Here is a 53,171-nt window from a genome sequence, read left to right as displayed (position 1 = left end):
TCATGGCACTGGGCCTGGGCTTTGCCGTTTTTCCCACCACCTTTTCGTTCCTGTTAGTTTCTGGCATTAACTTCGCCTTTAATTCCGTCGCCCCGGTCTCCTTCCAGGCCGAGTCACTCGCCTTGACCGGTAATCTGGGTAAAAACACCCGTGAATATACCTCGATCATCTTCGGCGGCTCGGTCATCATGCTGATTATCGGGCTCACCGGTACGCTGACCAAAATCGTGCAGGTCTTTGGCAACCAGATCATCACCGCCATGATGGCTGGTGTTGGGGTCATGCTGGCGAAAATCGCCCTCAACATGAGCAAGGACCGCAGTTGGACCGGCTGGGTCTCCATTGCGGTTGCCGTCATTACCTACCTGCTTTCCAAGGACCTGGTCTGGACAATTTGCCTCTCCGTCATTCTATCGAGCCTCTTTGCGGTCTTCGTTGAACACTACCAAAACGAGTTGCCCCAGAACGTCACCGTCCGTCGGTTCATTTTCACCAAGCCGCTGTTCAACCTGCGCATCCTGCGGGGCGCATTGGGACTGGCCTGCTTAAATATCGGGGCCAACCTCTCCTACGGGTTGATCACCGGGCAAATGACCGGGATCAAGCCCAACCCGGTCAACCTGAACCTGTTGACCTCCTCCCAGGCCTTGGCCGACATGGGAACCAGCCTCCTCGGCGGTGCCCCGGTCGAAACCATCATTTCCGCAACGGCGAGTGCCCCGGAACCAGTGATTGCTGGTGTTTTAATGATGTTAATCATGGCAGTAATCCTGTTCGCTGGCTGGCTGCCCAAAATCGGCAAGTACGTCCCCAGCAGCTCCATTGCCGGCTTTTTACTGGTCCTCGGCCTCTTTGTGACTTTCCCGGAAAATGCCGCCACCGCCCTGGCCGGTAAGGAACAGCTGGCAGCTGCGACCACGATGGTGATTACCGCCCTCGTCGATCCCTTCACTGGCCTGCTGGCCGGGGGAGTGATGAAATTTGTTCTGCCGCTGCTTGGCCTTTAACTTGAGGAGGGTAACCATGAATAACTATTACCAATTACAACTCGGCCCCCTGACGCGCAAACTCCCGTTGATCCCGATCAGCGCCGACACAGCCATTGCTTCCTTTGTCCTCCTGGGGGATGACGAATTATCCCGTACTGCCGCGGAACTAATTAAGCCTCAGCTGCCCGCAGCATTTGACTACATCGTGACGGTGGAAAGCAAGGGCATCCCCTTCGCCCACGACCTCAGTCTCGTCACTCACCATCCCCGTTCCTTTGTCATCCGCAAATCAGTCAAGGGTTACATGCGCGAGCCACTGGAGCAGGCGGTTAATTCAATTACGACCAAGCAGGAGCAAAGACTGGTTCTCGACGGCCAGGACGCTCGGCAGCTCCGTGGAAAGCGGGTCCTGCTCGTTGACGACGTGATCAGTACCGGCGATTCCATCCACTCCGCGGCCACCCTGTTGGAGCAGGCCGGCAGCCACGTTGTCGGCAAGGCGGCCATCCTTGCCGAGGGAGACGCCGCTAACCGTACCGACATTATCTTCCTCGCCAAACTGCCGCTCTTTAAGCCCGACGGCACCGTTAAGGGCTAACATGGCTGGCGGTAATTGCCAGCAGAATAAAAAAATCGTCACCCGCGGTGGCGATTTTTTTATTGCAATCCTTTCCAGCTTACTTGCGGGTCATAATAACCAGCACCGCGCTATTAATCAGAAAGAGGGTCATCAATGGGTAGAAAAGCCAATTGCTGCTGATTTTATCATCAAGCCAGATTCCACCCCAGATCAGGATAAAGTTTAATATTGAACAGGCCCTAAGAGTTAACTTCACTAACAACACCTCCGATCTACCATAATCTTTCGGGTGTCCTGCCGCCTGAATCGCGAAAGCTCGTGTTCACTTGCTAGATTGAGGCACGGCGAGGAAAACAACCAGACCGATAGTAAACAGTACCGCTAAGGAAGCCACCCCGATGGTCGATTTCCCGGTTAGCTGGGTAACCAGGCCAACCACCACGGGCCCCAGGATTGCCGAAAACTTTCCCAGGATGTTGTAAAAGCCGAAGAATTCGCTGCTCGCTTCTTTGGGAATGAGCTGGCCAAAGTAGGACCGGCTCAGGGCCTGCAAGCCGCCCTGGCTGGTGCCGATCAAAACCGCCAGGAACCAGAAGTCGAATAACGTATCGAGTTTTAACGCGTAGAGGCAGATAAAGAGGTAGACGCAAATCCCGGTTAAAACGGCCGTCCGGCTGGAAGTCCGCCGGGCCAGCCAACCGTACAGGAGGGAAAATGGGAAGGCAATCAGCTGGACCACCAGCAAGACAACCATCAGCATGGTCGTGTTGACCCCCAGGTCCTTTCCAATCGCGGTCGCCATCGTAAAAATGGTGTCGACCCCGTCGATGTAAAAGAAGTAGGCAACTAAAAACCAGGTGACCTGCCGGTACTGGCGAACGTGACGGAAGGTCGTCATCAGCCGGCGCAAACTATCCGTCAGCGGGTTGCGCACCGCCGTCACACTAAAGCGCTGGTGACCATGGCGTAGCAGGGGCCAGGCGAAAACAACCCACCAGACCGCGGTGATAACAAAGCTGAACCGGGCCACGCCATAGCTGGACAGCAGGCCTCCAAAACCGTTGCTCAGCTGGGCTGCGAGGAAAATAATAAAGGCCGCGACCCCGCCGAGGTAGCCCATCCCGTAGCCGGTCGACGAAACCAGGTCCATCTGCTGGTCGTCCGCCACGTCGGTCAGGAAACTATCATAAAAGAGGTTCCCGCCGGAGTAGCCGATGACACTCAGCACGTAAATTCCCAGCAGGGCCCGCCACTGCTGCGGGGGAACTAAGGCTAGGGCAAAGGTTAAAAGAATCCCGGTCCAGGTAAACAGGTTCAGCCAGCGGCGCTTAAACCGTGGATAGTCAGCTAGCGCACCCAGCAGTGGCGCCAATAGGGAAATCACCAGCGTACCCAAACTATTGGCATAGCCCCAGAGGGCCGTAGAGTTTGCCGCCGAAACTCCGGCGTCCTGCGCGACGGCCTTAAAATAAACCGGCAGGACCGCAGTCACAACCAAAATTCCGTAACCCGAATTGGCCCAGTCATAGAAAATCCATTGCCATTGTTGCTTTGTAAACTTCACGCTGATCCTCATTTCCTAATAATTGCTTGAATTGCCTGTCCCGCGGTTGGCGCCGGGTACTGCAAGCCGAGGAGCTGGGCAAAGGTTGGCCCCTCGTCAACCAGGTGGACGTGGTCGACGGTGACGCCCGGTTTAATGTCGGGGCCGGCAAAAATCGCTGTCGTGTAGTAGTTCGGCTGGTCGGGCCCGTAGCCATGAACGCCCCGGTAGCGGTCAGGCATCCCCAGTGAAGCAGGATCCACCGTTTCCACAACCGCGGGCCGGTTGACCTCGTCGGTAAAGTAGTAGCCCGGCTGGGCTTCCACCAGAAAAGCACACCGGGGATCAGCCCCGCGCTTAACCGCTGCGGCACCATCGTAAATCCGGGCCACCCCTTCAGCACGGGCGATGACCTGCTTCACGGCGCCGCAGTCAACCCCGTCCCGAACGTAAACGTAGCTTTCCCCATCACAGGTCTTCGCCGTTACCCGCCAGTTATTTCGGTAGGTGGTCTTCCCAGCGATCGGGCTCAGCCAGCCCTGCTTAGCAAAGAGCATATTCAGGTGGACCATCTTCCGCACGTTGATCTGGTAATGGTCGCCGAGGACGACAAAGTTAGTGTCCGCGTAAGTGCCGGCATCCTTGGTGGCCCTGATTATTCTTGCCACCCGGCCATCCAAGCGCTGCAGGGCCGCTTTAGCTTCCGCGGACCGTACTCCATAGCGGTGCCGCATACTATCCATATCAACCAGGTGGATGAGGGTCAGGTCCGGTTGTTTATTCTTCAAGGTATCAACAGCGCAGGCCGTGATGAAGTCGTCGAGCCAGGGCTGCTTGATCCCCCGCCGGAGCTTGCCGTAGCGGTGGTTCATCTGGAAGAGGAACCAGGGTGAGCTGGCCTTCAGCGAAACTAACACCTGGTTGGTCCAAATCCGGTTGGGGAAGATTTCCGCCAGGTTGTAGTCGATCTTGCTGCCCGCAGTGACGGGCCAGAGGAAGGCCGCGGTCGTTAACCCCGCCTGCCGGGCGACATCATATAGGGGGACCGCTTTAATATCTTTCCGGTACCAGTACCAGTCCGGTGACTGCCGCTGCGGCTGGAGCTTGGTATTATTGACAATCCCGTGCACCGCGGGATACTGCCCAGTGATGATCGAGGTATGGGACGGGTAGGTCAATGTCGGAAAAATTCCCTGAACCCGTTTCACCCAGGCCCCCTGGTCAATCAGGGCCGCCAGGTTTGGCGTACGGTCCCGAAGTTCATTGAGATCCCGAAAACCCAGGGAATCAAGCGAAATTACCACTAACTTATGCTGCGTCATGTTACTACTTCCTTTTTCTGCTATTAACCCATTGTAAAATAAACTCCCGCGCAAGCGAAAACTTTTTTCCAAATTATCCGCTAATTCGGCAAAATAAATGGCCGGAACGGGGCAGGCCACACTAGTCTAAGCCGTTATCTACCCCACCAACGCGCGGCCAGCTTGGTAAGACAGCTATTTTGCGCTTTAAAATAATAAAGAGGTTGGGGAATCCCCAGCCTCATTTCATTCAATTTATCCGGCTAATTGGCCCACTACCGGCAGTCCATCCAGCACTTTTTTGCCGTGGGGCGACAGGTTAATCAAGACCTTGGTTAAATCCTGTCCCGCCTGGTTACCATGGTGGTGACCGCCCTTCCAGGCATCTTTACCAGAAACGTCATAGACGACCCCTTCGATTGCAACATAGGCAGGCTGGCCATTTTGTCCGTCGTATTTGCTGAGCTCTTCTTTAGTAAAAGTTTTGGTCATAAGCAATCTCCTTTCTGGTATTAATATTATTATATAATATCAACTTGGAAAACGGTAACAATCTGACTAGTCTTAAAACAAACTTACGGTTCGCTATTTCCTGCCGTTGCGGTCCAAACTAGCTACAATTGTTTTACCAAACGATACCAGGTTTCACCCGCGTGGCTGGATGGAGACACGTTGACTTTTTGGAAACCATTCCGTTCGTAAAAAGGAACATTAGCGGCCAGGGAATCAAGGGACATGGTCGTTCGCTGAGCTTGCCGGGCCACGGTCGCCAGGGCCGCTAATAGCTGGCTGCCAATGCCCCGCCCCTGATAATCTGGAGCCACGGCCAGGGACAAGACCAATTGGTGCCCACCGGTTGGCAGGTTTCGGGGCGTCCGGTCATACATTTCATCAGTGACAAACTCTTCCCTGACCGCGGGCCCGACGATAAAACCGGCCACCCCTGTGTCCGTCCTGGCAACTAAGAAGGTGTCTGGCAGCTTCGCCAGGCGGTCGCGAAAGGCCGCCGGGCTACCTGCTTCTGCTTCACTAAACCCTGCCCGTTCAATTGCTAAGATGGCTGGCAAGTCCGCTTGCCGCGCCGGTGTAATGGTAATCATTATTCCTCACTCCCGAAAACGTTTCTTACTAAATATAGCATATTTACCATTCCTTAATTTCTGGTTCATAATTATGACAAAAAGTAAGGGTATCCTTAGCAGTGAGAAAGAAGGTGGACACAGTAGGGGTTATTTTTCGACTGGTCAAGCGCCTCGCCTGGTGGATCCTCATCCTGGGAGTTGGCTGGTACTACTTTAACAACCAGCAATTCCAGCAGGCAACTAACCAGCGACTGTGGCAGGCCCGCGAACGGGTTGCCCAGCTGGTTACTGGTACTAAGACAACCAGCAGCGGTGAAACTGGCAACCAATCCAGCAGCAAGGCTGCCGGGGCCGACCAGGTGCCAACTAATGGCCGCTGGCCTAGCCAAGAAGCGACCGTGTTCGTAAATACCGGTAATACCACTTTAGACAACGCGACGAACGCGGCCATTCAGAGCTGGAACCAAACGGGAGCCTTCCGCTTCCGAACCACTACGGACCAGCAGCAGGCAGACATTGTCGTCAAAAAGATGGACAACAACACTAGTGCAGCGGGCCTGACGGAAGCATCGACCAACCCGCTGACGGGGCGGATTGTCCACGCGGACGTGTCTCTGAACCAGCACTACCTGCTCAACCCGCTCTATGGTTACTCTAACCAGCGGATCGTGAACACGGCAGAGCACGAACTCGGCCACGCCATCGGACTTGACCACACCAATAACGTCTCGGTAATGCAGCCTGCTGGCTCGTACTACACGATCCAGCAGGCGGACGTGCAGGCCGTCAAGAAACTGTATTCAGATTAATTTAATAACGCAGCCGCGACTTGGGCACAGTGCTCGAGCCGCGGTTTTTATATTGTTCCACATGAAACATAAAAACGGGGGTGCCGCGAATATTCGTGGCGTCCCCGTTTTTCGTCTTTTTACGAAAAAGAATCTTATTCAGTTACTTTTTCTGCCAATTGAGCAGCGTAGTCAATCCCCTTTGCGTCCATGTAATCAGTAATTTGCTTAATCGTGATGAATGGAACGTGAACCCGTTGGGCTAATTCAAAGAGGCTATCCCGACGGGCCATCGTACCGTCTTCTTTCAAGACTTCAATGATGACCGCTACTGGTTCCTTGCCAGCCAAGTATGCTAAGTCAACGGACGCTTCGGTGTGGCCAGTCCGGTCACGCAGGCCGTGTTCCTGGGCACACAGTGGTTGAATGTGTCCCGGGTGGTTAAAGTCACTTGCCTGCGCATCAGGCTTGGCAATTTGTCGAATGGTTGCTGCACGGTCAAAGGCAGACACGCCGGTAGTTACCCCTGTCGCCTCGTAGGTCCCGTCCGCGGTGACCATGAATGGCGTTTGGTTCGGGTCGGTGCTGTGTTCGACCATCGGGACGAAGCCTAAACGGTGGGCAATCTTCTCGGTCACGGGAACACACATCAATCCGTTAGCTTCGTTCAGCATTTCATAAACGGTTGCGGCGTCGATACCGTCGCCGAGTGCAACCAGGTCTCCCTCGTTTTCCCGACTTTCATCATCGGCCAGGATAATGTAGCCGCCATTCTTCAATTGGGTCAGCGCGTCTTCAACAGTTGAGAATTCATTTTGCATGGGTTAACTTCTCCTTTATTCTCTCTAGTGACAGTGCAACAACATTCGAATGTGTCATTATAATAACGAACAAATAGGTTTAAATCAACCCGTTTTAAAATAAAATACGAATATTGATCTTAATTATAATCGCAAAACAGTTTAAAACCGAATTAAGTTCTTAACCTATATTTCTGTATACTATTTTATATAAAATAGTATACAGAAATCAAAAAACGTGGTAAAGTAACAACAGAAAGGAGCGGATGCCAAATGGCACAGATTAATATTAAAATCGATGATCAGCTAAAGGATGACGTAAGCCGTATTTTCAACGAGATGGGGCTCGATATTACTACCGGAATCAAAATTTACCTCAAGCGGGTCCAACAGGACCAGCGAATTCCGTTTGAATTAACTAGTCACCACAGTTTTGATGCGAAAAAAGTTGCCCAGCAATACCAGGCTGGTGATCAAGCGACGGTCAATAACCTAAACAGTCTCTTCAAAGAGCTGAATAAGACGCCACACACCGCCAGCATCGGTGGTCAGATCCTGGATGGGCATCCAGCTCAGGACGAGGGCAACGGTATCGGCCAAAACATCTTAAACAAGCGCTAATTACCAGTCGACAATCCTTTAGACATAAATATTGTTATTGCACTAACGAAAAAACGTATGAAGGCCACCAGAGCTCGGTTTTACCGGACCTTGGTGGCCTTCACCTCTTTCGCATAGTAATAATGAAAGCTGACTACGCATCAATTTCTGGGGCCTGATCTAATTCAGCCTGCAACATCCAAATTTTCTTTTCAATTGCGGTCTTAAAGCCAATGAAAATATCCTGGGTGGAGTAATCTTTCTCGGTGTCGGACACTTCAATCCCGTGCTGGTATAAAGCGGCTAGGTAACGGTAGCCGTCTACCAGGTGGGCTAACCGCTCTGGAGTAGTCTTGTCAAAGTTACCCGGCCAATCTTTAATCTTTGTGTTAGCGGCCATTTCTCCAAGCGTCGAGAACGGGTGCCCATCAAGGGCCAGCAGCCGTTCAGAAATAACATCCAATTGGTCATTGATTTCATCCATAAAGTCATCCATTAACGGGTGCAACTTCAAGAAATTGGTACCCCGCATGTACCAATGGGTCTGGTGGATCACCATCGCCATCTGGCTAAGGTCGGCAACAAGCTGGTTCAACGTCTCTTTGGTAGCAGTGTACTTCATATTGGCGTCTCCTTTCTCATTTCCCAAATTATAACCGAAATAAGAATGCGCTTTCAATCAATCTGCTTGTAAAAAAATCCCGCCAAGCTGACCTTAATAGATCAGCCTGGCGGGATTTGCGAATTAAGTTGGGCTAGCTGGATTCGAACCAGCGCATGACGGTACCAAAAACCGTTGCCTTACCGCTTGGCTATAGCCCAATCAAGTGACCCGTGCGGGATTTGAACCCACGATACCAGCGTGAAAGGCTGGTGTCTTAACCACTTGACTAACGGGTCAGCTATCACAGTGCTAACAATATTAGCAAGATTTTAACAAAAAGGCAAGACCCTGCCAGCAGTTTTTAGTAAATTTTCCGCCGAACAATCAGGCTGCCGTAAGAATGGTGGCCAGCGTTAACCACTTGGGCACGGTTTTCGGCTTCAATCCAAAGATCCACCTCCTGGGCCGCGAGGAGGGCGCGGTAGTTCTCCCGGTCAGCTTGCCGCAGCCGCTGCGCGCAAGCCGCGACTTCCCCTTCATACGCCTTCTGACAGGCTGCCACCGTCGTCGCGGCTACAAGTGACAATCGATAACTGCTATTCACCATTCGCTCATCTCCGCCTTTCTCCACACCAGCTAGTCAATCATCCTGTCCCCGCCTAACTCCAGCACGACCCCAATCAGTTAATTCTGGCTAGCGATAATGTTACAATTTAAAGTAATATTACATCTTTTATGGTCGAGGAGAGGGTCATGTATGATTAAGTTATCGCTGTTAATTGTTACTTTTGCCGCACTGCTCATCCCAATCTTGATGTCGCACTTTAACATCTCCAACGTCCCCACCGCCGTCGCAGAGATTACGGTGGGCATCATCCTCGGTAAAAGCGGGTTAAATATCGTCCATTCCACCTTTGCACTGAGCTTTTTGTCATCGCTGGGGGTTATGATGCTGATGTTCTTATCGGGCCTGGAAATTGACTTCAGTCTCTTTAAGAAAAAGGACGCCGTCACCACCAGCCAGACAATTCAATCACCCCTGCCAACCGCAATGAAGGCCTTTGGACTGGTCATCATTACGGCAACCGCGTTGGGAATTATTATTCGCCTGCTGGGGTTCTTCCAGGAAGCCTTTTTGGCCGCTCTCATCTTCTCCACAATTGCTCTCGGGGTGGTTATCCCGACGCTAAAAGAAAAGCAGATTATCAACCAGTTGTCCGGGCAAACCCTAATGCTGGCCGCCGTCTTGGGGGAAGTCGGCCCAATGATGGCCCTGACGATTTACGCCTCCATTAACGGTGGCAACGTTCAGCGGCTGTGGCTAATCATCTTCCTATTCTTGGCAACGATCTTTCTCCTGTGGCGGTTCAAGGAACCCTACCGCTGGTTTAATAAGATTTCTAAGGCAACGACCCAGCTGGACATCCGGCTGGCCTTCTTCCTGATCTTTGCGCTTGTTTCAGTCGCCGAGGACGTCGGTGCTGAAAACGTGCTGGGGGCCTTCTTAGCGGGTATCGTTATGAAACTGCTGGAACCAACCACGGCGACCGAAGGAAAGCTGAATTCAATTGGCTACGGCTTCTTGATCCCCTTCTTCTTTATCATGACCGGCGCCAAGCTCGACCTGACCGGCTTTTTCGCCAACCTGCACGGCCTCCTTCTCCTGCCGGTTTTGATTAGCTGTTTTTTGCTGGCCAAGCTGCCTACCATCTTGATCTTTCGGCGAATCTTTTCACCCCAAAACGCCTGCGCCAGCGGCCTGCTGCTGACCACCACGATTACCCTGGTCCTGCCAACCCTGCAAGTGGCACAAAACCTGCATACCATCACCGGCAACCAAGCGGACGCCTTTACCCTCGCCGCGGTGATTGTCTGCATTATTGGCCCGGTCGGTTTCAATTCCCTTTACCGGGTTTCCCGCAAGAAGGCACCGACTAAGCGGGTCGTTATTCTCGGCACCAACATCGCGACCATCCCCGTCGCCCAGCAGCTGATTAAGGATAACTACGCCGTCCGGCTCGTAACGGATGACGACGGCAACTACCGGACTTTCAAGAGCGGCCCCGCACCCCTGATCCTATTGCCAACCCTCACTGAACAGGCCCTCAAAAAGGCCCAGCTCTTTGACACCGACATCCTGCTCACCGCCTTCAAAGACAACGATAAGAACGCCCAGCTGGCCCAGCTCGCCAGAAAGAACGGGGTTCCCCGGGTAATCGCCGCCCAAAACAGTCTTCGCTTAACTAATGAACAGTGTGAACTCTTAAAGAACCAGCACGTCGAAATCTACAACTCGTTTGTTGCCAGCATCAGCATCTTACGGGCGATTATTGAAAATCCCGCGGTTGCCCAAAGCTTGATCCAGTCAACTTCCGGTTTATTCGAGGCCACGGTCCGCAACGAGAAGTACAATGGCTACCAGCTCCGGGCCCTGCCGTTTAATGGTGCCATCACCATCAGCAATATTTACCGGCACCACCGGCTGATTGACCCGACTGCTGATACGACCATCCAGCTGGGCGACCGCCTCTTCTTCATCGGTCCCCACGACGAGGCCCGGTCCGCTAAGGCCGCCTTAGAACAGGGGTCCTAATCGTGACCTAAGAAGTCCGTAACGGTCCGCAGGATCTCTGCCAGTGCAGCGCCTTCCAGCAGGTGCCCCTCCCCCGGCATGAGGTAGAGCTTGCTCTGCGGCAAAATGACGTTGTACTTACGGGCCGCCTCCGGGGAGACCACCTGGTCGGCTTCACCGTGGATAATCAGCGTCGGCCCGGCAAAGTGCTGGGCCGTTTCGTAAATCGGCAGCAGCTGGGCCGTGCGGAAATACTGACCGCTAACCGCTTGCCCATGCACCGGCACCGTTAACGGAATCTGGTTTGGATCGTAGACCGTACCCTGGCACTCGCCCTTCAAGGCGTCGTCTTTCAGGGTTGCCGCTGGCGCCAGCAGCACCAGCTTGTCGATCACGTCCCGGTAATACCCGGCCAGCATTGAGGCCACCACCCCACCCTGGGAGTGGCCGACTAGATCAATCATTTGGGCGCCAATCGTGGTCCGGGCGTAGTCAATAATCGCCATACCATCAAGCAACTCGCTGAACACCGTCATCTCGGCAAAGTCACCATCACTTTCCCCGCAACCAGCAAAGTCAAAGCGCAGGGTCGGAATGCCGGCAGCATTTAAGGCGTGTGACAAATCGTAGAGCAGCTTTCCCGGCTGGTTGCCCCGGTCCCCCATGAAACCGTGCATCAGGATTGCTACCTGGTCATTATGCAGGGTCGTGGTCCCCTCTAATAAGCCGCGCAGGGTCCGCCCTTCCCGTTTGATTTCAACTTTCATTTGATGTTCCCCCTTATTCAATAACGTTGTTCCCTTAATTTTAGCCGATTACGGTCTGAAAACACAATAAATCCGGCTCCCTGTCGTTAATCGACACCGAGCCGGATTATTTTTCCTATTTTGCTGTTAAGTAGCCCTTGGCCTTGAGTAATTCGGCGAGTTCAATTGCCCCGCCAGCGGCCCCCCGGGCGGTGTTGTGGGACAGACCGATAAACTTCCAGTCAAAGAGCTTGTCTTCCCGAAGGCGGCCGATGGAAATCCCCATCCCGTGTTCAAAGTTGACGTCGTAGCGGACCTGGGGCCGGAAGTCGTCGTCCAGGTACTGGATAAACTGCTTAGGCGCGCTCGGCAAGCCCAGCCGTTGCGGCTCGCCACTGTAGTCTTCCAGCGCCTTGATCAGTTCTTCCTTCGTCGGGTCCTGCTTGAAGTTAACGAATGCCGCCACGGTATGTCCATACAGGACCGGCACCCGGAGGCACTGGCTCGTAATCACCGGTGATTCGGCCGGGACAATCGCCTTTTTCTCATCATCAACGTGGCCCCAAATTTTGAGGGGTTCGTCCTCAGACTTCTTCTCCTCACCCGGAATATAAGGAATCACGTTGCCCTGAATTTCCGGGGCGCCCTCTAGGGTCTTGCCGGCTCCAGAAATTGCCTGGTAGGTGCAGGCTAGGACCTGGGTCGGTTCAAACTGCTTCCAGGCAGCCAGCGCCGGGGTGTAACTCTGGATGGAGCAGTTCGGCTTGACCGCTACGAAACCGCGCTGGGTGCCGAGCCGTTCGCGCTGGTACTTGATTACCTCCGTGTGGTCCGGGTTGATCTCTGGAACCACCATCGGCACGTCCGGCGTCCACCGGTGGGCACTGTTGTTGGAAACAACCGGCGTTTCGTGCTTAGCATACTCGTCTTCTAGCTGGCGAATTGCCTCCTTATCCATATGGACCGCTGAGAAAACAAAGTCCACCTGGGACGCAACCGCAGCGACATCCTCCGCGTCCAGAATTGTCAGGTCGCGGACCCCGGCCGGAATTGGTGTGTCACCCATCTTCCACCGGTCCTTAACCGCGTCCCCGTACTTTTGCCCGGCGCTGTGCTTGCTGGCCGCCACTGCCGTCACCTTAAACCAGGGGTGGTCTGCTAATAAGGTCACGAACCGTTGGCCGACCATCCCAGTCGCGCCAATCACACCAACTTTTAATTGCTCACCCATTACGAAAAGCCTCCGCATCTATTTTCATTAGTTTTTAATTAACTTCTAATATACACTTGTTATGTGAAAGATTCCAGAAGATTACTTACAAAAAATCCCGCATTTTCGCCACCTAGAAAACGCAGGATCTTTCTGTCATTCTAATTAATACTAAACAAATTGCATCCCACCGTCACAGAGGATCGTTTGCCCCGTGACATAGTCTGACTGCTCGCTCGCCAAGAATTCAACCACCTTCGCGACATCGTCTGGTTCAGACAAGCGATTTAAGGCCACTAATGACTCATAATCTTCCATCGCCAGGCCCTGGTCAACGGCAATCTTTCGCATCATCGGTGTGTTAACAATTCCGGGTGCATAGGCATTGACGGTAATACCCTGCTTTGCTAAGTCCCGCGCCGCAACCTGGGTGAGGCCGCGGACCGCAAACTTGCTGCTGCTATAAAGCAATTCATTCTTGTTGCCACGGACTCCGGCTTGGGAGGTCGCATTTATAATCTTACCGACAATTTCTTTGCCGCTGCGGGTCTTCTTGGTAAATTGTTCCAGGGCCGCTTGAATCCCCCACATATCACCCGCGACGTTCACATTCATCACCTTGTTAAACAGTTCTGGAGTAACGTCTTCAATCTTAGTGACCGGGCCCAGCCCAGCATTATTAACTAAGACGTCAAAGCCGCCCAGTTGAGCTGCCGTCGTTTGAACGGCTTTATGGAAGTTAGCGCGGTCCGCAACGTTTAATTCGACCGCGATTGCTTCACCACCGTCTTGGTTAATCTCCTGGGCAACTTTTTGTGCGTTGGCAAGATTCAAGTCCGCAATTGACAGTGCAAACCCGGCCTTAGCCAAGCGAAGCGCGATTGCTCGGCCAATTCCTTGCCCTGCTCCAGTAACCATTGCCACTTTTTTGCTTGCTACCATCAGATTACTTTCTTTCGCTAAACTAAACTCTAGTACCAGGCCGGCTTATCACCATCAGTGTGGGGCTTGTTCACCCCTAAATCCTTGCGGGCGTACTTTGCGGGATCCGCAATGATGGCCGCCACCAAAGTACCGATCGACTTCCGCGAAACCTCGGTTCCCTTGAAAGCCTCACCCCGTTTGGTCGTTTCGTACTCCACCTCGTCCTTATTGGTCAACCAGGCCGGGCGAATAATCGTGTAGTCCAGGTCAGAGGCGGAAATCACGTCGGCCGCCTTCCGGTAGGTCCCCAGGTAGCTGTCTTCCTGGCCGCCGCCGAGCATTTCGTTGTTCCACTCGCCAAACTTGCCCGGGACCTCATCATAAATTCCAATCGAGGAAATCCAGACCAGTTGCTTGACCCCGCTCTTGTCCATCGCCGCCACAATGTTTTTCGCCTGCTGTTCAATCTCCGGATTCCGCAGGTTGGCGTAAACCACGTCTGCTTGCGCCACTGCCGCGGTCAGTTCATCCATCTTCAAAGTATCGCCCTTAATGACGGTTTCCCGCGCCTCATCCGTCACGGTCAGGTGTTGCGGGTGCCGAGTAAAGAGAAGCAGGTGGTCATCAGTTTTATCCAGCAGGGCGGTAATGGCGTGCCCCGCAATTTGGCCAGTCGCACCGAGAATCAAAACTTGCTTTGTCATTTTTACTTCCTCCTATCGTTTAGTACACTTTTAGTATAGCGGGCTTTAGCCTTATTAAAAGTAAGCACTTTTGGGTAAGCTGGTTACCCGGAGGTAAGAATTAGTAGGGCCATCCTGACCCGCGCAATTTAAATTAATTTGCCATATAATGGCAGTAACAACAAGCTAGTGAGGAGGGGCAAAATGAAAATCGTTATTGCCGATTATGCTGAGTCAATGATGCCCAGCCATGAATTAGAAAAGCGGGTGTTAACGGCCGGCTTGCCAGGCTGCCAAATCGTTACCGCAACCTACCGTGACGACCGGCGAGCAGAATTTCTCCAGCTCGTCCGCGATGCCGATGCCCTGCTGACCGCCTTTATCAGGGTCGACGAGGAGCTGCTGGCGACCGCCACCCAGCTGAAGGTCGTCTCGATTAACGCCACCGGCTACGACAACGTGGACCTGGCCGCGGCCCGCCGCCACGGGGTTGCAGTCTGTCCCGTTGGTGAATACTGCACAACCGACGTAGCAGAGTTTACCATCACGGCAATGCTGGCGCTGGTCCGCAACCTCAAGGCGTACGTAACGGACGTTGACGTCCACCAGCAGTGGCGCTACGACTATGCCCAGCCCAACCACCGCCTCAGCAAGCTAACCCTGGGAATCTTTGGCTTAGGCAAAATCGGCCGGGCGGTGGCGACCCGAGCTGCGGCACTGGGAATGCGGGTCCTGGCCGTGGACCCCTTCATCAGTCAGGAAGACTACGCCAAGGTGGCTGACCAGGTCAAATTGGTTTCTGCAGCCGAGCTCTTCCAGCAAGCTGACATCATCAGCAACCACATGAACTTAAACGAAAGCAACGACCACTTCTTCACTGCCGAGCGGTTTCGCCAGATGGTCAAGCAACCCTACTTTATTAACATGGCCCGGGGCGCCGAAGTGGATGAAACTGCCCTGGTGGCCGCCCTCGACAGTGGACAAATAAGCGGAGCAGCCCTCGACGTGCTGGCCACTGAGTTTCCAGACCTAGCTACTAACCCCCTGCTTGGCCGCGAGAACGTCCTCGTCACTCCCCACACGGCCTTTTACAGCAGCGATTCGCTAACCGCCCTGCAAAGGATTTCCTGCCAAAACATTGTTGAGTACCTTACCGGGCACCCCGAAAAAGTCTTTAAGCTCGTCGTTAACCCCAAGGAGGATCCACATGACCACACCAACTAAAATGTACAATACCGGCGCAGACTACGCCCTCGCCATCATTGGCGGTAAGTGGAAACCAGCGATCTTGTACCTGCTCGCCGGCCACCCACGACGGACCGGCGAACTCGTCAAGCAGCTGGGGGCCTCCCACAAGGTCCTGAGCGACCAGCTACGGGAGCTGACTGACGCGGGAATCGTCAACCGCAAGAGTTTCAACACGATGCCGCCCCACGTAGAGTACCAGCTGACCGCGGAGGGCGAAAATCTCTACGCCGCTTTGCGCTACCTCAACTACTGGGGCGAACAAAAGGCCGCTAACGACCCGGCGGTCAAGATCATGTGCACTGACCAAATGAAGGCGGCGGGTGATGATGGGCTCTGCGTCATTACCAAGCAGCACCTCCACCACTGGAAGCAGGAGATTGTGAAGCCCGACTAAGTTTCACGTGAAACAGCACATTTAATAGTATCGAAACCAAGCGTCCCCAACCGGCCAGAAACCGATTGGGGACGCTTAATTTTTCTTGAAATTGCTTTTAGCTTACGATGCCGGGCGAATCCCCAAAATCAGGGAAACAATCAGCACCAGAACCACCGCTCCGATGATCGAGGGGATAATGGCCATGCCGGCCAATTGCGGTCCCCACGATCCTAAAACTGCTTCACCGATCGCCGAACCAACCAGCCCGGCAATGACGTTGCTGATAAGGCCCATCGAACCGCCCCGTTTGGTAATCGCTCCCGCAACCAGACCAATCAGTCCACCGACAATTAATGCCCAGAGCCAGCTCATTTCATCCCCTCCTCATCCTTTTTATTCATTAAATTGTCTTTAAGGTCTTGAACCTTGTCCTTAGCCTTGCCAAGGACCTTTTGCGTCTTACCAGCCGCCTCTTCTTGACGGTCGCCGGTTACTTTTCCCTTAAGCTCTTTAAATTTACCAGCAGCCTGATCCTTTAATCCGTGTTTATCCGTAGCCATTATAATCAACCTTTCCGTTTAGTGATTAATGCAACATCCAAATACCGGCCTTTCTTCCGGTGACCTAAGCTACTTGCTGATGTTTTAAGTCTAACAGCTGCTAACACGGTCGACAATCCATTGCGCGCTGACTTACGGCTTCCTTAACTAACTTACGAGATTATTAAAAACGGCTGTGATTCACTTATTTAGCCGCCCCGGCCAAAAACTGGTCGGCACAAGCCAGGGCCTTCCCACCGTATACGGTTGAGGGGCCGCCACCCATCATTATCGCGACGTTGATCGTTTCGACAATCTCATCACGGGTTGCGCCTAATTTGATGGCACCCTTAACGTGCTGGACAATGCAGCCTTCGCAACGGATTGCAACCGCAATTCCCAGTGCTTCCAGGGCCTTGGTCTTGCTATCCAGCGCCCCCGCCTTAATGGCCTCCTCGTGGACACCGAGGAACGCCTGACCGGTTGCCCCGGTACTGGCAAAGAGCTGCTGATTATTGGCCATTACTTCGTTCAATTCCTGTTGGTAGTCAGTCATGTCAATCTTCCTTTCAATCATTCACACTTACCCACTTATCGTCAATAATACATCTTAGAAAACGCTTTCTCAAGTAGCATTAAAAGCGGGGTTCCGGACACGTTGATGTTATCCTCGGAACCCCGGTTCTATTTTCTTTAGTGATCGGCCTTACTGCAACGAATCCCAGGCAGATAGCTCAACTGGCTGCTGGACAGCTAAGGTTTGCAAATCCGTGCTCAGGTACTTCTTGTTGATGACGGCCTCGTAGGTGTACTCCTCAAACCAGTCCTGGGTCATCACGAAGTAGCCGTTGTCCCCGTTATCCTTGCCCCAGCTATTTTCAATCTTCCAGCGGGTCGGCTGGTCGTTTACCAGGTCAAAGCCGGTCAGGGTCATGGCGTGGGAAACCATCGCCTGCCGTGACTCTAGTCGGTCCTTCTTGTCCATGGTGAAGTCGACACCCAGCAGTTCTTCGCGGTGGAAGAGCTTGGCGTCCATCAGGCCCCGCTTGCGGTCCATCTGCTGGAGAACATCATTGCCGACCCAGACGGTTTCCCCAGCTTTCAGCTGCTTAATTGCCGCCTCCTGCAGGTCCGCGAACGGCACGTTGACGAACTTAATCGGCACCCCGCCAACGACGCTGTCCTGGCTTGGCATGGAGTAGACCCGTTGGTAGTCGTGGTCGGGCGCATTGGTGACGACCACGTAGTCGTTGAAGTTGGTATCAAAGTACTGGTGGTAAAAGTCGAGCGGCGTCAAGTCCAGTACCTGGTGGAACTTTTTGTCGTCATCACGGAATTCCAGGTCAAACTTAACCGGTGGTTCACCGAAGGCGTAGGCAGCGACCTTGTACACGTCGGCCATCATCCGCTCCCGGGCCTTCGTTAATTCGTCATCACTGTCGCCATGGCTGACCATCCGCCGCAATTCCAGGGCGTCCTTGCGCATCAGGTAGTTCATCACTTCGGCTACGTCGCTGGTGTCCTTGGTATTGTGGGTATCCGGCATCACGTATTCCGGAACCACCCCGTACTTTTCGATGATTGAAGCCGCGTTAGCCCACTGACCGCCGTCATTCAGGGCGAAGTTGAGGTAAAAGTCGACCAAGCGATCGTGGAGCGGCCGGTCAGCGGTCGCAATCACCTTTTGGAAGAACATATTGGCCCGTTCAATCCGGTCCCAGAAAAAGAGGTAGTTTTGGGAGAGTTCAAAGTCCTTAAAGTGGTACTTGCTTGCAAACTTGTGCCGGAGCGTGTTCAGGGCCGCAAACGACCAGCAGCGGCCACTGTGCCGCTGGTTGCTGGGCTTCCCGGTTTTAATTTCGTACGAGAAGGCCCGGTGGAGGCGTTCGCTGGCCGCCGGGTCTTCGCTGGCGTTCTTAATCCCGTTCTTTTGAATTGCCCGGGCGATGACTGCCGCATCTTGGCGCGCACGAAAGGCCTGCTGGTATTTTTTGACCATCTTAGCTGTGAGTTCTTGTTCAGACATTCTTTTTCCTCCTCGTTGCTATTAATTATTTCTATCTTAGCACTTTCGAGGAATTAACTGGTCTAAAAAGGCTAGCCGCGGATCCACCGCTGCCAGCCCATCCTTTGCTATTCTCCCTTGGCCAGCTTTCGCTTGACCATCTCGGGGTCGGCCTTGCCCGGGTTCAATTCCACGAGCTTGCCCGAACCACTGTAAATAATCCACTCCGCCAGGTTGACGATGTGGTCCCCGGCCCGTTCCAGGTAACGGATCACCGACAGGTAGGTGCCGTAACTCTTAACGTCCTCCCGTGACTTGACCAGCGCGTCCATGATCGCGTCCTGCTGCTGGACGTAGATTAAGTCGACCTGCAGGTCCTCGTTGGCAACCTCGTAGGCCTTTTGTTCATCGGTATAGACGTAGGCGTCCATCACCTTTTCCAGCATCTGGCGGACAATCATCATCATTTTTTCAATCTGCTGCTCAACTTGCTCGTCATCGTCGGCCGCGCTGAGGCGAATACCAGCCCGGGCGATATGGGCTGCGTAATCCCCCAACCGTTCGACGTCCGAACTGGCCTTTAAGATGGAAATAATCTTGCGGAAGTCCGTCGCTACCGGCTGTTGGAGGGCCATCAGTTTGAGGGCCTGCTTTTCCAGCTGGATTTCCTCATCGTTCAGCTGGTGGTCGGTGTCCAGTACCTGCTGGGCCAACTGGGCATCCTTCTCGGTAAAGGCCTTGGTCGCCTGGTAAATCTGTTCGCTAGCGTCAATCCCCATCTCCATAAACCGACCGCGTAGCCGTTTTAATTCATCATCAAAGATCGCTCCCATGGTTTTCCTCCTAACCGAACTTACCGCTGAGGTAGTCCGCCGTTTGCTCTTCCTGCGGGTTCATGAAAATTTGCGCAGTCGGGCCAAATTCAACCAGCCGTCCCTGGTGCATGAAGGCCGTCCAGTCTGCTGACCGCGATGCCTGCTGCATGTTGTGGGTCACCATGATAATAGTAAACTGCTCCTTTAATTGTACTAGGGTCTCTTCGATTTGCGAAGTCGAAACCGGGTCGAGGGCACTGGTCGGCTCGTCCATCAAAATGATTTCCGGCCGGACCGCCAACGTTCGGGCGATGCAGAGCCGCTGCTGCTGGCCCCCGGAGAGTGCCAGTGCGCTCGCCTTCAGCTGGTCCTTGACTTCGTCCCACAGGGCGGCCTGGCGAAGGCTCTCCTCCACCCGCTGGTCCAGCACCCGGCGATCACGTTCCCCGGCTAAACGCAGGCCATAGATGACGTTCTCGTAGATTGACAGTGGGAAGGGGGTCGGCTGCTGAAAGACCATCCCAATCCGCTGGCGGACCCGGTAAACGTTGACATCCGGCTGGTTGATGTTGAGGCCGTGAAAATTAATCGTGCCGGTCACGGTGGCCAGGTCGTCGTTCATCCGGTTAAGGCTCCGCAGGACCGTCGACTTCCCCGATCCCGACGCACCGATCATCGCCGTGATCTGGCGGGCCGGGAACTTGAGTGAGACGTCCTGGACCACTTGCTTGGCGCCATAAGCAACGTGCAAATTTTTAACTTCTAAAGCTGCCTGTTCTGTCATTTGATCCCATCCTTACTTTGCCAACCGCCGCTTAATCAGGGAACCGACCAAGCGGGCGAGTAAATTGAACGCTAAAATAGTAATAATCAAGACCGCCGCGGACCCGTTAGAAACGGCCCGGGCGTCGGGAACCAGGCCCTCGCTGTTGACCTTCCAAATGTGGACCGCCAGGGTTTCTGCCGGGCGGAGTGGGTTGAGGAAGCTGGTCGGGCTAAAGGGGTTCCAGTCGGTATAGCTAATTGCTGGGGCGCTTTGGCCCGCGGTGTAAATCAGGGCCGCCGCTTCCCCAAAGATTCGGCCGGCACTCAAGATCGCCCCGGTGATAATTCCCGACAGGGCCGCTGGTAAGACAATTTTCGTGGTCACCCGCCACTTCGACATCCCCAGTCCCAGGCCAGCCTGGCGTTGCAGGGCCGGCACCTGGCGAAGGGCGTCCTCGCAGGACCGCGTCAACAGGGGCAGGTTCAAGATGGTCAGCGCCAACGCCCCGGCTAGCAGGGAAAAGTCCAGGCCAAACTGGAGCACGAAGACCAGGTAGCCGAAGAGGCCAATCACCACCGACGGCAGGGAACTCAGCACTTCGATTGCCAGGCGGAGAAGCGCGGTCAGCCGGTTTTGCGGTGCGTACTCGCTCAGGTAAATCGCCGCGCAGAGGGCCAGGGGTACGGAAACCAGCATGGTCAACACTACCAGGTAGAGGGAGTTAAACAGCTGGTCACGGATCCCCCCGCCACTCTTAAATGATTCAGCCGGTGAAAAGAGGAAGTGCCAGGAAACATTCGGCAGGCCGACCACCAGGAGGTAGACCAGGAAACTAACGACTGCCAGCCCGGTCAGCCCCGCCAAGGCTAAGACGACCGTGGTTGCAATTTTATCAACTTTTTCTGCGCGCATTAGTGCTCCCCTTTCCTGGCGGCCAACCTAAGCAAGAGGTTAAACGCCAACGACATCAGCAAAAGAATTAACGCCAGTGACCAGAGGGCGTTGTTGGAGGTGGTCCCCATGACGGTATTCCCGATTCCGGTCGTCAGGACACTGGTCAGGGTTGCGGCCGAAGACATCAGCCCGTCCGGCATGACCGCCGCGTTCCCGATTACCATTTGCACGGCCAGCGCCTCACCAAAGGCCCGGGCCATTCCAAAGATCATTGCCGTGAGGATCCCGCCCTTAGCACTGGGAATCACTACCCGGCTAATCGTCTGCCAGCGGGTCGCCCCCAGGCCGGCGGAAGCCAACCGGTATTCTTTCGGCACCCGGCGGAGGTTATCAATCGTCATCGAGGTCATGGTCGGCAGCACCATCAGAAAGAGCACGCAGGTTGCGGCTAAAATCCCGAAGCCGGTTCCGCCAAAGAGCTGGCCCAGGCGCGGCACGATCACGGTTAGGCCGACGTAGCCATAGACGACCGAGGGCACTCCGACCAGCAGTTCAATCACCGGCTGGATCCACTGGTTGGCCCGCTTCGGCAGCATCTCCGTAATTGCCACCGCGCTGACCAGCGCCAGCGGCAGGGCAACAATCCCCGCCAGGAGCGTGACCGCAAAGGAAGTAACAATCATTGGCAAGGCGCCGTAGAAGTGGTGGCTGGGCTGCCAATTGCTACTGGTCAGAAACGTGCCCAGGGAATATCCGTCCTTGGTAAAGAGCGCCAGGCCCTTACTGGTCAAGAAGAGCAGGATGGTAGCAACCAGGCCGCCGATAATTACGATTGCCAGGTAGCTGATGAGTTTCCCCCGCCACTCCTGCCGACTCTCCGCGGAGGCGGTCGTTAGCTGTTTTTTGAGTTCATCCATGGCTTACTTCCTTTCACTTACCTGACCCGTCGGCGACTTGGTCACTTTCATCTCGTGGATGCTGACGTAATTGGCGTCTTTGACCAGGCTGCCCTGGACCTTTCCCGTCTGCATAAACTTAATAAACTGGCTCGTGGCCCGGCTGGGGTGCGCCTGGGTGTACAGGTGCTCGTAGGACCAGATGGGCCAGCGGTTGGTCGTGACGTTGGCGGCCGTCGGGGCAACGCCATTCAGCTTGAGCGGCCGGACGGTCTGGTTGAGGTAGGCAAAGGAAATGTAGGAAACCGCCCCGGGGGTGTTGGCGACAATTTCCTTAACCGTCCCGTTGGAGTCCTGTTCCTGGGCCCGTACCGCATGGGTGCCCTTTTTGAGAACCGCCTGTTCAAAGGCGACCCGGGTCCCGCTGCCGCTCGCCCGGTTGATGACGGTAATTGGCAAGTCGGGCCCACCGACCTGGCGCCAGTTGGTGACCTCCCCGGTGAAGATCTGCCGAAGCTGCGCTAAGGTTAAGTTTTTGACCCCTAGTCTGGGGTTGACAATCGGGGTAATTCCCGACACCGCCACGATGTTGTCACGGAGCTTGCCAGCGGCAATGCCGTCCTGCTGGCTGGCGAAAATGTCCGCGGACCCGATGTTGACGGCGCCCGCTTGAACCTGGCTCAACCCGGTGCCAGAGCCGCCGCCCTGAACGGTGATGTTGGTTGACGGGTGATTGTGCCGGTACTGGGCCGCGACCGCCTCCGTCAATGGCTGCAGGGCCGTCGAACCGACAATCGTGACCTTCTCCTGGGCGGGATGGTGTTTCGCGGCCACCCAGCCAGCGCCGAGGCTGCCAACAAATGCCGCCAGAACGATTCCCAATAATATTCTCCGCATGATTGCCTCCTAGTTGTCATTCCGGATTTCCTATGATACAAATAGAGAATAACAAGCCGCTGTAAACTTTTAATTGAAGCAATGTAAAAGTTATGTAAATATTGGAGAACGTTTCCGAATGGCAAAAGAATTTCTATTAATGAGCCGGTCAGCGGACCTCGTGGACCAATTAACGGCTAGCTGCAAGAAAGCCCGCTGGCAGCTCACCCAAATTACCACCCCGACCGGCCTGGTCGTCGCCCTGGAGCAGCGCCCGGTCGCCGGGGTGTGGTGGGACTTGAGCCAGGTCAGCCTGGATACGACGATTGCTACGATGACCCTGATCCGCCAGCAGCTCACCGGGCCGATTATGGTCTTGGCTCCCGAACTGACCGACCGGATTCAGCGCAAGCTCTTTTCCGCCCAGGTCGATGACGTAATTCCCCTGCCGGTTGAAGAGCGGGGCTTTCGGGCGCGGGTCAGTCAACGGCTGTGGCTCTACCGCCACGTTAAATTCGCGACGGCAACCACCCCAAGGGAACCCGCGCCGACTGCGGTCATTGCCACCAGCGACTGGACGATTGACCAGGCCAACTACACGGTTAAGAAGGCCGGCCAGCCGGTCGAACTGACCCCCAAGGAGTTCCAACTGCTCTCCTATTTAATCAACCACCACAACCAGGTCCTCAGCCGCGAGCAGCTGGTTTCCGGCGTCTGGGGCTACGACCTCCTGGCGAGTTCACGGATCGTCGACATCCACATCAGCCACCTGCGTGATAAGCTAGAGGACGACCCCCACAAGCCCGCCCACCTGCTGACAGTGCGGGGCTTTGGCTATAAGTTTGTATAAAAAAGAAACCGCCCCGATTAGTTAGGCATAATCAGGGCGGCTGAGGCTGGGAATTAACTCAGTCTCTTTGCTGTTTTAAAGATAAAAATGCTTCAGCGCAGCTAAATTAAAAATAAAAATGCAGACTTACTTTGGTTAATCCCAGAATAAGACTGCATTTTTAATTTAGCGTCATAATATTTTAAGCAGTAACCCAATTATATTTTTTAAGGAAGATTGGCGACGGTTTTTCACTGTTACTAAGTTTCCCTTCTTTTTTGGCCTCTGCTAACTTATAGTTGGAATCCAGCGAAAGTAATAACTGGCTGGAAATCCCCATTACTTTTTCGATTCGAAGAGCAAGAACCTCAGTTAAAAAGCGTTTACGGTTAAGAATATCAGAAACGTTTTTCTGGGTAACACCGATACGTGCAGCCAAATCAGCTTGCGTAATGTCATAATGATCCATCACTTCTTTTAATAAATCGGCAGCCGAACTAGTATGATACTGTCTAATTTTATTTTCACGATGTAGCATAACAATCAGCTCCTTAATGATAATCTTCAATGCTGGTTATCTGAATAGTTACAATCTGGTCCCTGTTTGTTGATAATTCATCGTTCTTATCGTAGCCTTCAAATACCATCCGATAGTTGCCGCTAATATCAACCGCGAACTTGCCAGATAGTTCTCCTTTTAGCAGGTGGCATCTGGGCGGCGGATCTGATGGTATGTGAGCAAGTGTCTGGGCTGCATCGAATTCATCTAGACGTGCTTGAATTCGCCGCGCCCTAGATTTTCCATAATGTTTCAAAAGCACTTTTGGATCATTCAGAATCTTTGTCAATTTTTTAGTTTCCGCAAAGTATTCCATATTGGCACCCCACTATTATTATACCGATTTGGTATTAAAGAGCAAGAATAACAGCTTACCTTTAGTGGCATCAGTTGCTTTTGCTTCCGAACTAACTAGCAATCAGTTAAACTATAATTGAATAAGTTCACAGGGAGGAATTCACAATGAGTAAAGTATTTGTTGCCGGCGGTTCCGGCCGGGTCGCGACCGACCTAATCAAAGACCTGGTTGCTGACGGTCACGAGGTCATCGCGGGCGCCCGCCATCCCGAAAAGATTGTGGAGCTGGCGGGTGTTACTCCGGTCGCCCTCGACCTCCACGGTGACGTTGCTAAAATTGCCAGCCTGATGGCCGGGACCGACGCTGTCTACTTCGTCGCCGGTTCCCGGGGCAGGGACCTCCTGCAGACCGACGCCATGGGCGCGGTTAAGACCATGCAAGCTGCCGAACGGGCGGGCATCAAGCGCTACATTATGCTCAGCTCAATGTACGCCCTCCAGCCGGAAAAGTGGGCTGACTACCCGGCTCTAGCGGCGATTACCGACTACAACATCGCCAAATTCTTCGCTGACAACTACCTGGTCCACGACACTGACCTGGACTACACGATCGTTCAGCCGGCGACCCTGACCGAGGAAGCGGCGACCGGCAAGGTGACCTTTGGCGAGGGTGACGACACCACCAACCCGATCCCGGACGTTGCTCGGGTCCTCGCCACGGTGCTGGCAAACGACAACACCATCAGTAAGGTCATCCTGATGCGGAGCGGCGATACGCCAATTGCTGCGGCAGTGAAAGAAGTTTAATTGCCCCATCTTGCTTGATTGCGCCCCCAGTGCTAAACTACAAACCAGATTAAATGCGATGGTGTTCGCAATGAACCACCGGTCAGCGCCGGTTGATGACACCTGTCTCTGCAAGGGGACGGGTGTGCGTCCCTTACAGCAATTCCTGTGAGGGGCGTTTTTTTGTGGTCACCATTTAGAATGGAGAATTGTGATGAAGATAAGAAAAGTCATTATCGTGGGGCTGTTTGCCTTTGCGGGCGGATTGCTCCGCTACCTTGTCAATGGTCACTGGGGCCTGGTGGGAATCTTGGGCTGCAACCTAATTGGCGCCTTTTTGCTGGCCCTGCTCACCTACGCCGTCATTGAACGCAATCTGGTCGCCGACTGGCTCTCCCTGGGCCTCGGTACTGGACTAATCGGTGCCCTGACCACCTTCTCGACCTTCACGGTTACCACCATCCAGCTCTGGCAGGCCCGTCCCTTGCAAGCCGGCCTCTACTTCATCGTCAGCAGTCTTGGCGGGTTGCTCGCGGCCGGACTCGGTGCCTGGTTGGCCCGCTACTTAAGGAGGCCCTAAGATGTTATTAACTAGTTCTGGCGCCGCGCTTGGTGCCATTTTACGCTACTTGTTGACCCTGACTGGTAAAAAAACAGCTTGGAACTGGCCCCTCACTACCCTGCTAATTAACTTAACGGGCGCTTTCATGCTCGGCTTGGCAACGCATTACCTCGCTAACAATAGTTTGCTAATGACCTTTCTGGGCCCCGGCGTTTTAGGCGGGTATACCACTTTTTCGACCTACAACGTCGAATTGCTGACCCTTATTAATAGCCGCCGCTGGTGGGCAGCAGTTAGTTACGCCGGCCTTTCACTAATTGGTGGTCTCCTGGCGGCCGCAATCGGGCTGGGTCGCTGGTAAATTTAATCGAAGCGCCGGCCCAGAATTTCGAGGTCCCGTTGGACACCATCTAATTCCGCGACCCGCGGCAGGCTGCCCCACTCCGTAAAGCCGAAGTGGCGGAAGAGCTTGAGGCTCGGCTGGTTATGCCCGAAGATGTAGGCCACAATGGCGGTGATCCCGAGCTGCGGCAGCTGAGCAATCACGAATTGCAGGGCCTGGTGCCCCACGCCTTGGTGGCGGACCGCCTGGTCAATGTAAATGCTGATCTCGGCCGTGTGTTCGTAGGCGGGACGACCGTAGAAGGGTTCCAACCCCACCCAACCAACAATTTGGTCGTCCTGCTCCATTACCCAGAGAGGGTGAGTCGCCGTAAACGACGCCAACCAGCCTTCGCGGTCGGCCACGATGACCGGTTCCAGGTCCGCGGTGGCCAGCCGGGACGGGATAATCTGGTTGTAAATTTCCACGATGCGGGGCAAATCCGAATGCGTTGCTTGGCGAAATTTCATGACAAAACCTGCTTTCTTGTACTAATTAACTGCCATCATACCGCAAATCGGGCTTACAGTTTGAACGAATTTGGGAGGCTGGGAGAAAACCATTGTTTTCTCACCAGCCTCTTGCTAGTTCTTAACTATTACAAAGATAACGTGGAAAACAACCACAAGGCTAGTGTATAACTACGAACGATAGCCGGCCCGTACCGTGCCAACTATCGTTCTAGGTTAGCCATACGCCTTGTCGAGGAGGTTGTTTCCCACTCTCGGTACCCTAGTAAATGGTAAACTAATAGAAAACGCTTACGGAGGTTTTATGATGGAGATTGATAATAAACTGCACTCCGGTAACATTTACGACCCGGAGGACCCGCAAATTCTCGCTGAACAAACTCAGGCCATGCTGCCGATGTACGAATACAACGCCACCCTACCGACCGAAACGACCAAGCGGCAGGAGTTGCTGGCCAAGATGTTTGCCAAGGTCGGCGAAGGTTCCTACATCGAGCCGCCCTTCCACGCCAACTGGGGCGGCAGGCACGTGGAACTGGGCGCCCACGTCTACGCCAACTTTAACCTGACGATTGTCGATGACACCTACGTTTACATCGGCGACCACACCATGATGGGTCCTAACGTGACCCTCGCCTCCGCTGGGCACCCGATCCTGCCAGAACTGCGCGAACGCGGCTACCAATACAACCTGCCGATTCGCATCGGTAAGAACTGCTGGCTCGGCGCTGGCGTGATCGTGGTTCCTGGGGTGACAATCGGTGATAACAGCGTCATTGGTGCGGGGGCAGTGGTTACCAAGGACATCCCCGCCAATATGGTCGCCGTTGGTACTCCCGCCAGGGTCCTGCGCAAAATCAGCGCCCACGACCGGAAGTACTACCATGGACAGCTGGAGATTGACCCGGGGTTGTTGAAATAGGGAAATCGTAAAGGTGTTGGAAAGCTACCAGCAGCCATACTGAACACTAATATTCTAAAAAACGTTTGGAATAGTTCTCCTCAAATTCCAAACGTTTTATTTTTTTATACACAATCAAACCCACATCCACTAAGCCTGCGCTGACTGCTTAAACTGCCGCATGGTTTCTGCCAGGTGGACTTCGTGGACGACAAACTCGTGCGTCTTGCAGACATAGTCATGTTCCCGGCCCAGTTTGGCAATGTAGCCGTTAATGTAGTCGACTTCGGTTGGCCGGCCCTTGCTGAAATCTTGGTACATCGACGGGTAGTGGTACTTATAAGCCTTGGAGATTGAAATCACCGAATCGGTTTCCTCTTGCCGCGACTCAACCAGGTAAATCCCGGCCCGTTCGCAAGCATCGAACGCTTCGTCAAAAAGCTGGCGGGCCATTTCCTTCACACCATCATAGACGATAAACTGCCCCATCTGAATTTCAAACATGGTGCAAAGGGTGTTGCAGACGGCATTGAAAACAACCTTGGACATGCACATCCCCTTCCACTCGTCCGCGAAAATCGGCCCCAGGTCGGCCTTGGCGAAATCGTCAAAGACCTGTTGGACGATGGCATCCGGTCGCTCGTTATTGTACCGGGCCATGTGCATCTGTTCAGAACCCACTGGCCCCATAAAGTCGACGTCCCCCGGCGCATCCATCCGGGTCGCAATCATTGCGGTCCCGCAGATGATGTGGTCGGCCGGAAAGTACTTGGTAATTTTTTCAAAGTGCCCCATCCCGTTCATTGCCGAGAAGACGTACTGGTCCGAATGGAAGATACCGGCCTGGCTGTCCCGTTCCAGTTCCTCTGCCAATTGCATTTGCTTTTTGAAGATGATCCAGACGTTCGGATGACCATGATATTCTTCCGGTTGGTAAATGTTAACGGGGATGATATGACGGTTTTGGTGGTCCCGGGCAATTGACACCCCGCCCTGTTCCTTGATTCGTTCGATATTGGGTTCCCAGGTTTCAATGTAATCCACATCAATCCCGGCATTTTCCTGCATCATTGCCCCAAAACGCACACCCATTGCCCCTGCACCAATAATTCCATACTTCATCATCAACACGCTCCTTTTTAATGTAAATGCTCTAACAAAAAAATCGCCCTCTATTCATCTCGAATAAAGGACGATTAACTCGTGGTACCACCTAACTTCAATCCAGCTTCACAGCTGGATCCTCATCACGTACGGCAAACAATTGCGATACGCTGCACGGTAATGGGTGCTACCAAGCCGCCTCAAGAAGCAGCTGCTTAAGTAATAATCTTTCGTTGAATAGTCATCGCGCCTTCTCACCACCAGCGCTCTCTGTGACACCACTAGACAAGTACTACATTACTACCAGTATTTTTTGCTAGATTTAATTGTTGATAGTATTTTAATTAAAGCCTGATTAAATTTCAAGCATTTTATTATAATTTTTTGATTTTATTATGTTGAGGGGTTGAAGCTTAATACAGTCGTTGCATTTTGTTGCAAAATTCAATTTGCTATTTCCCATCTATTTGCTATCATAATATTAAAATTCCAGTTAAGGTGATTAAAATGCGATTAAAGCAACTCCATGATTACGTAAAACAGAATTATGAGGATGGGCAATTCACCCAAAACTATTCTTACGAAGCCAACCAGGCCAATCCGGCTTCCGATTTTCGGATGGGGCAGCAACAAGCGCGGCGGGATTTCCAAAATGGGGCAAGGTTTAAATTCTACCCTCTGCTATTAGTTAAGATTGCAAACTTGCTCACGCTGAAACGACTGACGGAAGTTAAAAATTTTGTCGAAGGATACAATCGTGAAAAACGCAAGCTAGCACCAAAGTAGCAGTGCGGCTAGAAGCGAAAGGTGGACTAAATGAAAGCAAATAACCGCAGTTCCGTCATCGCAATCTGTTCATCACTAAATGCCCTCTTCCTGATTGGCTTGGCAATCTTTGATAGATATTGGGATACCGCACCTGGATGGGTATTTTACTCATATATTTTTCTCATGGTGGTCAATGCTGGGATATTAATAGTCACTGCTATGAAAAAGGAGTGAGCAGAATGTTTGATGACGTCCTAAAAGATAAAAAATGGCCGTTATGGAAGCGAATCGCCTACTTAATCTTAGTGGCCTTGCCCTTGCCGCTTTAGTGGTCCTGTTTTAAATGAGAAATCCGCCTACTTGGCTGCAATAACCAGGTAGGCGGATTTCTTTTACCCAATCTGCCGCGCCAGGGAAATCATCTCCAGCAGGCTCTGGGCGGTACTGCTGCCCTCGTTGCCCATCTTGAGGCCGGACCGTTGCAGGGCCTGGTCGATGTTGTCGGTGGTCAGAATTCCAAAGGTCACCGGCACCTTTCCCTGCAGGTTGAGTTCCATAATCCCCTTGGTAACGCTTTGGCAAATCAAGTCATAGTGGTCGGTGCCGCCCTTGATTACGGCCCCGAGGGTCATCACGCCGTCGTAGCGGTCAGTTGCCACCAGGCGCTTGGCCGCGAAGGGAATCTCAAAGGCCCCCGGCACGTGGTAGACATCGATGTGGTCGCTTGCCAGGCCAAACTTTTCCAGAGTGCCAACCGCCCCAGCCACCAGCTGGCTAGTCACCGTCGAATTAAAATCCCCCACTACAATTGCGATTCGCAGGTTCGTTTGGTCAAATTTTCCTTGGTATTCATTCATCTTAATCCGCCTCCAATGTTAATAAGTGGTGAAATTTTTCCTTCTTTGTCGCCAGGTAACGCCGGTCATACCGGTTGGGCTGGATTTCCAGCGGGACCCGCCGGGCAATTTCAATCCCGTCGAGCCGTAACTGGCTGATCTTATCCGGGTTATTGGTCAAGAGGGCCACCCGGCGAACCCCGAGCTGCTTGAGCATCTTTGCGGCCAGGTCGTACTGGCGTTCATCGGGCCGGAAGCCGAGCTGCTCATTCGCCTCCACGGTATCGTAGCCCTGCTCCTGGAGACGGTAAGCCCGAAGCTTGTTCTCCAGGCCGATTCCCCGCCCCTCCTGACGCAGGTAGAGGACTACACCGCGACCCGCCGCGCTGATCCGCTCCATTGCCGCGTGGAGCTGGGGACCGCAGTCACAGCGGAGCGACCCCAGAACATCCCCGGTAAAGCACTCCGAATGCAGGCGGACCAGGACCGGTTCGTCACCAGCGAGGTCACCCTTGATGAGGGCCAGGTTGTCACCGGCAAACCGGCGTAGACGAAAGTCGCCGTATGTGCTTGGCAGCTTGACCTCCTCTACCGGCCTACTCACCGGGTTTCGCCGGTACTCCTGCAGGTCCTTGATTGTGATGATTGGCAAGCCGTATTCGGCCGCCATTTCGTGGAGCTCCGGCGACCGGGCCATCTCACCGTTGTCCTTGAGAATCTCACAAATGTAAGCCACCGGTTCGACTTCTGCTAGTTTGGCAAGGTCGACCGCCGCCTCGGTGTGACCATTCCGTTCCAGCACCCCGCCGGACTTGGCAACTAGTGGAAAGATATGCCCCGGCTTATAAAAATCAGCGTTCCGGGAAGCCGGATCCGCCAGGTGGCTGATTGTTCGGCAGCGGTCAAAGGCAGAAATCCCGGTGGTGGTTGAATGATGGTCGACGCTAATCGTAAAGGCCGTGCCGAACGGGTCCGTATTATCCACCGTCATCTGCCGCAGTTCGAGCCGGTCAGCCACGGCGGGCGCCATTGGCACACACATCAACCCCCGGGCGTGCTTGGTCATGAAGTTGACCTTAGCGGGCGTGGCCTTGCTAGCGAGGCCGACCAAATCACCTTCGGCTTCCCGGTCAAGGTCATCCATGACAATGACCAGCCCCCCCTGTTTTAGCTGCTCAATCGCTGCTTGTATTTTCTTAACGTCCATCGTTTATTCCGCCCCTCTCTGCAAGTTTGCAACAACGTACTTGCCTAAAATGTCGGTTTCCAAGTTAACCAAACTCCCTTCCTGGAGCTGGTCGAGGTTGGTCACGGTCTGAGTATGCGGGATCAGACCAACGGAAAACCAATCCGGACCGACCGCCATCACCGTCAGGCTGACCCCGTTAATGGCGACGCTCCCCTGGGCAACCACCTGTCCCCGGAGCCGCCGCGGGAGTGCGAAGCGGACCTCAATCGCGTTTTCGTTAACCCGGCGCTCGACCACGTGCGTCACCTCATCGACGTGCCCCGTAACAATGTGGCCCTCCAGGCGGTCGCCAACCTGCACCGACCGTTCCAAATTGACCAGGTCACCGGTGTACCGCTCCCGAAAGGTCGTCTTCTCAAAAGTTTGGGGCATCAGGGTCACCCGAAACGCCCGCTGGTCTCTGGTGACCACGGTCAGGCAGGTACCGTCAACGGCGACCGAGTCCCCGATTGCCAGTTCCGTTAATATTGCCGCGTTCGTTGGCGCCAGCGTCAGTTCGATCGTCTCACCCCGCTGTTGCAATTCCGTAATTTTGCCGGTTCCCTGTACTAATCCACTAAACATCTTGTCGCTCCCTTTCCGCAATTCGGACGTTGTTTCCTAAAAGTTCTAGCTGCTGGTCCTGAAACTTCCACGTTTCTGGTGGCGCAAAGCCCGGCACTCCTTCCTGGCCAAGCATGACCGGGCTAAGGTAGGTCAGTACCTCCTCCACCAGTCCAGCCCGGGCGAAGGCGTTTTGAATCGTTGGTCCGCCCTCAACATACAATGATTGAACGCCTTCTTCGGCCAGCACTTGAACGACCGCCGGTACCGAACAGTCCGGTAAAACAAGGACCCGGGCCCACGGGCCGAGGCGGTCAGGCAAGGCCGCGTTCTCCGTAAACACCCAGGTTGGCGCTAAGCCATCGTTGAACAGCCGCAAGTCAGGATAGTCCGCCAACCGGCCCCGCCGGTCCAGAACGATTCGGATTGGAAGGTGGGCGAGCTGGACGCTCGGTAGCAGGGTGGGGTCGTCCACAATCGCCGTCGTGCTTCCGATGACAATTCCCTGAAAGCCGGCCCGTTCTTGGTGGACCCGCCGGTAAACCGCCTGGTTGGTAATTGCCGTCCGTTGCCCAGGCCCGGCGCTAACCCGACCATCGAGGCTTAGCGCCTGTTTGAGGGTCACCCAGGGACGGTGGTGACGGTAAAAGAAGTCGTAGTGCGGGTTGACCTGCGCTGCCTGCTGGGCGCCGACTCCGGTGACCACTTCAATCCCGTGCTGGCGCAGGTTGGCAACCCCCTTGCCGGTGACCAGGGCGTGGGGGTCGAGCTGGGCGACCACCACCCGCCGGATCCCAGAGTTAATAATCAGCTGTGTACAGGGCGGCTGCTTGCCGTAGTGGTTGCAGGGTTCCAGAGTTACGTAGAGGGTCGCTCCGGCAGCCTGTCCTGGGGCAAGCCGGCTGAGGGCATCCCGCTCCGCATGGGAACCGCCATAGGGCTGGGTATGGCCCGTTGCCAGCACGTGACCGTTTTTGACCACCACGGCGCCGACCTGGGGATTCCGCCAGGTGGCTGCTCCAGCCTGCTTGGCCGCCGCGACTGCGCGTTCCATCAAAGTTTCATCATTCATCACGTCACCTTCCCATCAAAAAAACGTCCCGCGATTTCTCACGGGGCGTTTTCTGCTGGTCTCCTGGTTTAAAAAATTAAAACCCGGATAACAAGCGTGCTATCCGGGGCCATCTTTAAACTGGTAGTATCTGCAGCGTTTTCTTCTCCCATCCAGACTATACTGTCGGTACCAGACTCGCACTGGTTCAGCCGCTAGCCACTGTCGGCTAGCGGGTCACGGACTTCAAGTTGCCTTGTCACCGTCGGTTGGGAATTTCACCCGGCCCCGAAGAAAATTGCGTTTGAATTTATCTTTAGTGTAAACGTGCACTTTCTTTTTGTAAAGCGTTTTTATCAGAAACGGCCATTCGGCAAGTTAAAATTTGCTATCCGGTTAAAAAGAATCAGCGCTATAAAGCTCAGCAGAGCAATTTCAATAAAGCTAACAATTAATACCTGTCCTATTTGGAATAGCGACGTCATCGGTACCGCACTCACCAGCAGGTCCGCATTACTTGTCTGCTCTGCTAGCCCTTGGACTTGATGGCCCGTAAGAACACCGACAACGACATTCAGCAATGAGAATAGCCCACTCAATAGTACGATCGGCAGCCACACTTTTTTGAAGCTCTTGCGGTAATATATGCAGCCCATCGCGATGACAAATGTAACTGCTCCAAGGTAGACCTGCACTGCCAAATAAGTAAAAAAGTTACTCGATAAATAGAAGCAGGCACTTAGATTTAGTATAAACGCCAAGGCCAAAAGAACCATTCCGCTCTTCTTTAACATCCTCGTTTCCTCCAACTCTCAAGATTAGTTATAAATATATCAACTATCAATATTGAATTCAACGGCTTTATTAGAATGCTATAATCTGATTTTCATCGAGCACACATCTTGATATTGGGACAGCAATCCTCCAGCCAGCTAAAAAAGGCCTTCCCAATGGAAGACCTTCATCCAACGGAGAATGAGAGATTCGAACTCTCGCGCCGTTTGCACGACCTACACCCTTAGCAGGGGCGCCTCTTCAGCCACTTGAGTAATTCTCCAAAGCTGTGTTACTGGGTTAACCCAGTAACATAATTATAACATATTGCTGTTGGTGCAGGTGGCAGCCGGGCTCAGCACCCGCCACTCTTTTTGAATAGCTCCTGCATCTGGGCAGTGGTTAAGGAAAATTGGCGCTGTATCTGGGGCTTCAACTCTTCCTCTGATAAACCATTATCTTGCATCAAAGTAATCATCCCACGGATTGCTTCTAGCTTACCCAGAGTGATACCGCGTTTTTCACCAATTGCAATCCCTTCTTCACGGACATCTTCATCGTGGAACATCATGTGAGTCTTGTTATCCATATAATCATTCCTCCATTCCGTGTTCTCACTTAAATTCTGGATGTAATCCCTTAGTTCATCGACGTATTCATCGTTCTCTACATCCCTATTATCTACGTAATCGAGGAAGTTGCGCAAGTCTTTTGAGAGTGGGGCAGAACTAGCTTGTCTAGTTCGTAGCCCCACCTCCGCAAGGATAGCTAGGTTGGTCAAATGCTGATTTATCAGCGTTTGACCTGCCAGCTATCTACTGCGTTGTCGCATTTTTATCTTTAAAATAGCGAAGAAACTGAGTTAATCCCCAGCCCCTTCCTTGGTATTAAGGAAAATCGCCGTTCGCCCGTCCCCCAGTGCCAACGTTTGATCCTGCTGGCAATAATTGGCGAAGTCATAGCGGTGCCGACCTAAATTGAACGGATCAAACGGACAGATAAAGATCACGTAAGACCGTCGCAGGCTTGCGTACTCCTGCCCGTGCTTCATCATTTCACTATCAATTCGCCCCTGGTAGTAACGCACCCGCTGCGGTAAGCCGCGGGTATGCCGGACCTGCATATCAATCTCGTAGACCACCCCGTCCTGGTCCTTGGTGTACACGTCAAAGCGAACCCCGTGACTGAACTGGGTTTCCTGCACAGCCTTTTGAACCGTTGGAAATTCGATCCGGTCAATCTTTAGTTCAGGCAGAATCAGCTGGATCAACTGCTGACAAAGCCGCTTGTTGCTCATCACACTGCCAAAGACAAAGTCATCCTGAATACTAATTTCACTGGTCATCTTCTCCACCTCATATTAATTGCCCTAACTAATAAATACGGATAACTGACTTAGTTGAACGAAAATAATTGGTGAGGGTTGGAGCCTAGCCTTTTTAATACTGCGAACTTCCCCAACGCGGTATAATTGACCTATCCTAATAAAAGAAGTGAAGATTATGGCAGAAAACACACGACTCTATGACCTTTTCCAGCCCGACCATTATGATGTCTACCTCGACATCAACCGGGCGAAAAAGACCATTGCGGGAACGACGACGATTAACGGTCACGCCAGCCAACCCGTAATTAAATTAAATCAAAAGTACCTCCACATCACCGCGGTAACGGTAGCTAAGCAGCCGGTCCCCTTCACCGTCAAGGATGATGAAGAGGCCGTTGAAATCACCCTCCCGTCCGCCGGGGACGTCCAGCTGAGTGTCAACTACACCGCCCCGCTAACCGACACCATGATGGGGATCTACCCATCCTACTACGAAGTTGACGGCGAACAGAAGCAGGTCATCGGCACCCAATTTGAAACTACTGCCGCTCGCCAGGCCTTCCCGTCCGTCGACGAGCCCGCCGCCAAGGCCACCTTTAGCCTGGCAATCAAATTCGATGAACACCCTGGCGAAACGATCATTGCCAACATGCCGGAGAATCACGAAAAAGACGGCGTCCACTACTTCGACGAAACCGTTCGGATGTCAACCTACCTGGTCGCCTTTGCCTTTGGGGAACTCCAGAGCAAGCTGACCGAGACCAAATCCGGCGTTCGGGTCGGCGTCTTCGCAACCAAGGCCCACCAGCCAAAGGAACTCGACTTTGCCTTAGAGATTGCCAAGCGGGCAATCGAATTCTACGAGGATTTCTACCAAACTCCGTACCCGCTGCCGCACTCCTGGCAACTGGCCCTGCCCGACTTCTCCGCTGGGGCGATGGAGAACTGGGGGCTGGTCACCTACCGGGAAGCCTACCTCCTGTTGGATCCCGACAACACCTCGCTCGACATGAAACAGCTGGTTGCCACCGTCATCACCCACGAGCTGGCTCACCAGTGGTTCGGCGACCTGGTCACGATGAAGTGGTGGGATGACCTCTGGCTCAACGAAAGCTTTGCCAACATGATGGAATACGTCGCCGTCGACGCCATCCACCCCGAATGGAAAATCTGGAAACTATTCCAGACTTCCGAGGCTCCAATGGCGCTGCAACGGGACGCCACGGACGGGGTCCAGCCGGTCCACGTCGAGGTTAACAACCCGGCCGAAATCGACTCCATTTTCGACCCGGCAATCGTGTACGCTAAAGGATCGCGGATGCTGGTGATGGTGCGGGCGCTGCTTGGCGATCAAGCACTCCGGGAAGGTTTGAAGAACTACTTCGCTGCCCATCAGTACAACAATGCCGCCGGAAATGACCTCTGGCAGGCCCTCGGCGACGCTTCCGGCCTCAACATCGGCCAGATTATGCACTCCTGGCTTGAACAGCCCGGCTACCCTGTCGTCACAGCGAAGGTGAATGACCAGGGGCAGCTGGTGCTCAGCCAGCGGCAATTCTTTATCGGGGACGGCCAGGACGCCGGGCGCACCTGGCAAATTCCGCTCAACAGCAACTACCCGGCCGCTCCGCAGATCATGGCCGATCAGGAAGTTGTCCTGGGCGACTACCAAGAACTCCGCCAAGCCGCGGGAAAGCCATTCCGCCTCAACGTTGGCAACAATTCCCACTTCATCGTCAAGTACGACGACCAGCTCCTCCAGGACATCTTGGACCACGCCGACCAACTGGATGCCATCAGCCAGCGGCAATTGCTCCAAGACCTCCGTTTGCTGGCCGCGGGACAACAGGTATCCTACGCCGACCTAATTCCGCTCCTGACCCGCTTTGCCGACAGCCACTCCGCGATTGTTAACGCCGAACTCTACCACATCGCCAACAGCCTGAAGATGTTCGTGACACCGGGTTCAGCAGAGGAAAAGCAGCTCAAACGCTTCTTCAACCAGCTCAGCCAGGGACAGGTAGCCCGGCTCGGCTGGCTGCCTAAGACCGGCGAAAGCAACGATGACCAGCTCACCCGGCCATACGTCCTCAACGCGGCCCTCTACTCCCACAACGAGGAAGCTATTAAGGCGGCCCACCAGCTGTTTGTTGACAACCGGGAACAACTCGCCAGCCTGTCCGCGGATGTGCGGGGCCTGATTCTGAAAAATGAGGTCCAGAATTTCGGCAGCCATGAACTCTTCGACCAGCTGCTGACCGCTTACCAGCAAACGACCGACCCGAGTTATAAGGCTGACCTGCGGATGGCCATTCCGACCACAACCGATCCAGAACTGATTAAGACGATCATCGGTCACTACAAGGACGCCAGCGTCATCAAACCGCAGGACCTCCGTGCCTGGTACCGGGGTGTCCTGGCGAACAACGCCGGCCAGGAAGCTGCCTGGTCCTGGCTCCGGGAAGACTGGCAGTGGCTTGAAGACACGGTCGGCGGTGACATGGAATTTGCCAGCTTCATCACCGTTTCCGCCGGAGTCTTCCACACCCCGGCCCGCCTCGCCGAATTTAAGGAATTCTTTGAACCAAAGATTGACACACCAGGCCTGACCCGGGAAATCAAGATGGACATCCGGATTATCGAGAGCAAGGTCACCCTGGTCGAAAAAGAACAAGCAGCGGTTAATGCCGCGGTTGCTAAGGTAATTTAATAAACGATTAAAAATCCCCCGTGGCAGGCGCCATTGTAGCGTCAATCCACGGGGGATTCGTATTTTAAATTCCAATTAGCATCCAATCATTACTTAGAGCGTCTTCCCAATCAAGATGGCCCCGATTACAACCAGGACCAAGCCGAGAATCGTCAGCTTAGTCTCCTTCCTGGTCCGTGCTTCGTGCAGGATGAAGAAGCCACCCAGCGTGGAGATAATTACACTCATCTGTGAGAACGTGTAACCGACTGATTCCCCGTTGATTGCAATCGAGAAAATCAGCGTAAAGTTGGCAATCACATCGCAGGCACCGGTAAGCATATTCTTCCAGGTGTACTGATCCCACATCTGATTGTGGTCGTCTTTTTGCATCGAACCCACGATAACGTAGGTGATGAAAATAGCGACCGCTTCCGGTGGCAAAACATCCCAGCCGGTCAGGTGAAAGGCGTTCGGTGCTGAGCCGTAAGCAATAAAGCCCAGCGAAGAAATCAGCAGGAGGAGGTTCCCCTTCTTAACGTCGGCCCCCCTGCTCTTCTGTTCGTGGTAAGAAGTCAGGCAGATTCCAACGATAATTACGACAATCGCGCTGATTCCGTAAAGCCATTTGCCAGTGGTGGCCCATTCGCCGAAGAAGATTGCCCCGATCAGGTTATTCCCGATTAACTGCTCACCGATTGAAATCGGCATCGTCATGGTTGCGCCAACCAGGTCCAAACTCTTAACCTGGAAAATCAGCCCGAGGGCTTCTCCCGCCCCGCAAATGGTCGCCCCAATAATCTGGCGGGGTGACAATACCGGCATCCGGACAAAGTAAACCACCAGGCCCGCAAAGAGGGTGGTCAAGCCCATCCCCATGCACTTGTTGGTGAAGCTCCCACCAATCAGCTGCATACTGATGATTTCAAAACCAAACCCTAGTGCAGGAATTAACGCAATAATTAAACCAGTTAAGCTCATCCGATTACCCCCTAGTCAATCCCCTAGTTTTGCACCGAGTGATAACGGGGGAGTCGTTGTGAGCCAACGTCAATCTTATCCGGATCGCCCTTCCGGCCCGGCTTCATCTCAACCAAGCCGAGCTTAATCGCGTGGACTGGGCACACCAGGGCACACAGTTGACAGCCGACACACTTGCTCTTATCAAAGGTTGGCAGCCGCTTTTCATCATCCCAGCCCATCGCCTGGTGGGCCCCATCCTGGCAGGAGATAAAGCAGCGGCCGCAGCCAATGCACTTGTCCCAGTCAATCTTTGGGTAAACCTTGTAGTCCCGGTCAAGCTGGCTCGTCGGTACCACGTTCTTATTCGCCAAGCCAACCAGGTCGCTCAGGTGGTCGACGCCCTTTTCTTCCATGAAGTGCATCATTCCGTTTTTGAGGTCATCAACGATCCGGTAGCCGTACTGCATGATGGCGGTGGTTACCTGAACGGTCGTGGCACCCATCAGCAGGTACTCAGCAGCGTCTTCCCAGGTCTCAATTCCACCAATCCCAGCGATCTGCAGCTTTTCAAGTCCAGCGGCGGACCGTAATTCCTGCAGGAAGTGGAGGGCGATCGGCTTAACCGCCTTCCCGGAGAGCCCGCTGACTGCGGACTTGCCGTTGATGTTCGGCAGGGCCACGTTCTTTTCCAGGTCCACGTCGGTTACTGACCGAACGGTGTCGATCAGTGAAAAGCCGTCAGCCCCGCCGGCCAAACAACCCTTAACCGCCGGAACCATGGAGGACAAGTTCGGAGAAATTTTGGCAATTACCGGGAGGTCCGAACCCCGCTTGACCGCTTCGGTCAGTTGCCGGCAGAGGTCTGGATCCTCGTCCACTTCGGCCCCCATCTTAGCATTCGACGTCTGCGGGCAGGACATACTCAACTCAATAATGTCCGCTCCGGCTGCCGTTACTTACCGGGCTAGTTCGGTCAAGTCATCCTCGGAGGCCGCCATGATTGAGGCAATCAAAACCTTGGTAGGGAACTCCGCTTTCAGGCGTTTCATATCCGCACAGTTCTGCGCAACCGTCCGCTCCGATAACTGCTCCATGTTGTTAAAGACCACGAAGGGCGTGTCTTCCTTGGCCAGCTCGTTAAACCGCGGCGACACCTCATCAATCTTTTCACTATCGGGTGAAATCATCTTAAAGGTGATTCCGCCCCAGCCGGCACGATAGGCCCGGGCGCACATCTCGTAGCAATTACCAACTGGGGAGGCGGACAAACAGAATGGGTTTTCAAAGTGAACACCGACAAAGTCAATTGATAAATCTTTATTAATCATTGCTGCTGCCTCCTAACACCCGGTCGATTTCTTCCGCTACTTCCTTGCCCTTTTGCACGGTGTAAACAACGGTCTGGTCACCCGCCACAATATCGCCGGTGGCAAACACTTTGGGATCCGGGGTCCGGTACTTGGCGGCCCTAAACGGGACCTCGTTGTGCTGGAGGTCAATCTTCAAATCAGCAGTATCTGCCTGTTGGCCAACCGCCAAAATAATTTTATCGGCCTTAATTGTCATTTCACTGTCAATGTTGCGGGCCTTAAAGGTTACCTTATTCTGCCGGACACTAGTAGGCACGTAGCCATCAACAATCGTGACCCCTTGGGCTTGCGCACCCGCTAGTTCCTTCTTGGAAGCCTTAAATTCCTTAAACTCTTCGTAAACCACGTCGGTGACATGGTTGACGCCCAGGCGTTTGAGGGTCGTCACGACGTCCATGGCAACATCCCCACCGCCGATCACGAGGACGTTCTCGGGCAAATCACTAAGCTCGCCCCGGCTTTCCTTCGCCCGGGCTAAGAAGGAAATTGCCGATTCCTTACAAATGTTATGCTCAAACATTGGCAGCATCTTGACCTTGGCGAGGCCAACCGCAACGATGACCGCGTCGTGACCCTGCTTTAACTCATCAATCGACAGGTCCTTACCGATTGCCTGATTGTAGTGGATTTTCGCTCCAAGATTAACAATCCGCTGAACCTCATAGTCAACAATCGTCTCTGGCAGCCGGTATTCTGGAATGCCGTAAGTTAAATAGCCCCCGGCTTTCGGCGCCTTTTCGTAAATATCAACGGCGTAGCCCTTCTGCAAAAGGGTTGTTGCCGCCTGCAAGCCGGCTGGCCCACTCCCGATGATGGCAACGCTCAGGCCGTTGGGCTTGCCGGCATGGAGGATCTGCATATTTTCTTTGCGTTCCATATCAGTGACGTACCGCTGGATGCCGGCAATATCGATTGGTCCGTCGATTTTGGCCCGGGTGCAAGCCGATTCACAATACCGCTCGGTCGGGCAGACCCGGGCACAGATTGCGCCGAGGGCATTGTTTTCCCGGATCGTCTCCGCGGCGCCTTTGACGTTGCGGAAACGCACACTCCGGATAAACTTGGCCGGATTAGTGTGCGCCGGGCACGCCTGCGAACACGGCGCGTCTTCACACAGCAGGCAGCGAGCCGCTTCCTGCATCACGGTGGACATCGTGTAGCCTTGATCCTCTTTGGTATAACTAGAAGAAGCCAATTTCATAACCTCCTTAATAAATAACAACCAACACAATTGTGATAAGTGTCACTTAGGTTACTCACTTAAGAGGGCTTTTTGCTGACCTCAATTCCGCTAACCCAGTCTGATTAACGAAATGGCAAGAAGTGTGCCTTATTACGATCCTATCGCACCCCCCCCGGATTGTGTGTCAATTCACATAGTAGCGGATATTCCATGATATTCCACGCGCCAAATACGTTTGGAATTCCCCAACCCCAACTTAGTAGTATTATTCACAATCAACCAATTAACTTTGACAATTAATACTTTTTTTGTGATATATTTTGGGAATATTAAGAGTGGGAAAAGAGAGAGGGGGCAGAAGTCGGTTACGACTTCTGCCTCCTCTCCCTGCATAATTATCCTATCGCCCCGCCAAATCCGTTGCCAGTTCCTGTTTAGTGACCCCAAACCGGGCCAGGTATTCGTAAGGGTCCTGGTGGTCGCCCCAGATGTGCTGGCTGACCCAGCGGTGGCTCTTGATTCCCTTTTTACCGGCGCCGCCCTGGTCGAGGGTCAACGGAATCTTGTACTTGCCAGCCATGTCACGGGCCAGGGCAACGTAGGCCTGGTAATCCTGGCGAAAGGTGGCGGCACTGCTGGTTTGGCCCAGTTCAATCTGCACCGGAGCGTTCTGGTTTGCTGTCGTTCCGGCACCCCACGAAACGGTCCCCGGCTGTTTCATCAGGTAGACCGTGCCGCCATTACCGACAATAAAGTTCGTGTAGGCCTGATTACTATTGGCGCTCCGCTGCATATAGCTTGCTGCCTGCTGGCCGGTCGCCCTGCTGCCGACATCATGGAGAATAATGTACTTCGGCGTGGCCCGCTGATTGCTGCCCTGGCTAGCGGCCAGCTCATACTGGCGATTAACCTGATAGGGAAGCACCTGCCGCCCATCAGCGCGAAAACGATACTGCACGCCGTTAATCCTTTGCCGGCCCGTTACTTTGCGGCCGCCGCGCACGTAGGCCCAATCGGTCCCGTCGTAGTACCAGCCACCCCGCCAGAAAAAGTGGTGGTTGAGTGTCCCGGGATTAACGTAATGGACCGACTGGTTAAACTGGGTCGCAATCATTAATAAGCCGAGCACCACGGCTGTCGCAACAATAAGCAGCCGCGTTTGTTTTTTCCGCATCACGTTTCCTCCTCAATTTGCTTCAATTTTTCCATTGTATAACGCAGGCGAGCTTTGGGACCTATTTCGGCACTTCTTATCACTTTCTTTAAACTAAGTCCATTGATTCACAATGGAACATCCGCCCACTATTCCAAGAAAATCGTTCAGGTTTAACGTTAAATCAAAGCAGAACTATTGCTTATCATCCGGATTAATCGTATACTACCGATTGTTGGGGTAGGAACTCCAGAGTTATTGTCCAGCGGAACGGAATGTGAACGCTGGAAGGAGGCCGCAGGGCTGCTTTGGTTTTCCGCATTCACCACGGACAACCGTCGATGGTTCCCTAACAAAATCAAATTTTTTAGGGAGTGTGTTGATGATGTCAATCTTATCCTTTTCGGGTCCCCGCCTTACTACGCGGCATCTGACCCTGGCTGCCCTCCTGGTGGCCTTACGAATTATCCTCGGGAAACTGTCAATTGGTGACCCGGCCGTCTTGAAATTCAGCTTTGGCTTTATTGCAACGGCCCTGATCGGTTACTACCTGGGCCCGTGGATTGGCGGGCTGGCAATGGTCGTTAATGACTTAATCAGTAACACCATCTTGAATACCGGAAGTATGTTCTTCCCCGGTTTTACCTTCTCCGCCTTTCTTTCCGGCGTGATTGCCGGGCTCTTCTTGTACAACCAACGAGTGAGCTGGCAGCGGGTGTTTATCTATGAATTCATCCAGATCCTGGTCACCAACGTCTTTTTTACGACGCTGTGGGTCTACTTGATGAGCCTCAGCTCGTCTAGCACCGGCCGGGCCTTTACCGCCCTGCTCGCGATCCGGGTACCAAAGGAAATCATTTCCTGGCCGCTGGAAGCAATCATTGTCCTGCTGATCCTCCGCCAGTTGTCCCGCTTAAACTTGAATTTAAACCGTTAAATATTAAAAACGTCCTCCAAGCATTTCCTCGCTGGAGGGCGTTACTTTTTATTTCGTAATAAAGTCCAGCAGGTTAAACATCGCCCGCTTGTTTTCCGCCGGGACGCCGTGGTCAATAATCTCCTGCGGCGTCTGGTGGAGGTCATTATGGTCCAGCGGGTACTGGTCATCGTTGACCGCCATCTCGCGCACGTTATCAGCCAGCGGCTCAAAGTGGAACTGCAGGCCAATCACGTTATCACCGAGGAGGAAGCCCTGGTTCCTTACCAAATCACTGGAAAAGAGCAACTGGGCTTCGTGCGGTACTTCAAACATTTCTTCGTGCCAGTGGAGGGCGTCAAGCTTCTCTGGGATCCCCGGAATCGCCGTGGACTGCCGGTAAACCGGTGCCCAACCGACTTCCTTATGCGGCGCCTTGCCAATCTGGTAACCCAGGGTCTTGACAATCTGCTGGGCCCCGTAGCAGGCGCCGAAGATTGGCTTGTGCAGGGCCAGCAACGCTTTAATCAGCCCCCGTTCCTGCTTGATCCAGGGCAGGTCGTCGTTCGGGCTCATCGGGCCGCCGAGGATAATCAATAAGTCCGTTTCGGCAGCGGTCGGCAGGTTGCCGAACTGGTAAGGATGGTAGACATAGAAGTCGTGCCCCCGCTCGTCCGCCCAGGCTTGAATCGCGCCCGGGCCCTCGTTTGGAGTGTGTTGAAGAACGTTAATCCGCATCGTAAATCCTTTCCATCGGCGGCAATGTTGGACTAGGTATCGCCTGCAAGTACCTAAAGTTAACGTTATTCTAGCACGCCTCCGGTATAATGGAAATATTCACTGGATGCCAATTTTTTATCCCGGGATCCTGGCAACGAAAGGAGGTCCCAAAATGATCAGAAAGATGCACCCGGACGACCTGGACACGATTATGGAAATTTGGTTAGTCGGCAACCTCGATGCCCACGCCTTCATCGGCGCCCAGTATTGGCGGGACCAGCTACCAGCAGTCCGGACCGCAATTCAAGCGGCAACGGTTTACTGTTACCTGCTCCCTAATGGCACGATTGCTGGCTTTGTTGGCCTCACCGGTGACTATCTCGCAGGCCTGTTCGTCGCTCGGCAATACCGCCAGCAGGGAATTGGCGGCCAGTTGCTGACCTTTGTCCAACGTCGCTCCCAGAAGCTGGCCCTGGATGCCTACCGCCAAAACCAGCGGGCGGTTAGTTTCTACCAGCGCCACGGTTTTACAATCAGCCAGCAGGACCAGGCGAGCGTCCACCTGATCTGGGCGGCTCCAGAATAATTTTAAAAAGTCCTTGCATTTTATAAAAAACAGGTTAGAATATCATTAAAGATTTCAAAAGCGATGAGAAAGACGAGTAGGACGCCGCATTCGTCAAGTGAGCCGGTGATAGTGGGAGACCGGCCGACCCTGGACGTTTGAAAAACACTTTCTCGCAGTGCCGCTGACCCAAATGGTCGCCAGACTAAAGTAGGCTCAGCCGTCCCCGGTACGTTACCACACCGGTAGAGCGTGTTTGCGTTCGATAAGCGGTCTAGGAATCCCGAATTCCTAGGCAACTTGGGTGGTACCGCGGAATAAAGCCTTTCGTCCCTGTGAATTTACCAGGGGGACGAAGGGCTTTTTATTTGTCCCGGAGCTAATTAAAGGAGTGTCGAAAATGAGCTTAATTATTCCTACAGACTATGATCCACGATTATCAATCCGTGATACCGAAGCGGCCATCCGCTTCATCCGGGAAAACTTCCAGGATGAATTTGGCCACGAACTGCACCTCCAACGGATGTCTGCCCCGATGTTTGTCGAAAAGGGAACCGGGCTCAACGATAACCTAAACGGGGTTGAACAGCCGGTTTCCTTTACCATGAAGGGCCTGCCCGGGGAAACCATTGAAGTGGTTCACTCCCTGGCGAAGTGGAAGCGGATGGCCCTCAAGAAGTACGGCTTTGGAATGCACGAGGGGCTCTGCACCAACATGAACGCCATCCGGAAGGACGAAGATCTCGACAATTTCCACTCGATCTACGTCGACCAGTGGGACTGGGAGAAGGTGATTGCCAAGGAAGAACGGACCGAAACCACACTGAAGGCCACGGTCCGTCAAATCTTCAAGGTCATCAAGAAAATCGAGCGGGAACTGTGGGAACTTTACCCCGACGCCGTATACCAGCTGCCAGACGAAATCCACTTCGTCACCACCCAGGAGCTGGAAGACCGCTGGCCAGACTTGACCCCGATGGAACGGGAAGATAAAATTGCTAAGGAACTTGGTGCCGTCTTCGTAATGAAGATTGGGGACAAACTGCAACGCTCCGGCAAGCCGCACGACGGCCGGGCACCCGACTACGACGACTGGCAGCTTAACGGGGACATCATTTTCTGGTACGAACCGTTGCAGTGCAAGCTCGAAATCTCCAGCATGGGGGTTCGGGTCAGCGAAGAGTCAATGCGGGCCCAGCTCAAGAAGGCCGGCGCGGAAGACCGGGAAAAGCTGCCCTTCCACCAGATGCTGTTGAACGGCGAACTGCCCTACTCCATCGGTGGTGGGATCGGTCAATCCCGGTTATGTATGCTTCTGCTGGGCAAGGCACATGTCGGCGAAGTGCAAGCCAGCGTTTGGCCCCAAGCGATGCTCGACAAGTGCGCCCAGGCACACATTCAGATTCTGTAATTAAGTTTTGAGGAGTGAGTTTTTGATGGAAACAATTACGATCAGCCAATCCCCCCAGCACGTGGGAGAAACGGTTCGCATTGGCGTTTGGTTAACTGATAAGCGGTCCAGCGGGAAGATTGCCTTCCTACAGCTGCGGGACGGCACCGGCTTCTTCCAGGGGATCATCCGGAAGAACAACGTTGACGAAGAAACGTTTGAACTGGCCAAGCACGACCTGCACCAGGAAACCAGTTTCTATGTTACCGGGGAAATCGCTGAAGACAAGCGGTCCAAGTTTGGTTATGAAATCCATATCACGGACATCGATGTTGTGGGCACCAGCGATGACTACCCAATTGGTAACAAGGAACATGGGATCGACTTCCTGCTCGACCACCGCCATCTGTGGCTGCGTTCTCGCAAGCCATGGGCTCTGATGCGGATCCGGAGTCGGGTTAAGCTAGCGACGATGGAATTCTTCAACAAGCACGGTTTCACCCAGTTTGACGCCCCAATTCTGACCGGGAGTGCGCCAGAAGGGACAACCGAACTGTTCGAAACTGACTACTTTGACCAGAGCGCCTACCTGTCACAATCAGGTCAGCTCTATGGGGAAGCCGGTGCGATGGCATTGGGTCGAATTTATACGATGGGCCCAACTTTCCGGGCTGAAAAGTCCAAGACCCGACGGCACCTAATGGAATTCTGGATGATCGAACCAGAAATGGCCTGGATGCACGAGGACGAAAACGAAGAAATCCAGGAACAGTACGTGGCCTACCTGATCCAAGACCTAATTGACCACTGCCCGCTTGAGTTGGAAATGGTTGGCCGGAGCGTGGAGAGCCTCAAGCCGTTCACTGAGCTGCCTTACCCACGGGTTACCTACAAGGAAGCAATCAAGATGCTCCAGGATGGTGGCCTGGACGTCAAGTACGGCGACGACTTTGGTTCACCCGAAGAAACCTACCTGGCCGACCAATTTAAGAAGCCGGTCTTCATCAAGAACTACCCCAAGGAAATCAAGGCCTTCTATATGCCGACCAATCCTGAAGATGACCGGGAAGTTATCTGTGCCGACCTGCTGGCCCCAGAGGGTTACGGTGAAATCATCGGGGGCTCCGAGCGTGCCTACGACTACGAATACATCACCAGCAAGCTGGAAGAAAACGGCCTGTCCAAGGAAAACTACGGCTGGTACGACGACCTGCGCAAGTATGGTTCTGTCCCGCACTCCGGCTTCGGGATGGGGCTGGAGCGGTTCCTCGCCTGGGTCACCCTGCAGGACCACATTCGGGAAAACATTCCGTTCCCACGGATGCTCAACCGGCTGAACCCATAATTTAAACTAAAGGAACTCCGCAAAACGCGAAACCGCGCCTTGCGGAGTTTTTAGTTGGGCTTATTTAAACAGTTCCTGCATCTGGGCAGCGGTCAGGTCGAACTGCTGCTGAATTTGCGGCTTTAGTTTTTCCTCCGAGATACCATTATTACGCATTAACGCAATCATCCCCCGGATGGCTTCCATTTTACCGGCAGCAATTCCTTCTTCACGGACATCTTCATCGTGGAACATCATGTGGGTCTTGTTGTCCATGTAATCATTCCTCCATTCCGTGTTTTTACTCAAATTCTGGATGTAGTCCTTTAGTTCAGCAACGTACTCGTCGTTCTCTACATCCCTATTATCCACGTAATCGAGGAAGTTGCGCAAGTCTTTCGATACGTCATCTTGTGTTCCCTTGGTATTGAGGAAAATCGCCGTCCGCCCGTCCCCCAGTGCCAACGACTGATCTTGCTGGCAATAATTGGCGAAGTCATAGCGGTGCCGACCTAAATTGAACGGATCAAACGGACAGATAAAGATTACGTAGGACTGGCGCAGGGTCGCGTACTGCTGCCCGTGCTTTAACATCTCACTGTCGATCCGCCCCTGGTAGTAACGCACCCGCTGTGGCAAGCCACGGGTGTGCCGGACCTGCATATCAATCTCGTAGACCACTCCATCCTGGTCCTTGGTGTACACGTCAAAGCGAACGCCGCGACTGAACTGACTCTCCTGGACCACCTTTTGAACCGTCGGAAACTCAATCCGGTCAATCTTTAGTTCGGGTAGAATCAGCTGGATCAACCGTTGACAAAGCCGCTTATTGCTCATCACGCTGCCAAAAACAAAGTCATCCTGAATACTAATTTCACTGGTCATTTTTTCCACCCCGTATTAATTGTTCTAACTAATAAATACGGGGAAAACTACCAAATGAATTCGATGGTTAAACCAACAAGGGCCTGTGGCAAAACCGTGTTTTTGCCGCAGGCCAATTTTTCCTGTCAATCTTTGCTCTTCACCGATATTATTGCTTCGTTAGTCCGGCAGCTGCCAGCCGGTCACAGATTGTGGCCGCCAGGGCCGGATCAGCATTCGGCATCGGCAGACGGGTAAAGCGGCTGCCCGCCTGTTCGATGAGCTGCCGCAGCTCAATGTCAACGTCATAGTTAATTTCCAGGTTGTTATTGATAAAGCCCAACGGGACCGAGATAATCTGCTCCGCCCCTGCGTTAATCAGCTGCTGAGCAACGTCTTCAAATCGTGGACCAATCCACTTATCCCCGGTTTTGCCAGCGGATTGCCAGCCCAGCCAATACCGCTTTAAATTGGCGCGCTGGGCCGTAGCCTGAATATCTGCTTCAACGTTGGCCTTGTAGGGATCGCCAGCGGCAAGCGTCCGCACGGGCAGCGAGTGGGCACTAAACAGGACCGCTGTTTGCGGCGACGCGATAACTTCCCTTACCTTGCCTAACTGGGCAGCCCAATAGTCAATCAGCGCGGTTGACCCGCCCTGGTCATTTACCGGGACATAGCGAATTCCCGGGTGCGCTGCTAAGGCCGCCTTAGCTTTGCCGTGGTAGCTACGTGCATTAAAGGATGAATACTGCGCGGCCAGGGGAACCCCGTAGATTGTTGTGACGCCTGCGTCAACCAGCTGCTCCACTGCTTCCGCAATGTGCGGTGCGGTATGGGCCAGGCCCAATTCAACTGGCACATTGATCCCCCGCGCAGTCAGTTCTTTTTTCACTGCCGCAACCTGCTGTTCCGTGATCTTGGCCAGCGGTGAGAGCCCGCCGATTGCCCGGTAGCGGGCAGCTAATGCCGCAACCTGCGCGGCCGATGGTGCGTGGCCATGACGAATATCGGTATAGTAAGGCAACAGTTGGTCGTCACTGAGCGGCGTTCCAAACGCCATTAATAATACTGCGGAATGCTGTTTATTCATGGTTAACCTCCCCTAATGGCATTACTGCGGCAATGATTAGACAGATAACCGCTAACGCCGCCGCAATAAAGAAGATACTTTGAAAGCTGGCGGTGCTTAGCTGGTGGCCCTTTGAAAGCAGGTCCATGCTGGTGGCAAATAACAGGGGCGCAATCGTTAGGCCGATCTTCTTACCAGCCGAGAGACCGCCAATTGCCTGCGCCCGGTTGTTGCGGCCGGCAAGCCGCCCCGCGATTACTTGGAGTGGCGCTGACATCAGCGCCCCCATACCGATACCCATTAGAAATGCCAGACCGAGAAAGGCGCGCAGGTTCGTGATCGTCAGGGCAATTCCCAGTGTCGACAGGGCCAGTAAACCAGTGGCGCTAACCATCGTCAGCCGGTTGCCAGCCCGATCAACCAGCAGGCCGCCCAAAAAGGCCCCAATCAGTGAACCAAGGCCCGGTGCCGTTAGCATCATTCCGGCAGCCTGGGCCGACAAGCCAAAGCTCGCGCTCAAATAGGTTGGGATATAAACAAAGAGGGCGAAGAACATTCCGCCGATGGTACCCAGTAAGATCGTTTGCCGGTAGGAATACTGCCGCAACAGCTTCAGTGGGAGAAATGGCAGCCGGGTGGTCGGCAGCCGGTGCTCAATCCGGATAAAGAGGGCAAAAAAGATGATGCCAATGATCACCAGGCTCACCACCAGGACTAGGTAATTCAGCAAGTGCTGGGCAAGCATTAGCGCCAGCATCCAGGCGGCCAGGCCCGCACTAAACACTAGTGCCCCCAGCCAGTCAGCACTATATTGCGGCTGACCGCTTTCCTGCGGCAGGACCTTCCAGCCGAGCAGGAACAGGACTGCAAGCAACGGCAGCATCAGCCCATAAAAGTTATGCCAGTCGCCGGTCGTCCCCAGCGTAATCCCAGCAATGATCGGGGCCAGCAGCGCCGCTAGGCCGGACATAATCCCCATCAGAGAAACTTTCCGCCCCTGGTGGTTACGACGCGCAGCAGCAATCATCGCGTCGATCGACATTACAATAATTCCGCAATCTCCCGCTGCCTGGAGCAGGCGACCGACGAGCACTAGCGAATAGCTGGGGGCAACAAACGTGACCAGCGCCCCCACGAACCACAAAGCTAATTCGCTCAGGAAAACCCGCCGTTCGCCAAAGAGGTCAGCCCAGTTGGCCACCACCGGCGTTGCAATCACTAATCCCAAAGTATAGAGGCCTGATACCCAGGAAACCGCGGTCGGCGTCAGCTGGTACTGGTGCATAATTGACGATAGCAGGGTTGATACCGCCCCGCCATCCAGCTGGGTAATTAGAACCGCCAAACTGTAAAACCAAACCGGCGCCGTTTGTTCGCGCGCAATCTTCATTTCCATGATTATTCAGCGCCTCCCTCATCCAACGCCAGCAGGTTCGCCCAAGCGTTCTCGGTCAGCCGGGTACCGATAATGAAGTAGGGGAAATCACCGTAAACGGCACTCGCGGCCGCATACCGCATCTCCGTAACCAGCTTCTTAATTTCAAGCGGGTCGTCCGCAAAGAGGGTTACTCCCCATTCATCATCATCAAAGCCAATCGCTCCGGTAATGTACTGTTTAATCTTGCCCGCGTACTGCCGGCCAATGGTGCCATGCTCGTGCATTTCCTCCTGGCGCTTGGCATACGGCAGTTCATACCAGTTTGCCCCCGGCCAGCGCCGTTTATTCATCGGGTAGAAACAAATACAGTTCATCGCTGGCAATTGCGGCTTCAGGTGGGCATTGACATAGGCCCAGCCACGATCGGTCTTCGGCTTTCCTGTATAAGTTCCAACCTCAGTAACCGACACGAAGGAACGGCTTGGCTGCAGGATTGTTCCCAGAGCTGATTTGGCAATTAGCGCCTCAACGGCGGTCAAATCCATCAGGCTAGGTCTTAAAACCATCAGCCCCAGGTCCCCTTTGAAGCCGTTGACGCGGAACCAGTAATGGCTCCCCTGATCCGGTTCCACTTCTTCCAAGCTTTTATTTATCTTATGATAGCTATCGATGACAGAATTGCGAGTAGCTTTGTCCAAGCTACGCAAAAGCGGCCAATTTATTTTCCAAACAAGGTGCTCACAATACCATCCCTCAAGCGTTTCTACTGGTTGCTCCATCGTGCTTACCCCTTCCATTACGCAAAAAATATAACTTTTTTATTATTTTAGCACTCGATAAGCACAAATACCATATCAGACAATCAAGAAACTACTGTTCAATTTTCCGCGACCTGATTTACGGACAGTTTTGTAATCCCTCTTGTCACCAACCAGATTGATTACTAAAATAAAACTAGAATTGAAAGCTGGTGACATTGATGACGAAGAAATTATTGCTGCTGACCACCGGAGGTACAATTGCCTCGGTTGCCTCGGCTGACGGCTTGCGCCCGGGCGAATCTGGTGCTGAGCTGCTCAAAACCCTCGGCTCCCTGCCCTTCGACGTGACGGTCAAGGACATTTTGGAGATGGACTCCTCCAACATCCAGCCGGAAGAATGGACGCTGATTGCCCAGGAAATTTACCAGGCGCGCAACGATTACGACGGAATTATTGTTTCACATGGAACGGACACGATGGCCTACACGGCCTCCATGCTGACTTTTATGCTGGAAAACATTAACCTCCCGGTCGTGCTAACGGGAAGCCAGGTGCCGATAAATATTCCGCTCAGCGATGCCCCAGACAACCTCAACCTGGCCTTCACCGCCGCGACGAAGTGCGAACCCGGGGTCTACCTGGCCTTCAACCGGAAGGTGATGCGCGGCTGCCGGAGTGTCAAAGTCCGGACAACCTCGTTCGATGCCTTTGAAAGTGTCAACTTCCCCCTGATTGCCCAGGTTACCTCCGATGGTTTCCAAATTCTCCAGCCGCAACCCAAACGGCATGGTGACTACAAGCTAAACACGGCAATCGATACCAACGTCTCGCTGGTTAAGCTCTTCCCGGGTTTTGATCCTAGCCTCCTGCACGCGATGGCCGATAACGGCTGTCATGGCATCGTAATCGAAGCGTACGGCCTCGGCGGCATGACCTTCATCCGTCGCAACCTGGTTGCCGCCGTCGGCAAGCTAATCCGGAATGGCATCCCGGTCATTGCGGCGAGCCAATGCCTGTACGAGCGCAGTGACCTGACCAAGTACGAGGTCGGTCAGCAAGCACTGCTGGAAGGGGCGATTTCCGCCCACGATATGACTTCGGAATGTGCAATTACTAAGCTAATGTGGGGCCTCGGCCAGGGGATGGACATCGCTGCCATCAGTAAGTTCTTTAACACCGATGTGGCCGGTGAGGTAACGCTATAAACAACAAAGGGTTCTACAATTTTAAGTACTGATGGACTTAACATCAGTGCTTATTTTGGTTTAAATTTAAAATAAAAAACGAAAGATGGCTGGCTCCCGTCTTCGTTTAAGAAAGGACCATCTTTCATGAATTATTCTACCAGAGTTGCCTTAGGAGTTAAAGATTCCCACTTGGAATTAGATGAAAAGCACTTCGCTGAGCCCATTGAAGACCAAGGTGATCGGATTGTCATTCACTTAGTTCAATCTTATCCCCTCAGCTGCCCACATTGTGGTCAGCCCATGCTTAAAAATGGCTTTAAGACGGTCAATGCGCTCGGACCATCATTGCACTACCAGCCGACGG

At 53.6% G+C, this 53,171-nt stretch carries 61 protein-coding genes, 3 tRNA genes, 2 pseudogenes, 3 riboswitches and 1 other annotated feature (1 of these 70 running past the window's edge); of the genes and pseudogenes, 22 read left to right on the top strand and 44 right to left on the bottom strand.

Going from position 1 to position 53,171, the window contains the following annotated elements:
• The 3 genes in view from HMPREF0494_RS04775 to HMPREF0494_RS11230 are tightly spaced (at most 16 nt apart) and all read left to right on the top strand, a layout consistent with a single transcriptional unit that may run on beyond the window.
• Positions 1-1,007 carry the 3' portion of a hypothetical protein gene (locus tag HMPREF0494_RS04775; RefSeq protein WP_007123806.1) on the top strand. Its footprint begins 64 nt before the window's first position, so the window shows 1,007 of its 1,071 coding nt (coding positions 65-1,071); its start codon lies off the left edge, out of view; its stop codon occupies positions 1,005-1,007.
• Positions 1,008-1,023: 16 nt separating this feature from the next.
• Complete coding sequence (locus HMPREF0494_RS04770; protein ID WP_007123805.1) at positions 1,024-1,587, top strand: phosphoribosyltransferase family protein; 564 nt, start codon at positions 1,024-1,026, stop codon at positions 1,585-1,587.
• Between the two features lies 1 nt (position 1,588).
• Positions 1,589-1,795, top strand: a complete 207-nt coding sequence (locus HMPREF0494_RS11230; protein WP_007123804.1) for a hypothetical protein — start codon at positions 1,589-1,591, stop codon at positions 1,793-1,795.
• Between the two features lie 96 nt (positions 1,796-1,891).
• Here HMPREF0494_RS11230 and HMPREF0494_RS04760 read toward each other — a convergent pair whose 3' ends face one another.
• The 4 genes from HMPREF0494_RS04760 to HMPREF0494_RS04745 all read right to left on the bottom strand — a co-directional run bounded on the left by HMPREF0494_RS04760 (position 1,892) and on the right by HMPREF0494_RS04745 (position 5,510).
• A complete protein-coding gene (locus HMPREF0494_RS04760) occupies positions 1,892-3,133 on the bottom strand; it encodes an MFS transporter (protein WP_040458805.1) in 1,242 nt (413 codons plus the stop codon).
• Positions 3,134-3,141: 8 nt separating this feature from the next.
• Positions 3,142-4,434 (bottom strand): alkaline phosphatase family protein, encoded by a 1,293-nt coding sequence (locus HMPREF0494_RS04755; RefSeq protein WP_040458804.1) that lies wholly within the window; start codon positions 4,432-4,434, stop codon positions 3,142-3,144.
• A gap of 234 nt (positions 4,435-4,668) precedes the next feature.
• Positions 4,669-4,905: a cytochrome b5 domain-containing protein gene (locus HMPREF0494_RS04750; RefSeq protein WP_007123801.1), complete on the bottom strand. Its 237-nt coding sequence runs from the start codon at positions 4,903-4,905 to the stop codon at positions 4,669-4,671.
• A gap of 122 nt (positions 4,906-5,027) precedes the next feature.
• Positions 5,028-5,510, bottom strand: a complete 483-nt coding sequence (locus tag HMPREF0494_RS04745; RefSeq protein WP_050759653.1) for a GNAT family N-acetyltransferase — start codon at positions 5,508-5,510, stop codon at positions 5,028-5,030.
• A gap of 116 nt (positions 5,511-5,626) precedes the next feature.
• Here HMPREF0494_RS04745 and HMPREF0494_RS04740 point away from each other — a divergent pair, with 116 nt between their 5' ends.
• The gene (locus HMPREF0494_RS04740; protein ID WP_040458803.1) at positions 5,627-6,304 is read left to right on the top strand and encodes a M57 family metalloprotease; all 678 of its coding nucleotides are present in this window, start codon (positions 5,627-5,629) and stop codon (positions 6,302-6,304) included.
• Positions 6,305-6,438: 134 nt separating this feature from the next.
• On the opposite strand, the gene ribB is transcribed toward HMPREF0494_RS04740, so the two are convergent.
• Entirely contained in the window at positions 6,439-7,104 is a 666-nt protein-coding gene (gene ribB / locus HMPREF0494_RS04735) for a 3,4-dihydroxy-2-butanone-4-phosphate synthase (protein WP_007123798.1), read from the bottom strand.
• A 252-nt stretch (positions 7,105-7,356) separates the two neighbouring features.
• Between ribB and HMPREF0494_RS04730 the strand changes: the two genes are divergently transcribed.
• Positions 7,357-7,704 carry a type II toxin-antitoxin system RelB/DinJ family antitoxin gene (locus HMPREF0494_RS04730; RefSeq protein ID WP_007123797.1) on the top strand — a complete coding sequence of 116 codons (348 nt, stop codon included), beginning with the start codon at positions 7,357-7,359 and terminating at the stop codon, positions 7,702-7,704.
• A gap of 133 nt (positions 7,705-7,837) precedes the next feature.
• Here the strand turns inward: HMPREF0494_RS04730 and HMPREF0494_RS04725 are convergent, their stop codons facing one another.
• The 4 genes from HMPREF0494_RS04725 to HMPREF0494_RS04710 form a co-directional block, all read right to left on the bottom strand.
• Positions 7,838-8,305, bottom strand: a complete 468-nt coding sequence (locus HMPREF0494_RS04725) for a Dps family protein (RefSeq protein WP_040458802.1) — start codon at positions 8,303-8,305, stop codon at positions 7,838-7,840.
• Positions 8,306-8,433: 128 nt separating this feature from the next.
• Positions 8,434-8,505 (bottom strand) — tRNA-Gln (locus tag HMPREF0494_RS04720).
• A 6-nt stretch (positions 8,506-8,511) separates the two neighbouring features.
• Positions 8,512-8,583: transfer RNA gene (locus tag HMPREF0494_RS04715), tRNA-Glu, on the bottom strand.
• A 65-nt stretch (positions 8,584-8,648) separates the two neighbouring features.
• The gene (locus HMPREF0494_RS04710; RefSeq protein ID WP_148466428.1) at positions 8,649-8,894 is read right to left on the bottom strand and encodes a hypothetical protein; all 246 of its coding nucleotides are present in this window, start codon (positions 8,892-8,894) and stop codon (positions 8,649-8,651) included.
• A 150-nt stretch (positions 8,895-9,044) separates the two neighbouring features.
• Here HMPREF0494_RS04710 and HMPREF0494_RS04705 point away from each other — a divergent pair, with 150 nt between their 5' ends.
• A complete protein-coding gene (locus HMPREF0494_RS04705; RefSeq protein WP_007123794.1) occupies positions 9,045-10,880 on the top strand; it encodes a cation:proton antiporter family protein in 1,836 nt (611 codons plus the stop codon).
• Here the strand turns inward: HMPREF0494_RS04705 and HMPREF0494_RS04700 are convergent.
• The 4 genes from HMPREF0494_RS04700 to HMPREF0494_RS04685 form a co-directional block, all read right to left on the bottom strand.
• A complete protein-coding gene (locus HMPREF0494_RS04700) occupies positions 10,877-11,626 on the bottom strand; it encodes an alpha/beta hydrolase (RefSeq protein ID WP_007123793.1) in 750 nt (249 codons plus the stop codon). The genes HMPREF0494_RS04705 and HMPREF0494_RS04700 overlap by 4 nt on opposite strands.
• Before the next feature lie 115 nt (positions 11,627-11,741).
• Complete coding sequence (gene asd, locus HMPREF0494_RS04695; protein ID WP_040458801.1) at positions 11,742-12,836, bottom strand: aspartate-semialdehyde dehydrogenase; 1,095 nt, start codon at positions 12,834-12,836, stop codon at positions 11,742-11,744.
• Positions 12,837-12,986: 150 nt separating this feature from the next.
• On the bottom strand, positions 12,987-13,757 hold the full coding sequence (locus tag HMPREF0494_RS04690) for an acetoin reductase (protein ID WP_007123791.1): 771 nt from the start codon (positions 13,755-13,757) through the stop codon (positions 12,987-12,989).
• A 29-nt stretch (positions 13,758-13,786) separates the two neighbouring features.
• Positions 13,787-14,443 carry an SDR family oxidoreductase gene (locus HMPREF0494_RS04685; protein ID WP_007123790.1) on the bottom strand — a complete coding sequence of 219 codons (657 nt, stop codon included), beginning with the start codon at positions 14,441-14,443 and terminating at the stop codon, positions 13,787-13,789.
• 183 nt (positions 14,444-14,626) lie between these two features.
• On the opposite strand from HMPREF0494_RS04685, the gene HMPREF0494_RS04680 reads away from it, so the two are divergent.
• Both HMPREF0494_RS04680 and HMPREF0494_RS04675 read left to right on the top strand, forming a co-directional pair.
• The gene (locus HMPREF0494_RS04680; RefSeq protein WP_007123789.1) at positions 14,627-15,646 is read left to right on the top strand and encodes a hydroxyacid dehydrogenase; all 1,020 of its coding nucleotides are present in this window, start codon (positions 14,627-14,629) and stop codon (positions 15,644-15,646) included.
• The gene (locus HMPREF0494_RS04675; protein ID WP_040458800.1) at positions 15,630-16,064 is read left to right on the top strand and encodes a winged helix-turn-helix transcriptional regulator; all 435 of its coding nucleotides are present in this window, start codon (positions 15,630-15,632) and stop codon (positions 16,062-16,064) included. The genes HMPREF0494_RS04680 and HMPREF0494_RS04675 overlap by 17 nt, the downstream gene beginning before the upstream one ends.
• A 102-nt stretch (positions 16,065-16,166) precedes the next feature.
• Here the strand turns inward: HMPREF0494_RS04675 and HMPREF0494_RS04670 are convergent, their stop codons facing one another.
• The 9 genes from HMPREF0494_RS04670 to HMPREF0494_RS04630 all read right to left on the bottom strand — a co-directional run bounded on the left by HMPREF0494_RS04670 (position 16,167) and on the right by HMPREF0494_RS04630 (position 22,858).
• The gene (locus HMPREF0494_RS04670) at positions 16,167-16,418 is read right to left on the bottom strand and encodes a GlsB/YeaQ/YmgE family stress response membrane protein (RefSeq protein WP_007123787.1); all 252 of its coding nucleotides are present in this window, start codon (positions 16,416-16,418) and stop codon (positions 16,167-16,169) included.
• On the bottom strand, positions 16,415-16,606 hold the full coding sequence (locus HMPREF0494_RS04665) for a CsbD family protein (RefSeq protein ID WP_007123786.1): 192 nt from the start codon (positions 16,604-16,606) through the stop codon (positions 16,415-16,417). The genes HMPREF0494_RS04670 and HMPREF0494_RS04665 overlap by 4 nt, the downstream gene beginning before the upstream one ends.
• Positions 16,607-16,790: 184 nt before the next feature.
• A complete protein-coding gene (locus HMPREF0494_RS04660) occupies positions 16,791-17,141 on the bottom strand; it encodes a carboxymuconolactone decarboxylase family protein (protein WP_040458799.1) in 351 nt (116 codons plus the stop codon).
• Positions 17,142-17,291: 150 nt separating this feature from the next.
• The gene (locus tag HMPREF0494_RS04655) at positions 17,292-18,611 is read right to left on the bottom strand and encodes a C1 family peptidase (protein ID WP_007123784.1); all 1,320 of its coding nucleotides are present in this window, start codon (positions 18,609-18,611) and stop codon (positions 17,292-17,294) included.
• A 107-nt stretch (positions 18,612-18,718) separates the two neighbouring features.
• On the bottom strand, positions 18,719-19,423 hold the full coding sequence (gene phoU / locus HMPREF0494_RS04650) for a phosphate signaling complex protein PhoU (protein ID WP_007123783.1): 705 nt from the start codon (positions 19,421-19,423) through the stop codon (positions 18,719-18,721).
• Between the two features lie 10 nt (positions 19,424-19,433).
• Complete coding sequence (gene pstB / locus HMPREF0494_RS04645) at positions 19,434-20,189, bottom strand: phosphate ABC transporter ATP-binding protein PstB (RefSeq protein WP_007123782.1); 756 nt, start codon at positions 20,187-20,189, stop codon at positions 19,434-19,436.
• Between the two features lie 12 nt (positions 20,190-20,201).
• On the bottom strand, positions 20,202-21,083 hold the full coding sequence (gene pstA, locus HMPREF0494_RS04640; protein WP_007123781.1) for a phosphate ABC transporter permease PstA: 882 nt from the start codon (positions 21,081-21,083) through the stop codon (positions 20,202-20,204).
• Positions 21,083-21,982 carry a phosphate ABC transporter permease subunit PstC gene (gene pstC, locus HMPREF0494_RS04635; RefSeq protein ID WP_007123780.1) on the bottom strand — a complete coding sequence of 300 codons (900 nt, stop codon included), beginning with the start codon at positions 21,980-21,982 and terminating at the stop codon, positions 21,083-21,085. Before pstC ends, pstA begins: the two co-directional genes overlap by 1 nt.
• Positions 21,983-21,985: 3 nt before the next feature.
• Positions 21,986-22,858 carry a phosphate ABC transporter substrate-binding protein PstS family protein gene (locus HMPREF0494_RS04630; protein ID WP_007123779.1) on the bottom strand — a complete coding sequence of 291 codons (873 nt, stop codon included), beginning with the start codon at positions 22,856-22,858 and terminating at the stop codon, positions 21,986-21,988.
• Positions 22,859-22,976: 118 nt separating this feature from the next.
• Here HMPREF0494_RS04630 and HMPREF0494_RS04625 point away from each other — a divergent pair, with 118 nt between their 5' ends.
• Positions 22,977-23,687: a response regulator transcription factor gene (locus tag HMPREF0494_RS04625; RefSeq protein ID WP_007123778.1), complete on the top strand. Its 711-nt coding sequence runs from the start codon at positions 22,977-22,979 to the stop codon at positions 23,685-23,687.
• Between the two features lie 181 nt (positions 23,688-23,868).
• On the opposite strand, the gene HMPREF0494_RS04620 is transcribed toward HMPREF0494_RS04625, so the two are convergent.
• Positions 23,869-24,204: a HigA family addiction module antitoxin gene (locus HMPREF0494_RS04620; protein ID WP_040458798.1), complete on the bottom strand. Its 336-nt coding sequence runs from the start codon at positions 24,202-24,204 to the stop codon at positions 23,869-23,871.
• Between the two features lie 13 nt (positions 24,205-24,217).
• On the bottom strand, positions 24,218-24,541 hold the full coding sequence (locus HMPREF0494_RS04615; RefSeq protein ID WP_007123776.1) for a type II toxin-antitoxin system RelE/ParE family toxin: 324 nt from the start codon (positions 24,539-24,541) through the stop codon (positions 24,218-24,220).
• A gap of 146 nt (positions 24,542-24,687) precedes the next feature.
• On the opposite strand from HMPREF0494_RS04615, the gene HMPREF0494_RS04610 reads away from it, so the two are divergent.
• The 3 genes from HMPREF0494_RS04610 to HMPREF0494_RS04600 all read left to right on the top strand — a co-directional run bounded on the left by HMPREF0494_RS04610 (position 24,688) and on the right by HMPREF0494_RS04600 (position 26,231).
• The gene (locus HMPREF0494_RS04610; protein ID WP_007123775.1) at positions 24,688-25,329 is read left to right on the top strand and encodes an NAD(P)H-binding protein; all 642 of its coding nucleotides are present in this window, start codon (positions 24,688-24,690) and stop codon (positions 25,327-25,329) included.
• A 45-nt stretch (positions 25,330-25,374) separates the two neighbouring features.
• Positions 25,375-25,441, top strand: a riboswitch (Fluoride riboswitch).
• Positions 25,442-25,522: 81 nt separating this feature from the next.
• Complete coding sequence (locus HMPREF0494_RS04605) at positions 25,523-25,888, top strand: CrcB family protein (protein ID WP_007123774.1); 366 nt, start codon at positions 25,523-25,525, stop codon at positions 25,886-25,888.
• A 1-nt stretch (position 25,889) separates the two neighbouring features.
• A complete protein-coding gene (locus HMPREF0494_RS04600) occupies positions 25,890-26,231 on the top strand; it encodes a fluoride efflux transporter FluC (RefSeq protein WP_007123773.1) in 342 nt (113 codons plus the stop codon).
• A gap of 2 nt (positions 26,232-26,233) precedes the next feature.
• On the opposite strand, the gene HMPREF0494_RS04595 is transcribed toward HMPREF0494_RS04600, so the two are convergent.
• On the bottom strand, positions 26,234-26,722 hold the full coding sequence (locus tag HMPREF0494_RS04595; RefSeq protein WP_007123772.1) for a GNAT family N-acetyltransferase: 489 nt from the start codon (positions 26,720-26,722) through the stop codon (positions 26,234-26,236).
• Between the two features lie 307 nt (positions 26,723-27,029).
• Between HMPREF0494_RS04595 and HMPREF0494_RS04590 the strand changes: the two genes are divergently transcribed.
• A complete protein-coding gene (locus HMPREF0494_RS04590) occupies positions 27,030-27,644 on the top strand; it encodes a sugar O-acetyltransferase (RefSeq protein ID WP_040458797.1) in 615 nt (204 codons plus the stop codon).
• Positions 27,645-27,773: 129 nt separating this feature from the next.
• Here HMPREF0494_RS04590 and HMPREF0494_RS04585 read toward each other — a convergent pair whose 3' ends face one another.
• The gene (locus tag HMPREF0494_RS04585; protein ID WP_040458796.1) at positions 27,774-28,745 is read right to left on the bottom strand and encodes a ketopantoate reductase family protein; all 972 of its coding nucleotides are present in this window, start codon (positions 28,743-28,745) and stop codon (positions 27,774-27,776) included.
• Between the two features lie 489 nt (positions 28,746-29,234).
• On the opposite strand from HMPREF0494_RS04585, the gene HMPREF0494_RS04580 reads away from it, so the two are divergent.
• Positions 29,235-29,513 (top strand): hypothetical protein, encoded by a 279-nt coding sequence (locus tag HMPREF0494_RS04580; RefSeq protein WP_007123769.1) that lies wholly within the window; start codon positions 29,235-29,237, stop codon positions 29,511-29,513.
• A 30-nt stretch (positions 29,514-29,543) separates the two neighbouring features.
• Positions 29,544-29,729 carry a hypothetical protein gene (locus HMPREF0494_RS04575; protein WP_007123768.1) on the top strand — a complete coding sequence of 62 codons (186 nt, stop codon included), beginning with the start codon at positions 29,544-29,546 and terminating at the stop codon, positions 29,727-29,729.
• Positions 29,730-29,887: 158 nt separating this feature from the next.
• On the opposite strand, the gene ribH is transcribed toward HMPREF0494_RS04575, so the two are convergent.
• The 8 genes from ribH to HMPREF0494_RS04535 all read right to left on the bottom strand — a co-directional run bounded on the left by ribH (position 29,888) and on the right by HMPREF0494_RS04535 (position 35,293).
• Positions 29,888-30,352: a 6,7-dimethyl-8-ribityllumazine synthase gene (gene ribH, locus HMPREF0494_RS04570; RefSeq protein WP_007123767.1), complete on the bottom strand. Its 465-nt coding sequence runs from the start codon at positions 30,350-30,352 to the stop codon at positions 29,888-29,890.
• A 1-nt stretch (position 30,353) separates the two neighbouring features.
• Positions 30,354-31,538 carry a bifunctional 3,4-dihydroxy-2-butanone-4-phosphate synthase/GTP cyclohydrolase II gene (locus tag HMPREF0494_RS04565; RefSeq protein WP_007123766.1) on the bottom strand — a complete coding sequence of 395 codons (1,185 nt, stop codon included), beginning with the start codon at positions 31,536-31,538 and terminating at the stop codon, positions 30,354-30,356.
• Between the two features lie 3 nt (positions 31,539-31,541).
• Positions 31,542-32,144: a riboflavin synthase gene (locus HMPREF0494_RS04560; protein WP_007123765.1), complete on the bottom strand. Its 603-nt coding sequence runs from the start codon at positions 32,142-32,144 to the stop codon at positions 31,542-31,544.
• Positions 32,137-33,195 (bottom strand): bifunctional diaminohydroxyphosphoribosylaminopyrimidine deaminase/5-amino-6-(5-phosphoribosylamino)uracil reductase RibD, encoded by a 1,059-nt coding sequence (gene ribD, locus HMPREF0494_RS04555; protein WP_007123764.1) that lies wholly within the window; start codon positions 33,193-33,195, stop codon positions 32,137-32,139. Before ribD ends, HMPREF0494_RS04560 begins: the two co-directional genes overlap by 8 nt.
• A gap of 136 nt (positions 33,196-33,331) precedes the next feature.
• Positions 33,332-33,474: riboswitch (FMN riboswitch) on the bottom strand.
• A 56-nt stretch (positions 33,475-33,530) separates the two neighbouring features.
• Positions 33,531-33,968 (bottom strand): hypothetical protein, encoded by a 438-nt coding sequence (locus HMPREF0494_RS04550; protein WP_007123763.1) that lies wholly within the window; start codon positions 33,966-33,968, stop codon positions 33,531-33,533.
• 175 nt (positions 33,969-34,143) lie between these two features.
• Positions 34,144-34,231 (bottom strand) — tRNA-Ser (locus HMPREF0494_RS04545).
• A gap of 72 nt (positions 34,232-34,303) precedes the next feature.
• Positions 34,304-34,537 carry a hypothetical protein gene (locus HMPREF0494_RS10970; RefSeq protein WP_225430197.1) on the bottom strand — a complete coding sequence of 78 codons (234 nt, stop codon included), beginning with the start codon at positions 34,535-34,537 and terminating at the stop codon, positions 34,304-34,306.
• 273 nt (positions 34,538-34,810) lie between these two features.
• Positions 34,811-35,293, bottom strand: coding sequence for an Rpn family recombination-promoting nuclease/putative transposase (locus HMPREF0494_RS04535; RefSeq protein ID WP_007123761.1), 483 nt, complete (start codon positions 35,291-35,293; stop codon positions 34,811-34,813).
• Positions 35,294-35,450: 157 nt separating this feature from the next.
• Between HMPREF0494_RS04535 and HMPREF0494_RS04530 the strand changes: the two genes are divergently transcribed.
• On the top strand, positions 35,451-37,985 hold the full coding sequence (locus HMPREF0494_RS04530) for a M1 family metallopeptidase (RefSeq protein ID WP_007123760.1): 2,535 nt from the start codon (positions 35,451-35,453) through the stop codon (positions 37,983-37,985).
• A 93-nt stretch (positions 37,986-38,078) separates the two neighbouring features.
• Here the strand turns inward: HMPREF0494_RS04530 and HMPREF0494_RS04525 are convergent, their stop codons facing one another.
• From HMPREF0494_RS04525 to HMPREF0494_RS04505, 5 genes and pseudogenes are all read right to left on the bottom strand, one after another.
• Positions 38,079-38,945 carry a GRP family sugar transporter gene (locus HMPREF0494_RS04525; RefSeq protein ID WP_007123759.1) on the bottom strand — a complete coding sequence of 289 codons (867 nt, stop codon included), beginning with the start codon at positions 38,943-38,945 and terminating at the stop codon, positions 38,079-38,081.
• A gap of 23 nt (positions 38,946-38,968) precedes the next feature.
• Positions 38,969-39,871: pseudogene (gene preA / locus HMPREF0494_RS04520) on the bottom strand (NAD-dependent dihydropyrimidine dehydrogenase subunit PreA); the annotation flags it as partial.
• Between the two features lie 12 nt (positions 39,872-39,883).
• Positions 39,884-40,255: a beta/alpha barrel domain-containing protein gene (locus tag HMPREF0494_RS11800; protein WP_007123757.1), complete on the bottom strand. Its 372-nt coding sequence runs from the start codon at positions 40,253-40,255 to the stop codon at positions 39,884-39,886.
• Positions 40,248-41,498 (bottom strand): FAD-dependent oxidoreductase, encoded by a 1,251-nt coding sequence (locus HMPREF0494_RS04510; RefSeq protein ID WP_007123756.1) that lies wholly within the window; start codon positions 41,496-41,498, stop codon positions 40,248-40,250. The genes HMPREF0494_RS11800 and HMPREF0494_RS04510 overlap by 8 nt, the downstream gene beginning before the upstream one ends.
• A 382-nt stretch (positions 41,499-41,880) precedes the next feature.
• Positions 41,881-42,654, bottom strand: a complete 774-nt coding sequence (locus tag HMPREF0494_RS04505) for an N-acetylmuramoyl-L-alanine amidase (RefSeq protein ID WP_007123754.1) — start codon at positions 42,652-42,654, stop codon at positions 41,881-41,883.
• Positions 42,655-42,867: 213 nt separating this feature from the next.
• Positions 42,868-42,963, top strand: a riboswitch (THF riboswitch).
• 55 nt (positions 42,964-43,018) lie between these two features.
• Here HMPREF0494_RS04505 and HMPREF0494_RS04500 point away from each other — a divergent pair.
• Positions 43,019-43,570: a folate family ECF transporter S component gene (locus tag HMPREF0494_RS04500; RefSeq protein ID WP_187368707.1), complete on the top strand. Its 552-nt coding sequence runs from the start codon at positions 43,019-43,021 to the stop codon at positions 43,568-43,570.
• Between the two features lie 48 nt (positions 43,571-43,618).
• On the opposite strand, the gene HMPREF0494_RS04495 is transcribed toward HMPREF0494_RS04500, so the two are convergent.
• Positions 43,619-44,287, bottom strand: coding sequence for a type 1 glutamine amidotransferase (locus HMPREF0494_RS04495; RefSeq protein WP_007123752.1), 669 nt, complete (start codon positions 44,285-44,287; stop codon positions 43,619-43,621).
• A gap of 154 nt (positions 44,288-44,441) precedes the next feature.
• On the opposite strand from HMPREF0494_RS04495, the gene HMPREF0494_RS04490 reads away from it, so the two are divergent.
• From HMPREF0494_RS04490 to asnS, 3 genes are all read left to right on the top strand, one after another.
• Positions 44,442-44,855 (top strand): GNAT family N-acetyltransferase, encoded by a 414-nt coding sequence (locus HMPREF0494_RS04490; RefSeq protein ID WP_040458794.1) that lies wholly within the window; start codon positions 44,442-44,444, stop codon positions 44,853-44,855.
• A 54-nt stretch (positions 44,856-44,909) separates the two neighbouring features.
• Positions 44,910-45,172: a binding site (T-box leader), on the top strand.
• Between the two features lie 62 nt (positions 45,173-45,234).
• The gene (asnA, locus tag HMPREF0494_RS04485) at positions 45,235-46,245 is read left to right on the top strand and encodes an aspartate--ammonia ligase (RefSeq protein WP_007123750.1); all 1,011 of its coding nucleotides are present in this window, start codon (positions 45,235-45,237) and stop codon (positions 46,243-46,245) included.
• 25 nt (positions 46,246-46,270) lie between these two features.
• The gene (gene asnS, locus HMPREF0494_RS04480; RefSeq protein WP_007123749.1) at positions 46,271-47,569 is read left to right on the top strand and encodes an asparagine--tRNA ligase; all 1,299 of its coding nucleotides are present in this window, start codon (positions 46,271-46,273) and stop codon (positions 47,567-47,569) included.
• 60 nt (positions 47,570-47,629) lie between these two features.
• On the opposite strand, the gene HMPREF0494_RS04475 is transcribed toward asnS, so the two are convergent.
• The 4 genes from HMPREF0494_RS04475 to hemQ all read right to left on the bottom strand — a co-directional run bounded on the left by HMPREF0494_RS04475 (position 47,630) and on the right by hemQ (position 51,638).
• The gene (locus HMPREF0494_RS04475; protein ID WP_007123748.1) at positions 47,630-48,433 is read right to left on the bottom strand and encodes an Rpn family recombination-promoting nuclease/putative transposase; all 804 of its coding nucleotides are present in this window, start codon (positions 48,431-48,433) and stop codon (positions 47,630-47,632) included.
• 148 nt (positions 48,434-48,581) lie between these two features.
• Positions 48,582-49,502, bottom strand: a complete 921-nt coding sequence (gene hemH / locus HMPREF0494_RS04470; RefSeq protein WP_007123747.1) for a ferrochelatase — start codon at positions 49,500-49,502, stop codon at positions 48,582-48,584.
• The gene (locus tag HMPREF0494_RS04465; protein WP_007123746.1) at positions 49,495-50,877 is read right to left on the bottom strand and encodes an MFS transporter; all 1,383 of its coding nucleotides are present in this window, start codon (positions 50,875-50,877) and stop codon (positions 49,495-49,497) included. Before HMPREF0494_RS04465 ends, hemH begins: the two co-directional genes overlap by 8 nt.
• Before the next feature lie 2 nt (positions 50,878-50,879).
• Positions 50,880-51,638: a hydrogen peroxide-dependent heme synthase gene (gene hemQ / locus HMPREF0494_RS04460; protein WP_040458793.1), complete on the bottom strand. Its 759-nt coding sequence runs from the start codon at positions 51,636-51,638 to the stop codon at positions 50,880-50,882.
• A gap of 200 nt (positions 51,639-51,838) precedes the next feature.
• Here hemQ and HMPREF0494_RS04455 point away from each other — a divergent pair, with 200 nt between their 5' ends.
• Positions 51,839-52,825: an asparaginase gene (locus HMPREF0494_RS04455; protein ID WP_007123743.1), complete on the top strand. Its 987-nt coding sequence runs from the start codon at positions 51,839-51,841 to the stop codon at positions 52,823-52,825.
• 126 nt (positions 52,826-52,951) lie between these two features.
• A pseudogene (locus HMPREF0494_RS11795) lies at positions 52,952-53,171 on the top strand (ISL3 family transposase); the annotation flags it as partial.

This window comes from Limosilactobacillus antri DSM 16041, from assembly GCF_000160835.1.
Taxonomy (GTDB): domain Bacteria; phylum Bacillota; class Bacilli; order Lactobacillales; family Lactobacillaceae; genus Limosilactobacillus; species Limosilactobacillus antri.
The sequence above is the reverse complement of the archived record's forward strand: the minus strand, read 5'-3'. Positions and strand labels throughout refer to the sequence as shown.

Coding starts and splice junctions, on each gene's coding strand:
- HMPREF0494_RS04465 (WP_007123746.1), bottom strand. CDS start 50,877: ATGGAAATGAAGATTGCGCGCGAACAAACGGCGCCGGTTTGGTTTTAC.
- HMPREF0494_RS04665 (WP_007123786.1), bottom strand. CDS start 16,606: ATGGCTACGGATAAACACGGATTAAAGGATCAGGCTGCTGGTAAATTT.
- HMPREF0494_RS04605 (WP_007123774.1), top strand. CDS start 25,523: ATGAAGATAAGAAAAGTCATTATCGTGGGGCTGTTTGCCTTTGCGGGC.
- HMPREF0494_RS04680 (WP_007123789.1), top strand. CDS start 14,627: ATGAAAATCGTTATTGCCGATTATGCTGAGTCAATGATGCCCAGCCAT.
- HMPREF0494_RS04755 (WP_040458804.1), bottom strand. CDS start 4,434: ATGACGCAGCATAAGTTAGTGGTAATTTCGCTTGATTCCCTGGGTTTT.
- HMPREF0494_RS11230 (WP_007123804.1), top strand. CDS start 1,589: ATGGCTGGCGGTAATTGCCAGCAGAATAAAAAAATCGTCACCCGCGGT.
- HMPREF0494_RS04595 (WP_007123772.1), bottom strand. CDS start 26,722: ATGAAATTTCGCCAAGCAACGCATTCGGATTTGCCCCGCATCGTGGAA.
- HMPREF0494_RS04690 (WP_007123791.1), bottom strand. CDS start 13,757: ATGGTAGCAAGCAAAAAAGTGGCAATGGTTACTGGAGCAGGGCAAGGA.
- HMPREF0494_RS04565 (WP_007123766.1), bottom strand. CDS start 31,538: ATGGACGTTAAGAAAATACAAGCAGCGATTGAGCAGCTAAAACAGGGG.
- HMPREF0494_RS04710 (WP_148466428.1), bottom strand. CDS start 8,894: ATGGTGAATAGCAGTTATCGATTGTCACTTGTAGCCGCGACGACGGTG.
- ribB (WP_007123798.1), bottom strand. CDS start 7,104: ATGCAAAATGAATTCTCAACTGTTGAAGACGCGCTGACCCAATTGAAG.
- HMPREF0494_RS04615 (WP_007123776.1), bottom strand. CDS start 24,541: ATGGAATACTTTGCGGAAACTAAAAAATTGACAAAGATTCTGAATGAT.
- HMPREF0494_RS04620 (WP_040458798.1), bottom strand. CDS start 24,204: ATGCTACATCGTGAAAATAAAATTAGACAGTATCATACTAGTTCGGCT.
- HMPREF0494_RS04685 (WP_007123790.1), bottom strand. CDS start 14,443: ATGACAAAGCAAGTTTTGATTCTCGGTGCGACTGGCCAAATTGCGGGG.
- HMPREF0494_RS04580 (WP_007123769.1), top strand. CDS start 29,235: ATGCGATTAAAGCAACTCCATGATTACGTAAAACAGAATTATGAGGAT.
- HMPREF0494_RS04525 (WP_007123759.1), bottom strand. CDS start 38,945: ATGAGCTTAACTGGTTTAATTATTGCGTTAATTCCTGCACTAGGGTTT.
- HMPREF0494_RS04725 (WP_040458802.1), bottom strand. CDS start 8,305: ATGAAGTACACTGCTACCAAAGAGACGTTGAACCAGCTTGTTGCCGAC.
- HMPREF0494_RS04505 (WP_007123754.1), bottom strand. CDS start 42,654: ATGCGGAAAAAACAAACGCGGCTGCTTATTGTTGCGACAGCCGTGGTG.
- ribH (WP_007123767.1), bottom strand. CDS start 30,352: ATGAATGAATACCAAGGAAAATTTGACCAAACGAACCTGCGAATCGCA.
- asnS (WP_007123749.1), top strand. CDS start 46,271: ATGGAAACAATTACGATCAGCCAATCCCCCCAGCACGTGGGAGAAACG.
- HMPREF0494_RS04675 (WP_040458800.1), top strand. CDS start 15,630: ATGACCACACCAACTAAAATGTACAATACCGGCGCAGACTACGCCCTC.
- HMPREF0494_RS04600 (WP_007123773.1), top strand. CDS start 25,890: ATGTTATTAACTAGTTCTGGCGCCGCGCTTGGTGCCATTTTACGCTAC.
- HMPREF0494_RS04655 (WP_007123784.1), bottom strand. CDS start 18,611: ATGTCTGAACAAGAACTCACAGCTAAGATGGTCAAAAAATACCAGCAG.
- pstA (WP_007123781.1), bottom strand. CDS start 21,083: ATGCGCGCAGAAAAAGTTGATAAAATTGCAACCACGGTCGTCTTAGCC.
- HMPREF0494_RS04660 (WP_040458799.1), bottom strand. CDS start 17,141: ATGACTGACTACCAACAGGAATTGAACGAAGTAATGGCCAATAATCAG.
- hemH (WP_007123747.1), bottom strand. CDS start 49,502: ATGAATAAACAGCATTCCGCAGTATTATTAATGGCGTTTGGAACGCCG.
- HMPREF0494_RS04455 (WP_007123743.1), top strand. CDS start 51,839: ATGACGAAGAAATTATTGCTGCTGACCACCGGAGGTACAATTGCCTCG.
- HMPREF0494_RS04530 (WP_007123760.1), top strand. CDS start 35,451: ATGGCAGAAAACACACGACTCTATGACCTTTTCCAGCCCGACCATTAT.
- ribD (WP_007123764.1), bottom strand. CDS start 33,195: ATGAATGATGAAACTTTGATGGAACGCGCAGTCGCGGCGGCCAAGCAG.
- HMPREF0494_RS04770 (WP_007123805.1), top strand. CDS start 1,024: ATGAATAACTATTACCAATTACAACTCGGCCCCCTGACGCGCAAACTC.
- pstB (WP_007123782.1), bottom strand. CDS start 20,189: ATGACAGAACAGGCAGCTTTAGAAGTTAAAAATTTGCACGTTGCTTAT.
- HMPREF0494_RS04700 (WP_007123793.1), bottom strand. CDS start 11,626: ATGAAAGTTGAAATCAAACGGGAAGGGCGGACCCTGCGCGGCTTATTA.
- HMPREF0494_RS04550 (WP_007123763.1), bottom strand. CDS start 33,968: ATGTTAAAGAAGAGCGGAATGGTTCTTTTGGCCTTGGCGTTTATACTA.
- HMPREF0494_RS04585 (WP_040458796.1), bottom strand. CDS start 28,745: ATGAAGTATGGAATTATTGGTGCAGGGGCAATGGGTGTGCGTTTTGGG.
- HMPREF0494_RS04610 (WP_007123775.1), top strand. CDS start 24,688: ATGAGTAAAGTATTTGTTGCCGGCGGTTCCGGCCGGGTCGCGACCGAC.
- HMPREF0494_RS04705 (WP_007123794.1), top strand. CDS start 9,045: ATGATTAAGTTATCGCTGTTAATTGTTACTTTTGCCGCACTGCTCATC.
- HMPREF0494_RS04630 (WP_007123779.1), bottom strand. CDS start 22,858: ATGCGGAGAATATTATTGGGAATCGTTCTGGCGGCATTTGTTGGCAGC.
- hemQ (WP_040458793.1), bottom strand. CDS start 51,638: ATGGAGCAACCAGTAGAAACGCTTGAGGGATGGTATTGTGAGCACCTT.
- pstC (WP_007123780.1), bottom strand. CDS start 21,982: ATGGATGAACTCAAAAAACAGCTAACGACCGCCTCCGCGGAGAGTCGG.
- HMPREF0494_RS04625 (WP_007123778.1), top strand. CDS start 22,977: ATGGCAAAAGAATTTCTATTAATGAGCCGGTCAGCGGACCTCGTGGAC.
- HMPREF0494_RS04495 (WP_007123752.1), bottom strand. CDS start 44,287: ATGCGGATTAACGTTCTTCAACACACTCCAAACGAGGGCCCGGGCGCG.
- HMPREF0494_RS04750 (WP_007123801.1), bottom strand. CDS start 4,905: ATGACCAAAACTTTTACTAAAGAAGAGCTCAGCAAATACGACGGACAA.
- HMPREF0494_RS10970 (WP_225430197.1), bottom strand. CDS start 34,537: ATGGATAACAAGACTCACATGATGTTCCACGATGAAGATGTCCGTGAA.
- asnA (WP_007123750.1), top strand. CDS start 45,235: ATGAGCTTAATTATTCCTACAGACTATGATCCACGATTATCAATCCGT.
- HMPREF0494_RS04490 (WP_040458794.1), top strand. CDS start 44,442: ATGATCAGAAAGATGCACCCGGACGACCTGGACACGATTATGGAAATT.
- asd (WP_040458801.1), bottom strand. CDS start 12,836: ATGGGTGAGCAATTAAAAGTTGGTGTGATTGGCGCGACTGGGATGGTC.
- HMPREF0494_RS11800 (WP_007123757.1), bottom strand. CDS start 40,255: ATGATTAATAAAGATTTATCAATTGACTTTGTCGGTGTTCACTTTGAA.
- HMPREF0494_RS04670 (WP_007123787.1), bottom strand. CDS start 16,418: ATGAGCTGGCTCTGGGCATTAATTGTCGGTGGACTGATTGGTCTGGTT.
- HMPREF0494_RS04730 (WP_007123797.1), top strand. CDS start 7,357: ATGGCACAGATTAATATTAAAATCGATGATCAGCTAAAGGATGACGTA.
- phoU (WP_007123783.1), bottom strand. CDS start 19,423: ATGGGAGCGATCTTTGATGATGAATTAAAACGGCTACGCGGTCGGTTT.
- HMPREF0494_RS04475 (WP_007123748.1), bottom strand. CDS start 48,433: ATGACCAGTGAAATTAGTATTCAGGATGACTTTGTTTTTGGCAGCGTG.
- HMPREF0494_RS04575 (WP_007123768.1), top strand. CDS start 29,544: ATGAAAGCAAATAACCGCAGTTCCGTCATCGCAATCTGTTCATCACTA.
- HMPREF0494_RS04500 (WP_187368707.1), top strand. CDS start 43,019: ATGTCAATCTTATCCTTTTCGGGTCCCCGCCTTACTACGCGGCATCTG.
- HMPREF0494_RS04560 (WP_007123765.1), bottom strand. CDS start 32,144: ATGTTTAGTGGATTAGTACAGGGAACCGGCAAAATTACGGAATTGCAA.
- HMPREF0494_RS04590 (WP_040458797.1), top strand. CDS start 27,030: ATGGAGATTGATAATAAACTGCACTCCGGTAACATTTACGACCCGGAG.
- HMPREF0494_RS04535 (WP_007123761.1), bottom strand. CDS start 35,293: ATGACCAGTGAAATTAGTATTCAGGATGACTTTGTCTTTGGCAGTGTG.
- HMPREF0494_RS04510 (WP_007123756.1), bottom strand. CDS start 41,498: ATGAAATTGGCTTCTTCTAGTTATACCAAAGAGGATCAAGGCTACACG.